The organism is Amycolatopsis sp. NPDC057786, from assembly GCF_042797905.1.
In the GTDB taxonomy this organism is placed as follows: Bacteria; Actinomycetota; Actinomycetes; order Mycobacteriales; family Pseudonocardiaceae; genus Amycolatopsis.
This window is the reverse complement of record NZ_JBHVKW010000033.1, coordinates 1-56221: the sequence shown is the minus strand read 5'-3', so window position 1 is coordinate 56221 and position 56221 is coordinate 1. Positions and strand designations below refer to the sequence as shown.

Genomic DNA, 56221 nt, shown 5'->3' with positions numbered 1-56221 from the left:
CGGAAGTGGTCCTGGTGCCCGTTGAGATAGGCGAGGAAGACGACGCCGGTCTTGTAGTTCCTGGTCGGCGCCCGGAAAATGGCCCGGCTCAGCGCCACCGTCGGGTCGAGCAGGCCGTGGAAGCCGTCCTTGTCGCCTTCGTCGAGCCGGGCGAGCGCGGCGCCGGCGACCTGCGCGACGGCGTCGAAGATGCCCAGCAGCGCCTCGCTGTGGCCCTGGTCGTCCCCGGCGATGAGCTCCGGATAGTTGAAGTCGTCGCCGGTGTAGCACTTGACGCCTTCGGGCAGCGCGCGGCGGAACTCGGTCTCGATCGACGCGTCGAGCACGGAAACCTTGACCCCGGCGATCACGTCGGCGTGCTCGGCGCAGAGCCTGCCCAGTTCCTCGGCCGCCTTACGGACGTCACCGTGCCCCCAGTAGCCCGCCAGCGCCGGGTCGAACTGTTCGCCGAGCCAGTGCAGCAGGACCGGCCGGTCCGCGCCGGAGAGCAGTTTCCCGTACGCGGCATGGTAATCCGCGGGCCCGGAAGCCGACGCGGCCAGCGCCCGGCTGGCCATCACGACCGGGATCGCCCCGGCCTCGCCGACCAGGTCCAGCTGCTCGCGCCAGGCGTCCACAATGGACCCCGCGGTCGCTTCGCCGTCGGGAAGCTGATCGGTGCCGACGCCCGCCACCCACGGCCGTCCGGCGGCGAGTGCCCCAGTGCGCCGGATGAGATCCTTGGTGGTCGCCCAGTCCAGGCCCATCCCGCGCTGCGCGGTGTCCATCGCCTCGGCGACGCCGAGACCGCAGGACCACAGGTGCTCGCGGAAGGCGAGCGTGGTGTCCCAATCCAGTACCGCGCCTTCTTCGGGATCGGCGGGGGCGAGCGGATCGGCGACCACGTGCGCGGCCGCGTAGGCGATCCGGGAGGTCGGCGGGGTCGCCGGTTTCGCGGGCGTTTCCGCCCCTCGGGGCGTCCACTCCGCCAGTCCGCCGTCGGCGGTGGGCAGGGCGATCAAGGTCATCGGGTCTCCGTGGCGCGGGGGATGAGAAAGCGCTTTCTCGGGCCACGGTAAGTCACCTCGTGGGGCGCACACAAGGGTTTCAGCGAGCGGGAGCTGCGGTGCTGCGGCGCAGGACGACCTCGCCGGACATCCGCACCACCCGCGGCCGGGTGCCGGGCGAGGCCTTGAGTGCCAGGTCCATGGCCCGTTCGCCCAGCTTCTCCAGCGGCAGCGCGACCGTGCTCAGCGCGGGCGTGAGATCGCGCACTACCGGGATGTCGTCGAAACCGGCGATCGACATCTCGCCGGGCACGGAGACACCGGCGTCGCGCAGCGCCGACATCGCGCCGATGGCCATCACGTCGGTCACCGCGAACACACACGTCGGCCGCTGCTTCCGCGGCCGGGCGAGGACCTTCTCCATCGCTTCGTAACCGCCGTCGCGGGTGAACGCCGCCTCGACGACGTCGTCCTCGGCCAGCTCGACGCCGTGCTCCAGCAGTTCCGCCGCGAAACCGTCGAGACGGTCCACGACGGTCGTCAGGCTCTTCGGCCCGGCGAGCACGGCGAACCGCCGGTGCCCCAGGTCGAGCATGGCCTTCGCCAGCTCGGCGCCGCCACCGCGGTTGTCGGGCTGGACGGTGTCCACTTTGAGCCCGCGATGCCTGCTGACCGCGGCGACGTGCCCGCCGCCGCGCCGGTACGGCTCGAGTTCGGCGGCCATCGCCTTTTCCCACGCCTTGTCCTCGAACGCTGAACCGATCAGCAGAATGGCCGACGCGCGCTGGGCGCGCAGCGTCGAAACGTAGGCGACCTCCTTGGCCGGATCGCGGAACGTGCTCGCGAGCATCACCAGAAGATCGTTTTCATTCGCCACGCGCATGACCCCGCCGGCGATCGCGGCGAAATACGGATCGCCGACGTCGTGACAGATCACCCCGACGGTGGGCTGTGAGCCACCGGCCAATGCCTGAGCGTGAGCATTGGGGGTATAGGACAGCTCGGAGGCCGCGGCGATCACTCGTTCGCGGAGATCTCCCCGGACGGTGGCGGTGCCGTTGAGTACGCGGGACGCGGTCGCGAGCGACACGTCCGCGGTGCGCGCCACGTCCTCCAGCGTCACGTGGGGGCGAGCCTTCATCGATCCTCCAAGCGGGCGTTTGGGGCATAGTGGCGGATATGCTCGGCCTTTACCCGGAAATCGAACCTTACGTCCAAGGGATGTTGCCCGTCGGTGACGGCAACGAGATCTATTGGGAGGAGTGCGGCGATCCCGATGGCAAGCCGGTGATCTTCCTCCACGGCGGGCCCGGAGGCGGTTCGACTCCGAGACATCGCAGACTGTTCGACCCTGGGCGGTATCGGATCGTCCTTTTCGATCAACGCGGTTGCGGGCGCAGCACACCGAACTGCGCCACCCCGGAGGCCGATCTCTCGGTCAACACGACGTGGCATCTGGTCGCCGACATCGAGCGTTTGCGCGAGCATCTGGACATCGAACACTGGATGGTCCTCGGCGGCTCGTGGGGGAGTGTGCTCGGGCTGACCTACGCGGAAACCCACCCCGGCCGGGTCACGGAACTCGTTCTCCGCGGCGTCGCCACCTTGCGGGTGAAGGAACTGCAATGGCTCTACGGCGGGGGAGCGGCGTTCCTCTTCCCCGAGGCGTGGTCGCGTTTCCTCGCCCCGGTGCCGTATTCGCGCCGCCAGGACAACCTGATCGAGGTCTATCACGAACTGCTGAGCCATCCGGATCCCGCCGTGCACGGCCCCGCCGCGATCGCGTGGAGCCGCTGGGAGGGGGAGACGGTCAAACTGCGCCCGCAGGACGAAGTGATCGACGCGTTCAGCGACCCTTCGTTCGCCCTCGCTATCGCGCGGATCGAGAACCACTACTTCCGGCACGGCGGCTGGCTGGCCGAAGATCAATTGCTGCGCGACGCCGGGAAGCTCCGGGACATCCCGTGCGTTCTGGTCCAGGGACGCTACGACGTGGTCACCCCGGCCATCACCGCGTGGGAGCTCAGCCAGGTGCTGCCCACGGCGGAGCTGAAGATCGCGGGCGACTCGGGTCACGCGTTCGACGAACCCGGCATCCTGCACGAGTTGATCAGCGCGACCGACCGGTTCGCGTCAGACTGGCAGGGCGCCGGTACACGCCAGGACGAGAGGAACGCTGACATGCTTTTCGGTGACGAGCACGTCCGTCGCTACGAAGAGACCGACGGCGAGGTGGGCCACGACTGGGAGAAGGGCGCTCCTTGCCTCATCCTCACCACCAAGGGCCGCAAGACCGGTGAGGACCGCAAGTTCGCGCTGATCTACCAGTTCGACGACGACAACAATCCGGTGATCGTGGCGTCCAAGGGCGGCGCGCCGGACGACCCGGGCTGGTACAAGAACCTGCAGGCCAACCCCGAGGTCAAGGCGCAGGTCAAGGCGGACAAGTTCACCGCGCGGGCCCGGACCCTCGAAGGTGAGGAGCGCGCGAAACTGTGGGAGAAGCTCGCCGCGGTCTGGCCGGACTACAACGAGTACGCGAAGAAGACCGACCGTGAGATCCCCGTGGTGGTGCTCGAGCGCGTGTGATCCGCGCCGCGTTCACGCGTGGTTTCAGCCGAACCCGGGCGGGTTCGGCTACGAATTACGTCCATGGTGCTGAGACCCCGTGAACGCTGGACCGCGCTGAGCCCCGCTTCGGGTGACCTGCTGACGTTCCGCCAGATGATCGCCTTCGGCCGGCGCTTCGCCCGCGCCGGCCGGGGCGCCTGGTTCGCCTTCGCGATCAACGTCGTGTGGCCGTTCCTCGTGCTGTTCACCCGGTTCCGGGTGCGCGGCGGGGAGCACCTGCCCTCGTCGGGCGGTTTCCTGGTGGCGTCGAACCACCTCTCGTTCGCCGATCCGACGACGGTGACCGCGTACTGCCTGGCGCACGGTCGCGTGCCGCGCTACCTGGCGAAGGCGAGCCTGTGGGACGCGCCCGTCATCGGCTCGGTGATGCGCTCCGGCAAGCACATCCCCGTCTACCGCGGTGCGGCCACGGCGTCCGACGCGTACCGCGACGCCGTCAGCGCCGTCCGTGAGGGTGAATGCGTCGTCATCTTCCCGGAGGCGACCTTCACGGATCACCCGGACGGGTGGCCCATGCGCGGCAAGACCGGGATCGCGCGGATCGCGCTGGAGACCGGTGTCCCGGTGATCCCACTGGCGAACTGGGGCACGCACCACCTGCTGCCGTCCGACGCCGTGCTGCCGCGCGCCTTCCCGCGCAAGACGGTGAACCTGGTCGCCGGGCCGCCGGTGGACCTCTCGGACCTCATGACATCCTCGCCGTCCCGTGAGGTGCTGGAGGAGGCCACGAAGCGGATCATGACCGCGGTGACCGAACTGCTGATCGAGATCCGCGGTTCGCGCCCCGAGTAGGCAGTCTCACCCTTCGGACCGTCCCGGTGAAGGGTAGGTTTCGGGGTATGAGTGCACACTATGACGTCGTTGTCCTGGGGGCCGGAGTCGGCGGTTACGTGGCGGCGATCCGGGCGTCGCAACTGGGGCTGAGCGCGGCGGTCGTGGAGGAGAAATACTGGGGCGGCGTATGCCTCAACGTCGGCTGCATCCCGTCGAAGGCGCTGCTGCGCAACGCCGAACTCGCGCATATCGTCACCAAAGAGGCGAAGTCGTTCGGGATCCAGGTCGAGGGGAAGGTCAGCTTCGACTACCAGGCCGCCTTCGACCGCAGCCGCAAGGTCGCGGACGGGCGCGTCAAGGGCGTGCACTTCCTGATGAAGAAGAACAAGATCACCGAATACGACGGGCACGGCACCTTCCTCGACGCCAACACCATCGAGGTCAACGGCGAACGGGTCACCTTCGACCACTGCGTGATCGCCACCGGCGCCACCGCGCGCCTGCTGCCGGGCACCACGCGCAGCGACCGCGTGGTCACCTACGAACAGCAGATCATGGAAAACGAGCTGCCGGAGAGCATCATCATCGCCGGCGCGGGCGCGATCGGCGTCGAATTCGCCTACGTGCTGCACAACTACGGCGTGAAGGTGACCATCGTCGAGTACCTCGACCGGATGGTCCCGCTCGAAGACGCCGAGGTCTCCGCCGAACTCGCCCGCCGCTACCGGAAGCTCGGCATCGAGGTACTGACCTCCACCAAGGTCGAGTCCATCGACGACACCGGCGACCAGGTGCTCGTGACCGTGTCGAAGAACGGCGAATCGCGCGTCCTCGAAGCGGACAAGGTGTTGCAGGCCATCGGTTTCCAGCCGAGGGTCGAGGGATACGGCCTCGACAAGACCGGCGTGGAACTGACCGAGCGCGGCGCCATCGCCGTCGACTCGCGCGGCCGCACCAACGTCCCGCACATCTTCGCGATCGGCGACGTCACCGCGAAACTGATGCTCGCGCACGCCTCCGAATCCATGGGCGTCGTCGCCGCCGAAACCATCGCGGGCGCCGAGACGATGGAACTCGACTTCGTGATGATCCCGCGCGCGACCTACTGCCAGCCGCAGATCGCCAGCTTCGGCTGGACCGAAGAACAGGCCCGCGAAAAGGGCTTCGACGTCCGGGTGGCGAAGTTCCCCTTCACCGCCAACGGAAAGGCGCACGGCCTCGGCGAGGCGGTCGGCTTCGTGAAGATCCTGAGCGACGCGACGCACGGCGAGCTTTTGGGCGCGCACCTGATCGGCCCCGAGGTGACCGAACTGCTGCCGGAGCTGACTCTGGCGCAGCAGTGGGACCTGACGGTGCACGAGATCTCGCGGAACGTGCACGCTCACCCGACTCTGGGGGAAGCGGTCAAGGAAGCCGTGCACGGTCTTGCCGGCCACATGATCAACATGTAAGCGTGAACCTGCCCTGACCTGCGGTTTCGCGGGTCAGGGCAGGTGTCAGGCCGTGGCCAGGCCGTCATGCAGCCTGGTCGCCGAGCGTGTCGTCGAAGAAGTCGTCGACGGCCTTCCGGGTCCGAGCGTGGCTACTCGGCAGGAGATGCGTGTACACCCGGAGCGTGAAGCCGGGGTCGGTGTGGCCGAGGTACTGCGACAGCGCCTTGATCGACTCGCCAGCGTCGAGCAGGACCGACGCGTAGAGGTGCCGCAGCGCGTGCACGCCGTCGGCCCTGGTCGGTTTCTCCACCCCGGCGTCCTTGAGCGCGGGCAGCCAGAAGTTCACCCGGAACCGCTCAGCTACGAGCACCTTCCCGTACCCGTTCACCATGAGCAGGCGGACCGTGGTGGGTTCGCCGCCCGGATGCGACCAGGGGAGCGTGACTTCGGTCGCCGGGAACTCCTCGGCGTACTCGTCGAGGAGGCCGAGCAGCTTCCTCCCGATCGGCACCTCACGCGACTTACCGCCCTTAGGCGGAGCGAACACCGGTTTCCCGGCGACCACTCGAACCTGTCGGGTGATGTACGCCAGGTCCTTGGTGCGGTCGACGTCATCGAGCGAGAACCCGAACAGCTCACCCTTCCGCAGGCCCAGACCGGCCGGGACGTCGACAGCGGGCTTGTACCGCCTCGGGAGGTTGTCCCGCACCGCCCGAGCCCGTTCGCGGGACCAGGGCACGACCTGGTTCCGGCTCGTCCTCGGACGCGAGATCACCTTGGACAGCGCCGGATTCTCCGAGATCTTCTTGTCCGCCATCGCGAAGTTCAGGATCGACACCAGGTGTCCGAAGTAGAGCGCCCGTGACGTCTCCGAGGCTTCATCGTCCTGGAGCTTCCGTAACCACGCCTGAATGTGGCTCGGCCGGATCGACCCGACCGCCTTCTTGCCGAAGTACGGAAGCAGGTGGACGTTGACGCGCGTCGCGAAGCGCTCCCGACTGGTGTAGTCGACCGTCTGCGAGTCCAGCCAGCTCTGTGCGACGACCTCAAAGAGCACCTGACCCGCACGCGGGTCGATGTACTTGCCCTCGCGCTTGTCCGACTCCATCTCGATCAGGAAGTCTTCGGCATGCTTCTTTTGCTTGTCCGGGAAGGACTTCGACCGTTCACTACCGTCCGGGTCGAGGTAGCGGACCTTGTACCGCATCCCGACGCCGTACAGTTCGGTCTTCTCCAGAACGGGTTTTCCGCGAGCGTTGAGCCGCAGGTTCCCCTTGGCGTCCTTGGCGGGTTTGTACCAGCGATCTTGGATGTGTCCCATCAGGCGGCCTCCTCAGCAACCCAGGCCCGGACCTTGGTCGGGTCATAGCGGAGGTGACGGCCGATCTTCCGTACCGGCGGTCCCTCACCGAGCCATTTCCATTGGTAGAGCGTCTTCACTGGCACGCGGAGGTAGTCCGCGACGTCTTCGACTGACCACAGTGGATCGATGCTGTCCATGCCTTCCCCCTTAAGCCGCGAGCGGAGTTGCCGAAAGATCCGGTGGACTCTGTGCGGCTAGTAGTGCCTTGTCGTACTCGGCTTTCCAGGTGATGCGTTCGGAGATGGCGTGCATGACCAGGTGGTCCTGAGGAGGCACGGACGGGTCTCCGGAGTCGACCTTGCGCCAGACGAGCCGAGCCGGGTCCGGTGCGGGTTTCTCGATCCCGACCGCCGCCAGCGCTTGTTGGACGAACGCCTTCCGGTCCGCCTTGTGGTCGACGAGTGTCTTCCCCGACCACTTGCGCGACACCAGCACCCGCCGCCCCGGCAGGCCGAGAGTGGTCCGCCGATGCGCCCGTCCCTTGCAGCGCCCTGGTGTGGTCTTTCCGTTGGCTCCCTTGGGATTGATCCCGTACAGCAGCCACACCGCGCACCGAGGCGAGCACGGTGTCACCGACAGCTCAGCGTGCAACCGGTCGTGGTGATCCTTCTGCCGCACGGTGTCGGCTTCCACGACCTCACCGGTGGACTTGGTCAGGTACTTGGTCAGATAGCCGATGTGACGCCCGGCCTCTTCGGTCCCGCCGAGGATGCCTTTCGAGTGGACCTGACGGCCGAAGGTGACCACGTGCGCCGGGGCTTCCACGGCCTCCACTGCGTCGTCAAACTCGGTCAGCGGCTCGCGGGTATCCGGGTCGACGAATATCCGGCGGTCGCCGTCCCACAGTGGCATCCGGTCGACGTAGACGATCTGGTCATGGTTGGGCCACCAGACCTGGTGATAGGTCGCTTCGGTGACTTGGCGGATGACGTCGTGCGGGACCGATCCCCGGATAGCCGCGTGCAGGTGCGGGGCTGCCCGTCGTTGGGGTTCGACGGTGGCGAAGTACTGCGCGTCCCAGCCCACGACCCGCCGCAGGTTCTGCCACCACCGGTCCACCAGGGCCGAGAAGTGCACCGCGTCCCGAGCCGCCCGCCGGTAGTCATACGTCGCCGGGTCGACCGGTGCACCGTCGGAGCGGACCGGGCCGTAGGTGTCGCAGGTGAGCGTGACGAACATCGACGGCCGAAACCGTCCCGCGTACTCCCTGCCCACGGTGGTCTTGGCGACCTTGCGACGAGGGAGGTTCGGCGCGTCCTGCCGCCGTTTCGTCGAGCGCTTCACCGCCTTCTTCGTGGGCAGGTCGATCGACGGGAGGCGGCCCCGCATCCCGAGTTGCCGAAGTTCCTCATCGACACTCTGGATCTCCTCCCGCAACTCCTCGGCTTCACCCTGGTCCGTCTCTTGCCGGTAAGCGGCAACGAGGTCAGCCCGAAACGCCAGCAGCTCCGTCTGAGCCTCGGACGGTGGCTTCGGGGTGAAGTCCGGTTCGGTCTCCATGTGCCAGCCCTCGCGGCACTGGACCTGTCGCAACGCCTTCGCCTTGCGAGCACACGGCAGGCACACCGATTCGACCGTTGAGCCACACGGGACGGGGACGTACCGGAGTTCTCCGGTGTCGGTGTCCCCGACCTCCATCGTGAACGGCCGGACACAGACCCCGTGCTTCTCAGCGGTCGCTTTCACCACGTCGGAGGCGAGTGGTTCGCGCATCCGGGCGGCGCGGGTTTTGGCCGGCGGGGTCACCGCGGCTTCCTTGGCGCTCATCAGGCAGCCACCTCCCCAGGTGCGTTCCACTGCCGCAGCACGAACACCGGCATCTCCTGCCTCATCCCCGCAGGCAAGTCCGGGAAGGTGGCTTCGTCGAACCAGACGCCGCCGTAGACCACCACCGGGATGCCGCAGGGAGTCCGGCCAGTGAGTTCGAGGTGCACCGAGGCACCGCCCGCAGGCCGCCACAGGGACGCCTTCACGTCCTCCAGGGAGTTGGCCCAGGTGAGCAAGCCGCGCGCGACGTCCTCAAGCCGACGAGAGTCGAGTTGCACCGTGATCGGATCAGGCCCTACCCCAACCCGGACCGAGGCGGCCGGAGGCAGCGCGAACGAGTCGAGGTGGTCGCGGATCGCGTCGAGGAAGACCATCAGCCGGTTCACGCCGCCACCCCCTCAGGGCCGCGACGGGTAGCCAGGTCGACGACATGAGCGCCGCCGTTGGTCACGTAGGTCTCCAGCGCCTTGACCGTCTCGTCCGGGACCCAGCCAGCTCGGACCCGCAGCGGTTCGCGGATGCCTTCGCCCCAGATGTAGCCGACGCCCGCAGCCGACTCGTCGATCCGGTTAGCCCACGCCCCACGCTCATAGGCGCCGTCACCGAGGACCATCCCGACGTGGGTCTTCGAGGTGACGCGCAGGCACACCCGCCGGGGGAACAGCTCCCGAACCGGAACGGTGTCCTTCGTCGGCTCCTGCACATACCCGCGCACCGTGTACCCGAGTGCCCGACCTTGAGTGGTCAGGATGGCGACTCGTTCGACGATGGCTTCGCGGGTCTTGCGGTCGGTGTACTTGGTGAGTGCGCCGATTTCGTCGAACTCCAGGACCTCCAACGGGTAGTCGGTGGAGATCGGCACCTCACGGGTGTGCCCGGCGAACTCGCGCTTACGGGACTCAAGACCGCCGAGCAGGTCGTCCAGGACCTCGATGGCTTCCTTGCCCGTGACGCCGTAGCGGGCGAAGATTCCACGCCCGTAGGCCAGTTCCATCCCCTTCGGGTCGATCCCCGAGACCCGTACCGTCCCGGCCCGGATCGCCGAGGCCGCCGACACCAGCGGGCACCACATGACCGAGTTCTTCCCGGCTCCAGTGGCACCGGCGACGAGCATGTGCGCGCCCGGACCGGTCAGCGGCAGCCGCCAGTCCTTCCCGTACTCGGTCCGTCCGGCGAAGACCCGCCGCAGATCCACGCCGTCGACGGCCGCCAGGTCAGGCAGCTCCGCACAGTCAACCGGTGCTTTGAGCAGGTCTCGGCGTTGGAAGTCGAGCGAGACGACGTTGGGTTCCAGCTCCCGCACCTGGCACCGCGTGACCTTGCGAGCCACAGCCAGGGCACGGGCGGCGTCGTCGAAGTCCTCCGGCTTCTGGCCAGGCACGAGCCGGACACGAACCTCATCCCACGACGGCCCCGACTTCACCCCCAGCACCTTCGGCACCTGTACCGCCGTGCCACCCGCAGTACGAGAGACCGCCTTCCGGCGACGGCCAACCAGATTCACCGTCACTTCCAACGGCACGGTGCCGTCAGAGATCGACAGGCCGCAGGCGCGGAGCCAGCCAGGAAGCTTCCGGGCGTAGGTGAACCAGCGCAGCCACCACGCCCGCAGGAACCGGCCACAGCACCGGTCGAACGTCACCACGTCGAGCAGCCGCCACACCACCAGGCCCACCGAGACCGACCCCACTGTGATCGCGAGTGACGGCCAGCCGAGCCACTGCCACCAAGCCACAACTGCGACCACACCGAGGCTGGTTCGCCAGTGCGTGAAGACCTGCTTTCCCAGCCACATCAACAACTTCACCGCCGACCACAGGGCGATGAAGACCACCGCAGCAGCGGCCAGGACTTCCGCGATCGTGGCGAGCGCGCGGCCGAGCTTGTGCAGCAGCCACACCACCACACCGAGCACGCCGCCGCCGACGAGGAGAGGACCGATTCCGTTCGTGTTCATCGGCGACCGCCGCCGGTCAGGTCCAGCGGCAGCATTCCCCGGCAGGGAGCGCATTGCGTCTCGCCGGGCAGGAGCTTCGCGAACCGCTTGCAGACTGTGCAGCGCGTTCGGGTGACCCCGTCTAGCGGCCGGTTGTTGCCATCGTTTAGCGTTGTCATTGTTCACTTCCCAGTGGTTGTGGACAGCGCAGGACCGGCGAGGTTTCCTAGGCCAGTTACCGGTTCTGCGCCTTACGGGACTTGCACAGCGCGTGAGGACGTGTTTGTACGCCGCACGTCCCCACGCACGTTTTCCCTACGGCTGTTCAGTTCTCAGCTAGCTTCCGTCTTGTTCTTCTGGATCTGCGCGGCCACCTCCTCCGCCTTGCGCTCCTCGTAGCCCACCCAGTAACGGAGTTCGTGGTGGTGTGCGCGGTCCACATCGGACACTTCGCGATACATGCGCGCGTTGGCCTGGTGGAACTTCAGCCACGTCGTCAGGTTCGACCCCGGTTTCGGGCGACGAGCGGAGGCGACGAGGTGCGCGTCCTGAAGCGTCTGCGGCTCATTCCGGCCGGGCGTCGTCATCGCGCACCGTCGCGTGTTTGCCGAGGAACACGGCCAATTCGTCCGCGCTGTCGCGGATTTGGCGAAGGAGCCGGATGAACTCCGGCCACTCGGCCGGGTCGGACGGCGGCAGGATCGCCAGGCTGTCCGGGTCGAGATAGATCACCAGAGCTGGGTTCGCCGAACCATTGCCCTGCATCCCCGCGACCGCCTGCCGTCCCGGCTTCCACATCGCGTTGAACGCCACGGCTCTGACTCTCCTCGCTGTAGGCGCGCATCTCCCACGACCGCGCGTTCTCCTCGAACCCCTCAGCAGCCGCCGACACCGCAGCCAGTACCCACCACGGCAACTGGCCTTGAGCCGCTAGACCTCGCCATGCCGACGCCACCGCCAAGGAAGCGACGGCCATGTCATGCGCCGCCAGGGCATCCCCGCCCTGCGCAGTCCGCTGCGTCATTGCGCTGTAGTGGCGGTACGCGGCTTCCCAGGTTTGGACCAGGTGCGGGGATGCCACCCCCGGCGCCCCGCCCGCCATCACGCCGCCTTGGGCGTTGACTCGGCAGCGGCGGAAGCCCGGCCCGACTTCGCTCCGCCGCCGGACGCCGCAGCCTTGAAGCCAGTCGCGCGGAACAGGTAGGACTGGTACTTGAACTCGCCTTGACCAGCCACCTTCGGCTCAGCCGTCAGCCCCTCCAGTTCGATCGGCCGCATACCCGGCAGCACCTCCGACGTCGTCGGCACCGGCTGCACATCGGCCAGCAGCGTGATCTCGAACGATGCGCGCTTGGCCTTCGTCTCGTCCGGGTCGGTCACGGTGACCTTCCACTGACGCTTGCCCGTCACTTCATCGACCCGCTGCCGCGCCGGGCGACCCGCAGCACGGTCTTCCCGCGACTGGTACTCGTTGTCCGGCGAGACTTCGCCGACCATCACGAGGCCCTGCGCGAACGCTTCGTCGAAGTCGATGCTGAAGCGGTGTCCTTTGTAGATAGCCATGTCGTTAGTTCCCTTGCTTGTCTGTGTCTGTCGGCACTTCGTCGCCGTCTTTGCCCCTTGCGGCAGCCGCGTTCAGTGCGGCCTGTACCTCTGCGAGTTCTCTCCCCAGCACCGCTATCGCGTCGGAATCGACGAGCAGGACCACGGGGAACGCCTTGCCGAAACGGATTTCCGCCCGGTTGGCGTAGGTGAGCGCGCGGACGCGGATCGGCAGGTCTGCCGTGACGTGGATCTGGACCGTGTCACGCATCGGGCGCTCAGATCGCGAACCGGCGAGCTGTCCACGATCCTGAGCCGCGCGCGGACGCTGCCCGACCGGCGGTTGGAGTCGTCATGCCTGCCTCCCTCTTGGTGTCGAGGTGCTGGGGCGAGTCCCCGGCAACCTGGCACCTAATCTCCGCCAAAACGCGGGACGTGATCACCACGTGGCGGGACATCTAGGGACGTCCCTGGTACGGTCGAAGACGTCCCTACAAGTCCCTAGGAGGGCGGATGCCGAATGAACGCCTGCGGGACGCCCTGTTGCGCAACGGCCTCACGCCGAAGCAGGTCGCCGACGCCACCGGGGTCGATCAGAAGACCGTGGAACGGTGGATCACCAAGGGGCGGACGCCGTACCCGAAGCACCGGCACAAGATCGCCGCGATGGCGCGCGAGTCCGAGACCTACCTCTGGCCAGACTCCGTCGCCCCTGAGCGCAAGGCCGAGACGGCCGCCGCCGAGGTCGTGCGCGTGTTCCCGCACCGCAACGCCATCCCCGTCGAGCTGTGGGACCGGCTGATCAAGGAAGCGTCGGACACTGTTGAGGTCCTGGTCCACGCCGCGCTGTTCCTGGTGGAGCGCCCGCGGTTCATCAAGGACCTGACGGCGAAAGCCCAGGCCGGGGCCAAGATTCGGCTGATTTTCGGAGATCCCGAAGGGGAGAGTGTCGCTCTGCGCGGGGACGAGGAGCAGCTAGGCGACGGGACGCTTGCGGCGCGCATCCGCAACGCGCTGGCGTTCTACCGGCCGCTGATCGGGGTAGACGGGGTGGAGATGCGCTTCCACAACACCACGCTCTACAACTCGATCTTCCGCTTCGACGACGAAATGATCATCAACACGCACGTCTACGGCTTCCAGGGAGCCCACGCCCCATCCCTGCACCTCCGCCGGCTATCCGCCGGGGACCTCTTCGAGACCTACTCGGAGAGCTTCGAAGCCGTCTGGAACCTCGCCAAGCCCGCCACCTTCTAGGAGGCCACACATGGCACGCGTCGACTACTACAACGACCCGAACGCCCCGAAGGCGAACAGCATCGCAGTCGCGGTCTCCGCGTTCATCCAGGACGAAGAAGGCCGCATCCTCATGATCCGGCGCACCGACAACGACCTGTACGCGATCCCTGGCGGGCAGCTCGAACTCGGCGAGACCTTGGCGCAGGCCGCCGTGCGGGAGGTGCGCGAGGAGACCGGTATTGAGTGCGAGGTGACTGGGGTCATCGGGCTGTACTCGAACCCCAACCACGTCATCGCTTACGACGACGGCGAAGTGCGGCAAGAATTTTCTATCTGCTTCAGGGCCGATTCTATCGGGGGCACAGCGCGGACTAGCGATGAGAGTAAGGAAGTTTGCTGGGTTTCGGCAGAAATGGTCGCTGAAATGAACGTCCACCCTTCGATCAAAATGCGAGTCGAACACGGCCTCGGAGAATTGCAGAATCCCTACTTTTCTTAGTTTTGTGTCCCGTTGTATTGAGATTGACCATCTCGGCGGGCCGCTGCTTTTTCAAGCGCTTCCCATACGTTGGTGATATCTTGCCTGGCTGCCGATGAAATCGACTCCCAGTCGAGGCCAGTCTCTAGTTCTCCAAAGCTCTCGTATTGCTCGTCAAGATAAGTTAGAAAGTCGTCTGCTCGGTCGAGTCGTTCTTGGATCGTACGTGCGTCAGAAAGCTTCGGGCGCATTTCGTCCGAGAGGATCGGTGTGTCTACCACCACGGCGTCATAGTAGACGAATAGCCGGGATAGTCTGTGTAGCAAGTAAGCGCCATTCTGGGTGATCCTAAAACGTTCAGTTCTGTCGCCAGTCTTGCTTTCTTCCGCTGTGACGTCAATAATCCCGGTCTCTGTGCCGCGAGATAGTGCTATATCTATCTCGTCGGGTCGAAGGCCAAGGGATTGACAGTGATCGTATATGCGTGAAGAAGGGATGAATCCAAGCTCGGCGGATGAATGCTGAGCTTGTCGTTCTAGGAAGTTCATGATGACTGGAAGGCAGAAATGTTCTCGCGGACTGCGTGAGGATATGTCAAATATATTCGCAATGGGCGAGGAGGTTGGATCATAGTGTACCGCCCCGCCATAAAGAATTGCGCGCAGGAATTCATGCAACGGGACAGTGTAGGAGCCACTTCTGCGGTAGATGTCAAGGATCTTCCGTGTGTCAACGTGTCCGCTGCCGACAAAAGATGTAAGAAGGTTGAGGGCTTCTCGTACGTTCCCTTGGCTGACATTGTCCAGGCATTCACTCAGTTGGTGGTTGAAAGAAAGTGAAGTGATTAGGACATCGATGTAATCTCGCAGTAGCGAGCTATCGAGAGTTATACCCTCTGCTCCCAGTGAGAATCTTCCGGCATTTATGACCTGTTGCGCAAACTTCAGTCGCCTCGTTACCACTTGATCGATGCGTGGTGGAGAGATTGTAAATACACGCGGCTGGTATGCCGCTAGAGAGCCTGTCTTTCGCGACGAGTTGAAGGTGTCAGGCCGGAGGCTGATAAAGGTTGTAAGATTCCAGGTTTCCGATAGCCCCTGGGCGATTAAGTATACCGCGTCTTGAAATTCGGCATCCCTTTGGTCAATGTTGTCAAAGAAGACGACGGCGTTGCGTTTTTGGGAAGCTCGGAGATGATCAAATGACGCTTTAAGGTGGCTTTCTAGTTTCTCGGTTAAGCTGGCGAGAAGTGACAACTCTTGTTCTAGATACTTTGCAGGGTCAACATCTTTGAGTTGTCCGTATATTCCCTTGGAAAACCTGTTCAGTTCGCCATTGTACACTGCGCGAACAAATTCATTAGAATGAAGATCGATGTTATAGTTTTCCAGCAACTGCTTGGCGAAGTTCTCGCTGACAAATGTCTCTAGGTCTCTGCGGAGTGCAGGTTGAGAACCAAAATCCACATATAGAACTATTGAGCGCTCAAGCTCTTCCTTTGCATCTATTCGAACTAGACGTCGTACGAATGTTGTCTTGCCGACGCCGACGTCTCCCAGGAGTACCACGGGGCGTCGACTTACGCCTTTTGAGATGACAGCTTCGAATAGGTCGGGCGAGATTCCTTCTTTGCTGGTTACTGACGCAACTTTTCCTTGGTCCTTCGACAGTTCGTGGTATCTACTCTTTAGAATCTCTTTGCTGACCAAGGCGTACTGTGAAAGGGCGCCGCTAGTGCAGTAGCACTCTCGAAGAAAGTCTTCCTCAAGCTCTTTGGCCTTAACAATGTCCTGTAGGAAAAGTTCGCCGAGGATGTCCAGCTCAATCTCGATCTCGTTGCGCGATTTTAGGCCTGGATATTGAAATAAACGCTGAGAGAGCTTTTCGGGAGGAAGTGGGCGCGACTCTTTGGTTAAGAGTTCCTTTAGTGAGCCAGAGGTAATGCCCTCGGGACTTAGCCAGTTCCAGAGGTCGATGAACTTTTCTTCCATCTCGCGAAGGCTGCGAAATACGATGGCTCTACCGCTTAGGGGTGCTGTGCCATCTGTTCGACTTCCGATAAACGCTACAAGCTGGTGACCGTTAGTGACTGCGCCCAGTTCGACGCCTCTAGTTGAACAGTAGGAAGCGGCCTGTTTGACTGCTGCACTTAGATTAGGGTTTCCTCGGAGGAGGCTTGCAAGTCTGACGATCTGAGGGCCGGAGGATAAGGGAACGGAAAAGTAGACTCCCTCCTTCTTTGCTTCAACTATTAGTCTAGTCCCGGGGTTACCTAGTGAGTAGTCGGTATAGGTGCCGTCTAATGGTTCCTCAAGGACACAGTCTTGCTTCTGCCAGCCAAGGGCATCGAATAGAATTCGATCAATTATGTGAAACCGCGTTGTAGCTTCGTTTCTGTCGACGGTCGTATTCTCCTGCTCGACGGCAAGTTCGCTCATCGCGACAGCGCCCTGGTCGAAGTCGGTTTGGGGCATCGAAAGTCCTTCAATGGTCTGCGTTGAGTTGAGGGCGGTTGCCGAACTTGGCTCTATGGGATCAAGGCGCGCCGCCGTCGGCGGCGCGCTGGTCACCTTGCGTCCGCGTCTCGCCTGCGGGCGCACCTTGCCCGACACGGCGGGCTGTCGCTCCGCTTCGCCCACCGGCCGGGCGGTGCGCCCGCTGAAGCCGTGGACAGGTGTTGCCGCCGCCAGCGGCGCGCAGGTACGCCAATGAGCACGTCAGCCTCCTCGCTGAGACATTCGTGCCACCGATGTCGCAGGCGGACCAACGGCTGTTACGCGGAGCCATCACCCCGATGCCAGATCGTCACAACGGCCGTCACGCCGCGTCAAGGCGGGAAAGCGTGCCTTGACCCGACGCAACGGCCGCGTGGATGGCTTCGTATCGGGGAGATGGGGGAGGAGTGGGCGAGTGCCAGGCCGTCTCCAGGCCGTCAGACGTCGGGTAGGGGTGAGAACACGCGAGAAGTGTCCAGCCCTGTCCGCGCAGGTCAGCGGCCAGAAACAGCGATCATGTCGAGGTCAGCGAAACCCTAGGATCAAAAGATCAACATGTAGTGGTCTCGTTAGTGGTGAGGACGGTTCTAACCGTCCTCACTACTCACGAGCTGGTTCTGGCCGCACCGGCGGTTTCGCGTGATCCGGAGGACGACACGCGTGATCAGATGGACGACACGCGTGACTGCATGGACGACACACGCGCGACGGGGGTTCCGCCGCGAGTCGTCCGTCTGGACACGTGAGTCGTCCGCCCAATCACGTGTGTCGTCCCTCCGATCACGTGAGATCGCCATTCGCGCACGACAGCGGATATCCGGGGCACGGTGGCTCTAGCGACCCAAAGACTTGCGCTGCAGGCCGAAGGTGACCGGGCGTTGCGAAAGCCACTTTCGCAACCTTCAACGTTGCGAAAGTGGCTTTCGCAACGAACACAGCCGGCGGAAGCCGCAGAGAGCCAGGTGGGTCGTGAGTGGCGATCAGGGTTAGAACCCGAATTGACACTCACGACCCACCCGGCCCAACGCCCACCGCGGCCCACCCAGCCCGCGCAAGTAGTCGACTAATTGCGGGAGGGGGCTAAAGCGTGTGCGTGGCGATCAGTTGGCCGATCGCCCGGATGTCCGAACCCCGGAACTCCAGCCGCACGTTCCCCAGCCCGCTGAACCAAAGGTCCAGTTCGGCATCGAGATCGAAGGTGCCCGCGGTTTCGATCGAGAAGGCCTGGATCCTGTTGTACGGCAGCGAAGTGAAGTCCTTCTTCTTGCCGGTCATGCCCTGGACGTTCACCGCGATCAGCCGCTTGTTCGTGAACACCACGAAGTCGCGCACCGCCTTGAACGACGAGATGATCTCCTCGCCGGGGATGATGATCGGCTGCACCGTCGGCGCGATGTCCTTCGGCTTGCACGGCGTGAGTTTGAAGACGGTGTCCTTGGAGAAGTCAATCATGTGGTCCAACATACGGATGAACGCGACATCGGGACCCGTCCCCGGCGGCGTCCCTCATAATCCCGGGCAACAGGAGGAGGCACGATGAAGCGGCTGACGACGACGCACGAGAGCCTGGCGCTCGGCGTGCCGCCGTCGGCTCCCGGCGCGGTGTTCGCGCTCACGCTCGCGGGTGGTGTGTCCGTCGACCCCGGCGAGGGCGGCGAGATCACGTTCGGGCGTAATCGGCCGCAGGTCGACGTCTGTGTGGGGGAGAACGACCTGCAGGTCAGCCGCAGGCACGGGCTGCTGAACTTCGCCGACGGGCAGTGGTGGGTCAGCAACACCGGTCAGCTGCCCATTCGCTTGCCGAATTCCCGCTGGCTGTCCCGCGGTGAGGAGCCGATTCCCCTGTCGGACGGGTACACGCCGCTGTTCGTCCGCGGTTCGGGCAGGCGGGAGCACCTGCTCGAGTTGTACGTCGCGGGTCCCGAGGGAGGGCAGCCCGCCACCCGGCACGACGACGTCACCGTGCCGCCACGCCGCTGGCGCCTCAGCGCGGAAGAACGCCTGGTCCTGGTCGTCTTCGGGCAACGGTATCTGTTGCACGACCTCAATCCGCAGCCGTTGTCCCGTCAGCAGACGGCCGAGGTGCTCTCCGAACTCCGGCCCGGTGAGACGTGGACCGCGCGCCGTGTCGAGCACGTCGTCATCGACGTCCGGGCGCGGCTGTCCGCCGGCGGAGTTTTCGGGCTGCGGCGTGAAGAGGTCGGCGAGCCGGTGGGCAACGCGTTGAACGACAACCTGTTGCGAGAGCTCGTGCTGTCCACGACCCTCGTCCCGCCGGATCTCGCCCTGCTCGAGGCGCTCGACTGATTGTGTCCATAAAGGACAGTCAGCTCACGCCTTCCATGGCCGCCTTCGCGACGTCGCTGCCTCGTTCCGCCTCGCCCGCGACCTTCACCAGCGCCGCCGTCGCCTGATCCCGGCTCTCTTCGGCCTTCACGCGTCCCGCCGAGGCCGCGTTCACCCCGAAGAAGGCACCCACCACGGTGCCGATCACCGTTCCCGCCGCGGTGATCACCGCCGTGACGTCGGAGGTGTTCGGGTACCGCCAGACCGCCGCGACCGCGATCACCGCGAGCGCGCTCAGCCCCGCCAGCACCGTCATGAATCCGTAGTTCTTGCTCATGGCCCGCTCCCTTCAGGCTCTACGCGCCATGCTTCGCCCGAACGCCGCCCTTCGTTACGGCGAAAGGCCGGACCGTTATCCGGCGATGTCGAAACGGATGTCGTGCGCCGAGCCCGGCACTACGAATTCCAGGAGCCGCGCGCCCTCTTCGGCGATCGAATCCTGATCTCGCAACGGCTTCCGCGATTCGATCGTCAGGGCCGCCCCTTTGATCGCCCAAATTGCCAGGAATTCACCGTCGACGAGCAGGGTGCCCCGGCGGCCGCCGTTACCCGGAGGCAACGGCACGCGGCGGCCGTCGGGGATGACCCGCGCGCGGTCGGCGTGGGAGAGCAGGACGTTGTCGTACTCGGGCAGGAACCGGGGCGGGGCCGGGGTTTCCGGGTCCGGCCGCGGCGCGTCGGGAAGGTCGAACAGCTCTTTGCCCTCGACGTCGCGGAAGGTGATCAGCTGTGGCCGCAGCCGTTCGAAAACCTCCTTCAACCGAGTGAGCCCCGACCAGACCTGCGCGTCGCGGACGGTCGCCGGGCCGAACGCCGCGAGATAGCGCAGCACCAGGTCGTCGAGGGTGATGCCGTCCGTGATCGGTGCGCCGACCCAGTCTTCGAGCAGGGCGAACGCGGCCGGGCCGGTCTGGCCCCACAGGCCACGCGGGGTCACGTGCGCGAGCGGGAGCAGGCTGTTGACCGCGTAGCCGAGCGTGGGCAGGTCCGCGTCGGGCCAGCGTGGTGCCAGCGCGGTCCGGATTTCGGCGCGCGTGCGGGGCCGTTCGGCCAGCAGGGCTTTCCCTGCTTCGGCGATCGCGGCGAGGTCGAGTCCGGCGATCTCCCGCGAGTAGTGGCCGAGGAAACCGCGCTCGACCACCGTTTCGACGGTCGGCCACAGGGCCAGGGCGTCGGCTGCGGTCATCAGGTGCACCGTGCCGCGCATCAACGTCGTCCGGACGACCTCGCGGTCGGCCAGCGGTTTCGCCAGCTCGTCCACTTGGAAGTCCCGAAGCCGCGACCACAGCCCGACATAGGACGAGTCGGGGGCCTGCGCCTGGAGACCGGCCAGCCGCTCGATCGCGGTGACGGCGGGAAGATCGGCGCGCTCCAGCAGGAACTGCCTGGCCAGGGTCGCGCGGTTGAGGGCACGGGGGCTCAGCTGCTCCATCGTCAGACGCACTTTCGCAGGAAGGAACGGAGGTCTTCGGCGAACAGGCCGGGGACCTCCATCGCCGGGAAGTGGCCGCCGGTGTCGTATTCGGACCAGTTTTCCACCGGGCCGTCCTGCAGACTCCGGATCGTGGTGTCCCCGGCGAAGACGGCGATCGCGCGCGGCGGACCGGCGGGCGCTTCGTCCCAGCCGCCTTGCGACATCTGCCGGTAGACCTCCATGCCTTCGTACACGGCGTGCGCGGAGGAAGCGCCCGCGCCGGTGAACCAGTACAGGCTGACCGCGGTCAGGAGATGGTCGCGATCGACGGCGTCCTCCGGCAGCTCCTTGGCCGGATCGGTCCACTCGGCGAACTTCTCCACGATCCACGCGAGCTGGCCGGTGGGGGAGTCGTTCAGCGAATAGGCCAGCGTCTGCGGCCGGGTGGCCTGAAGGTGCAGGTAGCCGAGGCCGTCGGACTGGAACCGGTTGAAGCGTTCGCCGCGCTCGCGGTCCTTGTCGTCGAGGCCGTCCAGGTCGACGGCGGGGCCGAACGGCATCCCCGCGCTGGTCCCGGTCAGGTGGACGCCGACCACGCGGTGCGCCGCGATCATCGACAGGATGCCCGCGACTCCGGCGCCGGCGTCGGTGCCGTGCACCCCGAAGCGCTCGTAGCCGAGGCGGTCCATCAGCGTGGTCCACGCCTGGGCGACGCGGAACAGGTTGCCCCAGCCGGGGCCGCTCACCGGGTTCGAGAATCCGTAACCGGGCAGGGACGGGATGACCAGGTGGAACTCGCCGGCGAGTTCCTCGATGACCCGGCGGAATTCGAACGGCGAGCTGGGCCAGCCGTGCGTGAGGAGCACCGGCAGCGCGTCCGGGGCGGTCGAGCGGACGTGCAGGAAGTGGATGGTCTGGCCGTCGATCTCGGTGGTGAACTGCGGGAACTCGTTCAGCTGGGCTTCCTGCGCGCGCCAGTCGAAGCCGTCGGCCCAGTATTCGGCCAATCCCTTGAGGTAGGCGACCGGGACGCCTCTGCTCCAGTCGCCGGTGACCTCGCGGGGCCAGCGGGTGCGGTGCAGACGGTCCTTGAGGTCATCGAGTTCTGCCTGGTCGACGGCGATGCGGAAGGGCTTGATTTCGGTCATGGGGCTAGATTAGGAACGATTGCGGAAAGGTTCGTTCCGCGATTGCGGACAAGGTGGAATTCATGGCGGAAACTTCGGCGAGACTGCTGCGACTCCTGTCGTTGCTGCAGGCCAGGCGCACTTGGACCGGTCCGGAACTGGCGGACAAGCTCGACGTCACCACCAGGACCATCCGGAACGACATCGAGCGGCTTCGCGGCCTGGGCTATCCCGTCGACGCCACGCCCGGCGTCTCCGGGGGCTACAGCCTGGGCGCCGGCGCGGCGATGCCACCACTGCTGCTCGACGACGAAGAGGCCGTCGCGGTGGCGATGGGCCTGCGCACGGCCGCGGGCGGCACGATCGCGGGCATCGAGGAGACGTCGGTGCGCGCGCTGGCGAAACTGGAGCAGGTGCTGCCGTCACGGCTGCGGCATCGTGTCGCGGCGCTGAACTCGGCGACACTCGCGGTGCAGGGCGGCGGCCCCACCGTCGACGCCGAGGTGCTCGCGGTCATCGCCGCCGCCTGCCGTGACCGCGAGACCCTGCGCTTCGATTACGTGGGACACAACGGATCCGAGACACGAAGGCAGATCGAGCCGCACCGCGTCGTGCATATGAGCCGCCGGTGGTACCTCGTCGGCTGGGACGTCGACAAACAGGACTGGCGTACGTTCCGCGCCGATCGGGTGCGGCCCCGGACACCCAACGGCCGGCGTTTCGAGGAACGCGAACCACCCGAAGGCGGCGTGGTCGCGTACCTCCAACGTGGCGTCGGCGCGGCGCTGTGGCGGCACCACGCCACGATCCGGCTGCACGCCCCGGCCGCCGAAGCCGTGGCGAAGGTGCCGCCTGCCGTCGTCGTCGAAGCCCTCGACGAGCGGACCTGCCTGCTCAAAGCCGGCGCGGACACGCTGGAGTACCTGGCGCTCTACCTGGGCCTGCTCGACACCGACTTCGAGGTCGTCGACTCCCCGGAGTTCGCCGGGCACCTGCGTAAACTGATCGGCCGGTTCAGTCGTGCGGTGGATGCTTGACGTCGAAGACCAGTTCCGGGCGCTCCCAAGTGATCTTCGGCGGGTTGGGCGGTACGACGCCGACACGGCGGGCGCCCATCCGTTCGTAGAACCCGGCGGCAGGCGGATGGGAGACGACGCGGAGCTCGGTCATGCCCAGATCCGCGGCCTGCCCGAGCATATGCTCGATCAGCCACGCGCCGATGCCCGTGCCCTGCGCCGAATCGGCGACGAACAGCAGGTCGAGCTCGGCCGGGTACTCGATCAGGCTGTAGAAGCCCACCACGTCCCGCTGCGCGTGGGCGACGAACGCGGGATGGGTGGCGAGGTAGTCCTCGGTGACCCGGTAACCCTCGAGGATCGACGCGTACTCCCCTTGGTAGGCGGCCGATTCGTGCATCAGCGCCGTCAGCCTGCCGGCGTCGGAAGCGCTTGCCCTGGAGATGCGGTAGCTCGTCACGAGCGCAGCTTAGAACGTCACACCGACAGTTCTTGACCTCCAGCTATCTGGAGGTATGAGGCTGGGTCCAGACAGCCTGGGACGAACTGGAGGAACAAGATGAAAGCGGCCGCGTTCACGGAAGCCGGTGGCCCGGAAGTGCTCCGGGTGCTGGAGCTGGAGGAGCCGCACGCCGGGGCGGGGGAGGTCCGGGTGCGGGTGAAGGCGGCGGGGGTGCAGCCGTACGACGCGGCCGTGCGGGCGGGTTGGGAACCCGCGGGGCTCGAGCTGCGTTGGCCGCGTGTCCCGGGGAACGAGTTCGCCGGGGTCGTCGACGAGGTCGGTTCCGGGGTTACCGGCCTCGTCGCGGGGGCCGAGGTGCTCGGCTTCACGGCGGTTCAGGCGTACGCCGAGTACATCGTGGTGCCCGCGGAGAACGTCACGCCGAAGCCGGCGGAGATGCCGTGGGAGGTCGCGGGCGGGTTCACGGCGGGAACCCAAACGGCGTATCTGGCGCTGGACGCGCTGCGGGTCGCCCGCGGCGAGACACTGCTGATCCACGGTGCGGCGGGCTCGGTGGGCACGGCCGCCGTCCAGCTCGCGGCGCTGCGCGGGGCGAGGGTGATCGGGACGGCGAGCGAGGCGAACCAGGAGTACGTCCGTTCGCTCGGCGCCGAACCGGTGGTCTACGGCGACGGCCTGGCCGACCGGGTGCGCGCCCTCGCGCCGTCCGGCATCGACGCGGCGCTGGACGGCGCGGGCGGGGCCGCCTTCGACCTTTCGCTGGAGCTGGTCGGGAATCCGGACCGCGTGCTGACCCTGGTCGAGCACGGGCGCGCGCCCGAGGCCGGGGCGCGAGTGGTCACGGGGACGCGGTCGGCCGAACGGCTGGGGATGCTGGCGTCGTTGTACGTCAAGGGGGAGTTGCGTTTCCTGGTGCGGCGGACGTATCCGTTCGGTGAGGCCGCGGCGGCGCACCGGGAGATCGAGACCGGGCACGGGCGGGGCAAGGTCGTGCTGACCTTCTCCTAGGCACCCCGCAGCTTCCGGATCACCCCGCGCACCACCAGCGGAGTCACGATCGCCAGGAACAACACCAGCGCCGCCCAGCCGCCGAAGCCGCCGAACCCGCCCTCGTCGTAGGACGCCGGTGCGGCTTCCCGCCAGTTCTTCGAGCCGCCACCAGCCGACTCCTCGTCGGGGGTCGCCGTCGCGGTGGCGGTCTTGTCACCGGTGGCCGGACCCGTGCTCGGGCCGGTCGACGCGTTCGGTCCGGCCGCACCCGTCCCGGCCGCGGGTTTGCCGTTCGGGGCGATGATCCCGGCGGTCACCAGCGGGTCGGGCGGGCTGGTGGCGCCCGCGCCGAGGCTGCCGTGGAAGGTCGGGTTGGCGCAATTGCTCGCGTTGAGCTGTTTCGGCGGCTGCCCGGTGAGTCGCGAGTTCGAGTTCATGATCTCTTGCGACAGGTTCGGCGGCAACGGCGAGTAGCCGATCCGGGCCATGTTGATCTGGCCGTCGCAGGCGACATGTTCGAGGAACGCGGTCATCGTGTCGGTCTTGCCCTGGTCGCCGTAGCCGCCGCGGCAGGTGTCCCGGCCGCTCGAACAGGGCATCATGATGTAGGAGTACGCCGAAATCGGGTACGACTTCGGGTCCGCGTTCGAGTAGACCTTGTCGAGTTTCTGGCTCAGGTCGGGGCGGAGTTCCGCGAACTTCAGCGCGGAGGCGATGTTCTCCGCGTAGGGCTGCGTGTACTGCCCCGCGCCGTTCTGCACCCACGCCGACGGCACGTTGTGGCGCTGCGCGTAGGCGAATTCGTCGTAAGCGATGGAGAACGGGATGGTCGCTTTGCCGATGGCCTGCGCGATCTGGTCGGAGTCCGCGAGCAGCCGGTACCAATCGGCGTCCGGTCCTCGTTCGGGCAACTGGATCGGGCGCACCCCGGCGGGCAGGCTGCCCATCCCGTTGCCGACGTTGCGGGCGACGAAGCGCTGGTACGCCTCGGGGGCCGCATGAGCGATGAAGTCGTAGAACAGCGCCGTCGTCCCGGATTGCCCGGTCCGCCCGACGAGGGTGATGGGCTGGTCCGGCAGTGACTTCCCGCCGTTGGTCGCGGTGATCGCCGGATCACTCCAGCGGGTGATGTCCCGGCTGAAGATCCGGCCGATCGCCTCCCGCGTGAGGTGCAGGTAGTCGACGCGCTTGCCCGCCTGGTCGGTGACGTTGTACATGACGGCGACCGCGCCGGCGACGTCCGGAACGTACTGGTAGCCGCGGGTCTGCGCGGTCACGCCGCCACCGCCGGCCGCGAGGAGCGAGGAGACCTCGGCTTCGGTCCCGCCGAAGTCGACCGTCCGGTCGCCGTACTGGTTGACCCCGGCGGGTGAGTTGGTGGCCGAATAGTTGACCGGGATACCCCGCGACGTCGCGCCGTTCTGCCAGTCGGTCATCGCCACACCGACGTAGCTGGACCCCGAACCGGTGACCCTGCTGAGCGCCGCCGCGCCGGGCGCGCCCGCCACGGAGATCGAGAGCAGCAGCGCCGAGATCCCGCCCAAAGCGCCCACTCTGCGCAAGGTCGTCATCCGAACCGCCCGTTCACGTAGTCGAAGGTGCGTTCGTCCGACGGCGCGTTGAAGATCGTGTCTGTCGGACCGTGTTCGATCACCCGGCCGGGTTCGTTCTCGGCCGCGAGGAAGAACGCGCAGTGATCCGAAACCCGTTGGGCCTGCTGCATGTTGTGCGTGACGATCACGACGGTGACCTCGTGCCCGATCTCGGCGATCGTCTGCTCGATCCGCCGGGTGGACGTCGGGTCGAGGGCGGAGCAGGGCTCGTCCATCAGGAGGACGTTCGGCTGGACCGCGAGCGAACGGGCGATGCAGAGCCGCTGCTGCTGCCCGCCGGACAGGGCACCGCCGGGTGAGCTCAGCCGGTCTCGGACCTCACGCCACAGCCCGGCGCGTTCGAGACTCTGTTCCACGAGCGCGTTCTTGTCGTCGCATTTGACGCCGGCGAGTTTCAGCCCGGCGAGCACGTTGTCCCGGATGGACATCGCCGGGAACGGATTCGGTTTCTGGAACACCATGCCGATGCGCAGGCGGACCTGCTGCGGGCGGGTTCCGTCGGCGTAGATGTCCTGGCCGTCCAGCAGGACTTCGCCGGTCAGCGACGCCGACGGGACGAGCTCGTGCATCCGGTTGAGGATGCGCAGGAAAGTCGACTTGCCGCAGCCCGACGGGCCGATCAGCGCGGTCACCTCTTTGGCGGGCATCCGCAACGACACGCCTTCGAGGACCAGCCGGTCGCCGAACCAGGCGCCGATCTCCCGCGACTCGAGTTCGGCCGCACCGGGCGGCGGCCCACCGGTCAAGGTGACCTGCGGCCTGCCGTCCACGGTGGACAATTCGGTGGTGTCGGTCACCGGTTCTCCTTCGTTCTTTTCGCCTTGCGCTTCGACCGGTCGCGCCCGACGATCCTGGCGATCGCGAACAGGCCGAAGATGAGCAGGATCAGCACGAGCGCGCCGACGTAACCGCGCTGCTGGACGTTTTCCAGCGGCTGCTTGATGAAGCGGTAGATGAACAGCGGGATGCTTTCCTGTGGCGCGGAAAACGGGTTGGCGTTCATCGCGAGCGAGCCGAACGAGGTGAACAGCAGCGGTGCCGTTTCGCCCGCCACCCTGGCGATCCCGAGGATCACGGCGGTGGTGACCCCGGTGCGCGCGGTGGGCAGCACGACCGACCACACCGTCCGCGCCCGGCTCGCCCCGAGGGCCAGCGACGCCTCGCGCAGGCCGTCCGGGACCAGCCGGAGCACCACGTCCACGGTCCGCGTCACCGTCGGCAGCATGACCATCGTCAGTGCGAGGGTGGCCATCAAACCGTTGTAGCTGAACAGTCCCACGCCCGCCTGGATACCCGGGATGATCAGCGCCGCGTAGATGAACAGGCCCGCCACGATGGACGGGAGACCGCTCATCGCGTCGACCATGATCCGCACCGGACGGCGGAACCGCGACCGCGTCTCGTTCAGGAAGATCGCGGTGAGCACGCCCAGCGGAACGACGAACACCAGGGTCAGCGCGGTCTGCTGAAGGGTGCCGACGACCGCGTGCAGACCGCCGGTCGCGGTGACCGGATCGGTCGGCGCGACCGCGGACATGTCGTGGGTGAAGAAGCCGAGGCGCAGGTATGGGGCGCCCTCGATCACGATGTAGGTCAGGAGGAACAACAAGGGGACGAGCAGAGTGAGTGCCCCGGAGACCACGATCGTCGACACGAGCCGGTCCGACGCGGCGAGCCTGCCGAGACGGTCGCGGGTGACGAGGTAGAGCATCGCCAGGTACAGCAGGTAGGCGACGATCAGATCCGCCAGCCAGCCGGGGGATTCCAGCAGCAGATGCATGACGAACCAGGTGAGCAGGGTGGCCGACACCGCGCAGCCGAGCGCCGCCAGCCGGTCCTGCCTGGTGGTCTCCGACGGGCGGCGTTTGACGAGTTTGCGCGGGCCGGACGAGATCGGGGGAGTGACCGTCGTGGTCATCAGGCATCCACTCCCGCACCGGACCGGCTCTTGGAGATGATCACCGACGCGGTGAAGTTCGTGGCCAGGGTGAAGACGAACAGCACCAGGCCCGCCGCCATAAGCCCGGACAGCGAAAGGCCGGAGGCGCCGGAGTTGTTGGCGATGAACCCGGAGATGGTCGCGCCGCCGAACTGGAGGATGTGCTGCGTGATCTCCGGAACCTGGGGCAGCAGCAGGGAAACCGCGATCGTCTCGCCGAGCGCGCGGCCGAGTCCGAGCATCGAGCCGCCGATGATGCCGCCCCGGCCGAAGGGCAGCATGACCGTTTTGACCATCCCCCAACGGGTACTGCCCAGCGCGAGCGCCGCTTCCTTTTCCCCGGGCGGAGTCTGCGCGAACACCTCACGGATCACCGAGGTCGTGATCGGGAGGACCATCAGGGAGACCACCAGCCCGGCGATGAACATGGACTGGATGTAGAGCGTGTTCTCCTTGGACGCGAACAAGGGGAACCAGCCGAGGTTCTCGGTCAGCCACGTCGAAACCGGGACGATCTGCGGGCCGAGGAAGCTGAATCCCCACAGGCCGTACAACAGGCTGGGAATGGCGGCGAGCAGGTCGACGAGGCCGGTGAGGAAGCCGCGGATCCGGCCGCTGGAGTACTCGGTGATGAACAGCGCCGCGAGGATGCTCAGCGGTACGGCGACCAGGACCGCGATGAGCGCGACCACGATCGTCCCGTAGAGCAGGCCCAGGACGCCGAGTACACCGGAGGCCGGGTCGAACCGGATGGTGGTGAAGAACCCGAAACCGCTGTTGTCGAAGGCGGGCCCAGACCGGTAGACCAGGAAGAAGCCGATGACCAGGAGAATGCCCAGCATCGTCAGCCCGGCGCCGGTGGTGACCCGGCGGAACGCCCGGTCGGCCCGGGAAAGGACTTCGGTGATCACCCGCCGCACCGGGGCTCCCGGTGGCGACGGGTCGGGCCGGGGTGGCGCGACGGTCACGAGCGGCCTTCCTTCGTATCGGTGGGAAAACGAGTTCAGGGCACACCACGTCGCCCCTCGATGCGGCCAGTATGTGGTGCTCGATCCCGCGAAAGGTGTCCACGCGGAGAACGCCCGACGGGGCGAATGTGAATGTGTGCCGGGGCGGGTCCGGGGACGGTTGACCCCGAACGGGTGACTCGGGGACGTTGGTTCCGGTGCGGCTCGTGATCGAGTCCCGCTCTCCGCCGAATGCCCGCGCACCTTGGGAGTCGTCCGTGTTCTTCGTCCGTGCGAGACAAGTCGGGATCTTGCTGATCTGCGGGGTGCTGATGGTCACGGGTGTGTCCGTCCCCGCGGCACAGGCGCAAGCGCCGTCGAACCCGCCGTACACCCTCAAGACCGAGCCCGCCGATCTGTCGGCGGCCCGGAACGGCGAACCGGTGCGGATCACGGTGTCGGGATTGGCGAGCGGTGCCCAGGCGTCCCTGAAAGTCTGCCCCAAAGTCCTGCCGGACAATTTGATCAAGGTCGCCGGGAAACCGCCGTGGAACCGGGAGAGTTCCGTCAGCGCGCGGGTCAATGCCTACTGCGGTGGGTTGAAGGACGAGTTCATCGCGAACGCGGCGCATATGGACAGTGCCACGGGCCGCCGGAGCAGCAGAACCGGCGACATCGTCATCGACACCCAGATCCCGCTCGGTTCCACCACCCCGAAACCGATCATCTGGGACCCGCTGTACACCACCTTCAACAAGAACGCCGAAGGTCAGCCGGACAAGCCGCCCACGGTTTCCTGGGCGGCCAATCCCGACGTCGTCGATCCGGCGACCGGTGCCAAGACCCGCAACAAGTATTCGTTCCGATGCGACGAGAACAATCCCTGTTCGGTCGCGGTCACGATCACCGCGAAGAACGCGGACGGCGCGTTCGTGACCTGGATCGACAGCTCGATCGCCTTCACTCCGACGCAGCAGGCGATCGGCGTCGAAGGGTGTAAGGGCGCCGGTCAGAACACCATCAGCGCCAGCATGCCGGAGCGGCTCGGCCGCACCGCGGTCGCTTGGAACCAGGCGCTCTGCGCGCCCACACAGGCCGAGCAGCCGGCGAACATCGTGAGCGAGACGGAAGACGCCGGCCTGACCGCGTTCGACAAGGGCAACTCGGATCTGGTGATCACCGGCAGCGGGAACGCGCTCGCCACCCAGACCGTCCGCGACCGGCAGTACATCCCGGTCGGGATCAACGCGGCGGTCGTGGCCGCGGTCGGCTGGTCGCCGACCGACACCGACGACAACGGGAGTTCGCTCAACGCGAAGTTCACCGGCACCCTGCGGTTCACCCACGACGAGGTGGCGAACATGGTCACCAAGGGGGGACAGCAACCCGATCTGGACGGCCGGGGCGGTATTTTCCGGAACGGTACCCCGCTGGTCGGCCGCAATCCGGCGCTCGCCTCCGTCACGAGAGAGAACGAGGCGAACGCGGCCAGCGCCAGGGCCGGCGCCGAGAGCCTGGACTTCTTCGGGGTGACCGGGGAATCCGGACCGGGCACCGTGCCGCTCGCGTTGAGCAAGGTGCTCGCCGCCTCAGCGCCGTCGGCCTGGGTGTTCCCGAACAAGGGGACCGAATACTTCGGTGAGCTGAACGGGAAATCGCCAGGGGTGATCTCCGATCTCAACGCGCTCGATCCGGGTGCCCGTTCGCTGCACAACGTCGACGCGAAAACCGGTCAGCTCGCCGTGCGCAAGACGGTGCAGAACGGTGTCGTCGGAACGGGATTCGTCTGCACCGGCGGCTGTATGAGCTGGGTGATCACCGATCTCGCGACGGCGAGGGCCTACGGCTGGGCGCCGGTCGCGCTCCCGGACGGCAAGGGGAACTTCGTCGCACCGACCAAGGAAAGCCTGCAGCTGGCCGCCGATTCGATGAAGGTCGGCGAGGACGGGACCGTGCAGCCGGGCACCGCGACCAAGGACGGCGCGTACCCGCTGACCTTCGTGGAGTACCTGGCCGCGCCGGTCAATCCGTTGATCGACGCGACCTGCAAGCCGATGACCGAGAAGCAGGCACAACTGAAGGCGGTCGCCGAACTGGCGAGCGGCTACGGCCAGTCGCTGCTCCCGCCGGGGATGACCCCGTTGAGCCCTGGCCTGGCGGCCACCGTTCCCGCGCGAGTGGCCAAGATCGGCACCGGGACGGCCCAAGACGCCTGCCAGGAAAGGGAAGAAGCGAAGAATCCGCCACCGGCGGGCGGGACCGGTGCCACGACGGCCGCCAATTCCTCGCTGACCGGCCCCAGCGGGGGAACGGGTTCGCCCGCTGGGACGTCGGCGACGGCTGCCGCCACCGGGCCCGCCCCCGCGGCCGCTCCGACCCCGGAAAGCGTGCTGGCGGCCAAGAATCTCGCCGAGTCGATCGACATCCCGAAGTTCGCGGGCGCGGGAGTGCTGGGCGCGCTGATTCCCTTGGTGGCGTTGGCGATCCTGGCGACGCTCCCGTCCGCGACGGCGTACGTCGCCGCCGGACGCCCGGTGCCGAGGTGGCTGGTCTTCGCGCTGGCCGAGATCGGCGCCGCGTTCGCGATGCTCTTCGGTCTCCTGCGGCGTAAATCGGCCGGAGGAGCGGCGTGAGCACCTCCGTCGAGGAACCGGAAACCCGCTTCCTGAGTTTCGGTCCGGGGTGGATCGGCACCGTCCTCGCCGCCTGGCTGGTCACCACTTTGGTGGCGCTGGCCCTGGTCGTCTACGCGCTGGGGCCGATGCTCCAGGCGAGCGACCAGCGGAAGGCGCTGACCGAGATCCGCGGCGAGATCGGCCTGGCGTTGGGTGCCAGCCAAAGCCTCTTCGGCGCGCCTCCGCCCACCGAGCCGGTCGAGTTCGGCAAGCCGGTCGCCGTCCTGGAGATTCCCGCGCTGAAGCTGCAGCAAGTCGTCGTCGAAGGCGCGTCGAGCGGGGAGACCGCGTCCGGGCCGGGCCACGTACCGGGCACAGCCGGTCCGGGGCAGCCGGGCAACGCCGCGATCGTCGCGCGCAACGCGGGTTACGGCGGTCCGTTCGGTTCGCTGGAGGCACTGGAGCCCGGTGACGAAATCGTCGTCGCGACGACTCAGGGCAAGTCCGTCTATCGAGTGACCGAGAAGGCCACCCGCCCGCTCGACGAGGGGGCGGACTACGGCAAGACGCAGAACGATCGGCTGACCTTGGTGACCTCGGCGTCCTGGTGGCCGCTGGCGTCGGAGGAAGCGACCGTGGTGACCGCGGTCCTGGAGGGCAGGCCGTTCCGGCCCACCCCGCAGAACGGCAAGGCGGACGCGCAGGACGGGCGGACCGGCGACGGCGACGCGTGGGCCGGGCTCGTGCTGGCCTTCGGCGGGTTCGTGGTGGCGGCGGCCGGGGCGACCTTCCTCTACCGCCGGTGGCGCCCGGTTTCCACCTACGTCATCACCGGTCCGGTGCTGCTCACCCTGGCGGCGCTGGCCGCTTTGGCGCTTTGGCGGCTCTTTCCCGCGTGGGCCTAGGAGGTGATTTCGGTCTTTTCGGACCGAAATCACTCCCACCATGTGGATCTTCCCCCGATACCGACTTTGGTCGGTGGACTCCTCACTGATCGCTCTTTAGATTCACCCCATTACACCCGGTCAGGGGTAATTCATTCGGGCAACCGAAGGGATTCCTGTCACGGGCTGTGTTGGCCAGAATCAGGGAGAGAGTTCGATGAGCAGATTCAGCCGGGTGGTCACATGCTCGGTTCCGGTCGCGGTCGGGGCGTTGCTGCTGTCGACCGCGGTTTCCGGTGCCCAGCCGTCGGAAGAGGTGCGCACCCAGGCCGGGATCAGCGCCCTGCAGAGCATCAAGAAGAGCCTCACCCCGGCCGAGCGCAAGCAGTCGAGCCAGCTCGTCGTCGAGAAGCGCCTCCGCACCGACAAGGGGCTGGCCGGCAAGCTGCCCGAGTACCGGACCGGGCTGGGCGTCAGCGACGCCGGCACGGTCGCGGTGGACATCAAGGGCGCCGGACAGTCCCTGGTGGACGCCGTCAAGGCGGCGGGCGGCACCGTCCGTTACGCCTCACCCGCCGGTGCGATCCGCGCCGACCTCCCCCTGACCGCCGTCGACGCGATCGCCGGACGCGGCGATGTCGCCGAGGTCAAGGCCGCTTCCCAGGCCATGACCTGGAACGAATCCGCGCCGCAGGACCGGCGGCAGGCCGCGGCCAAGAAGACCGCCGCCGCGCTGCAGGTCGCCGAGGGCGACAAGGCGCACGGCAACGACACCGCCCGGACCAAGTACGGCGTCACCGGCGCGGGCCAGAAGGTCTGCGTGCTCTCGGACGGCATCAAGTCGCTCCAGGCGTCGCAGACCGCCGGCGAACTCCCCGCCGTCGACGTCCTCCCCGGCCAGGCGGGCAGCGGTGACGAGGGCACCGCGATGCTGGAGATCATCCACGACATGGCGCCCGGCGCCGCGCTCGGTTTCGCGACCGCGTTCACCAGCGAGCAGAGCTTCGCCGACAACATCCGCGCCCTGCGGACCACCGGCAAGTGCACGATCATCGTCGACGACGTCTCCTACTTCGACGAGTCGCCGTTCCAGGACGGCCCGGTCGCGCAGGCCGTCAACGACGTGACCGCGGACGGCGCGCTCTACTTCTCCTCCGCGGGGAACTCGGGCAACCTGACCGACGGCACCAGCGGCTACTACGAAGGCGACTTCCGCGGGTCGGCCAGCAAGATCTCCGGGATCACCGGGACGCCGCACGACTTCGACCCGAGCGCCACGACCCAGCTGTACAACGCGCTTTCGCCGAACTCGGTCGGCCGCTACGTCACCCTGTTCTGGTCCGACCCGTGGGGCAAGGCCACCAGCGACTACGACCTGTTCGTCCTGAACTCGTCCGGCGCGGTCGTCGCCTCCAGCGAGGGCGCGCAGAACGGCACCCAGAACCCGTACGAGATCGCCCAGGTCCCGGCCAGCGGCTCTGGCTTCAAGGTCGCCGTGGTCAAGTACAGCGGTGAAGACCGGTTCATCGCGCTCAACGTGATCCGCGGCCGCTTCGTTGCCTCTGGTGACCTGAAAGCCTTCAGCACCAACGGTGTCACCTCGGGCCACTCGGCGGCCGTCAACGCCTTCAGCGTCGCGGCCGCCCCGGCCGCCGGTGCCTTCGGCCGCGCGCTCGAAGCCGGTGACCCGGCGAACCCGGCGGGCCCGTACCCGGGGCTGTTCACCAGCGCCAGCAAATGGGAGCGGTTCACTTCGGACGGTCGCCGTCATCAGTTCTACAACCCGGACGGTTCGGTGATCACCCCCGGCAACGTGTCCTCGACCGGTGGCGCGACGCGGAACAAGCCGGACATCACCGCGGCCGACGGCGTCGCGACCTCGGTGAGCGGATTCCAGCCGTTCTTCGGGACCTCGGCCGCCGCGCCGAGCGCCGCCGCCATCGCCGCCCTGCTGAAGCAGGGCAAGCCTGCCGCGACCCAGGCGGAGATCCGGAACGCGCTTGTGTCGACCGCGATCGACCTCGGCGCCCCGGGCTTCGACCCGGTCACCGGCGCGGGCGTGATCATGACCGGCCCGGCGCTCGCCGCGCTGGGTGTCGCCCCGAAGTAGCCGCAGTAGTCCCATCGCGCGTGAAGGCTCCCTTCCCTCGGCTCAGCTGAGGGAAGGGGGCCTTCACGCGCTAGGAGGGGGTCAGGACTTGACGCAGGACAGGCCGTTCGGGCCCGACACGGTCAGGAAGCCGTACCGCTTGATGGTGGTGGCGAGCTGGCCACCGCACAGCGGGCTGGCGGTCGCGGCCGTGTCACCGGCGGCGAAACCGACGGCGCGCTGGGCCTGGTCGTAGCTCGGGGTGCGGGTGTCGAGCACGTGGTAGACGCTGCGCGAGCCGAGGAACGCCGTGGTGAAGGCCGGGGTGTAGTTACCGGCCGAACCGGCGACCGGGGAGCCGTCGAAGCCGGCGCCGGTCAGCGGGTTCACGGTGAAGCCCGCGCGCTTGTCCGCGGTCACCGCGTTGCCCTGGGCGATCCACTGCGCGATGGAGAACGGGGCGATCGCGTTGGCGCGGTCGGCGGCGGGGATGGAGTTGCCGTCGTGCTCCTGGAACCGCTTGATGGTGACCGGCTTGGTGGTGGGGTCGAAGCCGAGGACGGTGGTGGTGAAGAAGCTCAGCGTGCCGGAGCCGGTCTGGGGCAGGTACACGACGATGGCGGCGTTGGCGCCACCGACCTGGTTCCAGTTGGTGATGGAACCGTCGTAGATGCCGCGCAGCTGCGCCAGCGTGAGGGACAGGCCCGCGCCGGAGCCGGTCGCCGAGGACGACCAGGTGACACCGTCGGTGGCGAAGGCGTAGTACTCGAACGACGCGGGGTCGGACGAGCCGCGGGGCGACGACGACCGCGCGATGTCGATCTTGCCGTCACCCGCGTCACCGGAGGCCTTGAGCGCGGCCTTGCCCTGGGACGAGCCGTTCGGCGGCAGGGTGGTCGTGGTGTTGTAGACGACCTCGTCGGCGTACAGGTCACCGGGAACGGTGAAGGTGGCGCCCGGGGCGAGCAGCGGCGGGACGTTGACGTGGTTGTCGGGGTCGGTGTTCCAGGCGGCGCCGTTGGCGTTGGCCAGGATCGCGCCGGTGATGTCGACGGTGGTGTCCGAGCCCGCCGCGGCAAGGACGTCTTCGAGGCCGTTGGCCGGGGCGACCGCCGAGGCGGTGCCGGTCAGGGTGAGGCAGGCACACGCGGCGATCGCGGTGGCGCCGAGAAACCGAGTGGTACGAGCACGCATCTTGTTTGCACTCTTTCTCTAGTCCCCAAGTCGTCACGGGATTCCGTGACTTGCCCCAATCCTCGCTCCGCGACGCTGTCCGGCGGCGGTGCTTCGCGTTCCCGCCCGACGTCATGGTGGTTAATCTCCGGGGAACGCACTTTCCGTGAGCGGCCGTCACGGAGAACGATTCGGTGAAATACCGCCGGAATCACGCCGGTATTTCCGGCGCCAATCGGTGATGGTCTCGATCCCTTCGCCGATGGACGCCTCGGTGGTGGCCGAGCGGAATCGGTCGAGGCCGCGCTGTGCCTCGATCCGCCGCCCGTAGGCATGGCTGGCGATCGCGACGACGCGGTCTTCCCGATGCAGGCGCCAGCGCCAGCGCCCGCCGCTGAGATGACTGAAATCGCTGGTCAGTTCGGAAACATGCGCGCTGAGCCAGGCGATCGCGGCGAGGCATTCCTCGGCTCGCGGATAGTCGTCGGGCGCCGAACCCAGCGACACGTTGTTGCCGCCGAGCAGCCGCCATCGAATGGTCTGCTCGCCGGTCTGGACGAGCTGAAAGCGTGGATTCTTCTTCACCGTTCACCGTCCTGACGGCGAGGTGAACGGTGTGAATTCCCCCTGATCACATCCGGTGAATCGCCTCGATGTGGTGAAGGGGTTACCGGTTTTCGTGAAGGCGCGACGGCCGACGGGTGAACGTTTTCCTTCGGCGGCGGCGCGCTAGCCTGAACGGACGCGGGTAATCGGAAAACAATCACCGAGCCGGATCGGTCCGGCACGGTCTGCGAGGAGGTTCGATGGGCAACGGCAGGACCGCGGTCGTCACCGGGGCGGGTTCCGGGCTCGGCAGGGAGATCTCCCGCGCGTTACTCGGCGCCGGTTACCGGGTCGCCCTCGCCGGCCGTCGCGCGGACGCGCTGGCCGAGACCGCCGGTGGCGACACGAACGCGCTTCCCGTGCCCACCGACGTCGCCGATCCCGACTCCGTCGCCGCGTTGTTCGAGACGGTCCGCGCGGAATGGGGGCGGCTGGATCTTCTGGTGAACAACGCGGGTGTCTCGGTGGGCGGGACCGTCGACGAACTGTCCTTCGCGGACTGGAAACGCGCCGTCGACACGAACCTGACCGGGATGTTCCTGTGCGCGCAGCAGGCCGTGCGGCTGATGAAGGCGCAGGAGCCGCGCGGCGGCCGGATCATCAACAACGGCTCGATCTCCGCGCACGCCCCGCGCCCCGCGTCCGTCGCCTACACCGCGACGAAACACGCGGTCACCGGGCTGACGAAGTCGATCTCCCTCGACGGGCGCGCCTGGAACGTCGCTTGTGGACAGATCGACATCGGCAACGCCGCCACCGAGATGACCCTGCGAATGGCCGACGGGATCCCGCAGGCCGACGGCAGCGTCAAGGCCGAGCCGACCTTCGACGCCCGGCACGTCGCGGACGCCGTGCTGTACATGGCCGGACTGCCGCTGGACGCGAACGTGCAGTTCCTGACCGTCACGGCGACCGCGATGCCGTACATCGGGCGCGGCTGAAGGGGACTTTCCCCTCATCTCACGCGGTGAAGGGCGCTTTCCCCGCATCGCATGCGGGGAAAGTCCCCTTCGCCCCGTGCTCTCCTGGGCCGCGCTCGCCGGGTGTTGCGAAAGCGGCTTTCGCAACCCCTCTCGCTGGGGGCCCGACCACTCCGGCGGCAACCGCCGCCTACGGGATCACCTTCGCCTTCCGGAACTCGTCGAACAGCCGGAAGAACATCGCCGACGTCTCCGTGTACTCGTGGAAACCGGCCCGCCGGGCCTTCGAGCCGTCCGCGAACATGTCGTAATCCCAGCCGAACACGAAGTCCGCGAACGCCCACGACGACGAAACCGCGCTGTACGGCACGTCGAGCCCGTACTTCGCGGCGATCGACGTCCAGAGTTCTTCCTTGTCCGCCATGATGACGTCCAGCGACATCGGCAGCGGCGGCGCCACCTCCAGGTCGAAGTACTTCGCGATCCGCGGCCAGAGGTCGCTCCACCGGAACAGGTCGCCGTTCGCGATGTTGTACGCCTCGTTCTCCGAATCGGTCGCCCACACGGTGGCCTTCGCCAGCAGCCCGGCGTCGGTCATCTCCAGGAGGCTGTCGTACGCGCCGGGTTTGCCGGGGAACCGTAGCGGCAGGCCGAGTTCCTTCGAGATCGACGCGTAGACCGCGATGGCCAGCGCGAGGTTCATCGGGTTGCCCAGCGCGGTGCCGCCGACCACCGACGGCCGGATCGCCGACCACGTCCAGGTCCTCCCCGCCTGACGACGTTCCAGGAACTGCTGCTGGTCCACATTGAACTCGGGCGGCATATGCCCGGCGTCGTCCTCACGCGCCGGGGTCTTGAACGGGCCGAGGTGGGCGCCGTAAACCTTGTAGCCCTGCATGAGGCTGATGTGGCGCAGCCCTGGCGCGGCGGGCTCGATCGCGTCGACGAGGTTGGTCAGCATCGCCAGGTTCGGCGCGACCAGTTCGGCCCAGGACGGCTTGTCGACATAGGCCGCGTAGAACACGTGCGTGACGTCGTCCAGGCCGCCGAGTTTCGCGCGGGTGTCGTCCGCGTCGAGCAGGTCGACCGCGATCTGACCAGGACCGCCGCGGCGCGACAGGCCGATGACGCGCCAGCCCGGCAGGGTCTCCAGGTGTTCGATCAGGTTCTTGCCGATGACCCCGTTGGCCCCCGCGACCAGGGCGACCTTGCGTTCTTCGTTCATGTCCTCAACCCTGGACCCGCTGCGCGAATAAGTCCAAGGCATAGATATCACCACTCCGATAAACTCTCTTCATGACTAGCTTACGGCAACTCGAGTACCTGGTGACCGTCGTCGACACCGGCTCCTTCACCAAGGCCGCCGAGTTGCTGCACGTGACGCAGCCCGCGCTGTCGCATCAGGTGCGCGCGCTGGAGAAGGGCGTCGGCGGCCCGCTGCTCGAACGGCTGCCACGCAGCGTCCGGCTCACCCCGATGGGCCGCGCCATGCTGCCGCACGCCCGCGCCACCCTCGCCGACGCCGAACGCGCGCGGTGCGCCGCCCGGCAGGCGTCCGGGCTGGAGGCCGGGGAACTCCAGATCGCGACAGTCTACTCGGTCGGTATCGGGGTCCTGCCCGCGGCGTTGCGGGTCTGGCGCCGGGAGCGGCCGGAGGTCGACGTCCGGCTCGTGGAGTTCCGGCACGCGGACGAGCTCCGGGAGGCCATGGCGGCGGGGGAGGCCGACGTCGCGGTCGGCCCGGTCCCGCCGGGCTGGGACGGGCCGGTCCGCGAAATCGGCGCCGAGGAGTTCGTCGTGGTCCTGCCGATCGACGGGCCGCGCGAGGACGACGGCAGCGGCGTCGTCGATCTGGCGACCCTCGCGGACTGCGCGTGGGTGCACTACGCGCCGGGCAACGGGCTCGCCGACCTCGTCGACCAGGCGTGCGCCTCGGCGGGGTTCCAGCCGAGGGCCGCGGTCCGGACCGAACAGAGCGCGGCGGCCCCGGTGCTCGCGGCGGCGGGACTCGGTCCCGCGCTGGTCCCGGCCAACGTCCTGCCCGCGGGCTTCCACGGCCGCGTCCTGCGGCCCGAACCGGCGATCCGGCGCACGCTCGCCGCCTATTGCCGCAGCACGCCCGACCCGCTGACCTCGGCCTTCATCGACGTCGTCGCGGGTGAGTGCACGCTCGGGTCACCGCACGGAAACACCTGACAGGTCCACCCCGCCGAACACCGTCGCTTTGACGTCGCCCACCCGCTCCGCCCAGACGGCGTGCCCGTGCCCGGACCACAGCGGCACGACCGGGAGATCCCGGAGCAGGTGGTTCTCCACCAGCCGGTAGACCTCGCCGCTCTCGCCCGCTTCGATCTCCTCGGCCGATTTCAGCAGGTCGGCGAACCCGTCGCTCTGGTAACCGGTCGCCTTGGCGATCTCGGCCAGCACCTCCTGCGGGCTCGGCGTCAACAGGCCGACGTCGATCGCGAACGGTCCCTGTCCGGGTTCCGCGGCGAGCGGGATGCTGACCGCCGTGCTGACCTGCTCCGCGAGCGGCCGCAGCCAGCTCGCCTGCGACTGTCCGAAGTGGACAGGTGTGGCCGGGAACTCCGCCTGGGACAGCAGCGATTTCCCGGCGCCCGCGTCGAACGTGCAGGGACGGCAGGTGCTGCTGCGCTCGCCCGGCGCGACCGCGGGCGGCAGCAGCGATTTCGCCGGGTCCACCTGCTTGCCGAGGGCGCCGGTCTCCAGCGCCGCGCGATCGATCCCGAGCGCGAAGCCGTGCCGGACGGTCGCGTCGGAGAAGTGTTGTGCGGTCAGGGGAAATCCGAGGTAGGCGACGGTCGGCAGGGCCCACATCACGTGCCGCTGCGCGAAATCGGCGTGCATGGCCTCATGGCGATCGCCGGGGACGAACGTGGAGAGGTCGAGTTTCCCGGCCTTGACCTCGTCGTACTGCGCCGCCGCGTCACCGGTCTTGAGTTCGATCACGCGCGCCTTGCCCGGCGCGTCCACCACGCGGAGCAGTTTGCCGCCCGACGGCTGCCACGGGCCGTCCAGCCGGAACGGTCCGTTGCCGACGGGCCGCTGCGCGAAACCGGCCCAATCGCGGGAAGTCAGTGCCGAGGCGGGCAACGGGACCAGCGCGGGCGAGGACAGCAGCGCCGGAACCTGGCCGGAGGGCCGGTCGAGCACGATCCGGATGGTCAGCGGATCCGGCGCGGTGATCTCCTTGGCGCGCAAGAGATCCTTGATCACCCGCGACGCCTGCCACTGCTCCGCGCCGATCGCCTTCCACGTGTCCACATAGGACTGCGCGGTCACCGGCGTGCCGTCGTGGAATTTGCCGCCGTCCTTGAGCTTCACCGTCCACGTGATCCGATCGGCGCTGGTGAACGCTTCGGCCGCCCGCGGCGCCGTCTTGCCCGTCGCCGGGTCGTAGTCGGCCAGCGGCGTCCACAGCGCGCCGGCGAGCATCCGCCCGGACTGGTCGCGGACGTCCGCGGGCAGCAGGGTCGCCGGGGCGGCCAGGCCCACGCGAAGAACGTCCGGTGCGGGCGGTTCGCCGGATTCCGTGCAGCCCGCCGCGACCACGGCGGCGGCGAGGAGCGGAGCCAGAAGACGCAAGCGCATGGTCATGTCATAGCAGTCCCGCACGACCAATGGCGGTTGTGCGGGCAAAGTGGCGATCATAGGGTGCAGGGACCAGCCTGGGAGGTTTCTGTGCGAGGAAACTGGTTGCTTCGTTCGTGCCTGGCGCTCGCCACGGTCACCGCGACCCTGATCGCCACCGGTCTGCCCGCCGCGGCGTGCGGCGAGGAGGACAAACCGGCAGGCGAGAAGGTCCGGGTCGCGGGTGCCCCCGGCGCGGTGAAGAACGTCAAGGCCGTCGGCAACGTGCCCGACGCGCAAGGCGCCATCGCCATGGGGTTCCTGCAGTACGGCAAACGGGACGTCATGGCGGTTTCCGGCGAGTTCGGCCTGAAGGTCTACGACCTGACGAAGAACCCCACCGCCCCGAAGCTGATCGGCGAGGTCAGCCTCCCCGGCCTGTGGGAGACCGAGGACACCGAGGTCGACGTCAAGCGCAAGCTCGTCTTCCTCGCGCGCGACCCGCGGGCCTACGGCGGCACCACGCAGACCGGCGAGTCCGGCATCTACATCATCGACCTGAAGAACCCGGACAAACCGGTCCTCCTGAGCTACACCAAGGTGCCCGCCGGTCACACCACCAGCTGTGTCGACGACTGCCGGTACCTCTGGACCGGTGGCCCCGCGAAGGCCGCGAACCAGCCCGCGGAGTGGGGCGGCCGCCCGATCTGGGTGACCGACATCCGCGACCCGCGCAATCCCAAGACGTTCCCGAACCCGATCGAACTCGCGCGCAACGACGGCAAGACCGACTACGTGCACGACGTCCAGGTCGACGCCGAGGGCGTGGCTTGGGTGTCCGGCCGAGGCGGCGTCCGCGGCTACTGGACCAACGGCTACCACCGCGATCCCGTGCAGGGGAAGGTCCGCCGCGCGACCGCGTTCGACCCGGTGCCCTACGCGGGCGGCGGGATCGAGGAGACGGCGGCGCCGTCGAAGTTCATGCACAACAGCTTCCACCCGGCGGGACACCGCTCGGCCGACGGCGCCGACTCGAATCGCTGGCACGGCCGCGACCTGATCTACGCCACCGAAGAGAGCTTCCTCGACGGCTGCGCCGGTGACGGCGTGCTGACAATCTCGTCGCTGAAGAACTCGTACAACGGCGAGGGCTGGCGCTCGACGCCGGAGAAGCCGTTCCGCCTCGAGTCCGTCGGCACCTGGAGCGTCGCCGGGCAGGAAGGCAGCGACCCGGCGTCGGGTGACTGTTCCGCGCACTACTTCGACATCCGCGGCAAGGTCCTCGTGCAGTCGTTCTACGCGCAGGGCACGCGATTCCTCGACGTCAGCGACCCGACCGACCCGAAGCAGATCGCCTACTTCCGCCCGGCGGACGCCAGCGCGTGGGCGCCCTACTGGCACAAGGGTTACGTCTACGTCGCCGACAACACTCGCGGAATCGACATCCTGAAGCTCACCGCCTGAGGCAGGATGGCCCCATGCGCACCATGGGGAAGACGTGGGGGAGCACGGCCGCGGTCGTCCTGATCGCGGCCTGCTCCTCGCCGCCACCGCCTGCGGAGATGGCCGTCCGGACTGATTCGGCGCCGGTCGCCGAGGACTTCCCGGAGGTGGGCGAGATCGTCTCGGCGTCGTGGGTCGAGGAGAGGATGGGCGCCACCGAGGGGCGGGACGCGGCGCCGGGGCCGTCCGATCTCCGGCTGTCCGCGCTGGTGAAGCTGCGTCGCGAGGCCGTCGCAAAGGTGCTGGCCGACTACAAGTGCCAGGCGGGTTCGCCCGCGGTCCCCGAGTCCTTGAAGGGACTCTTCCCGTCCGGGGTGAAGTGGCTTTCGTGCGCGCTGCCCACGACCACCAAGGCGCGGACCGCTTTCGTGGTCGAGGGGTCCGAACAGGCCTTCCTCACCTCGACGACCATGTAACAGATCTGTGGTGGAACTGTCGCGGGACCATCACGGCAGAGGGATGATCCCTTCCTAGCTTGGCGCCATGACCACCTTGCTCGTGCGGGCCCCGGTCCCCGTCGCCGGGAAGACTTCGCGACGAAGCGTCACCGCACTGTTCGCGATCGCCGTCCTCCTCGCCGGATACACCGGGTTCCGATTGCCGGGGGAGTGGGCGGCGACCCTGCAGGCCGTGTCCCTGACGGACGGATTCCGCCGCCGTTTCCTCATCGGCACCCTCCTGAAGCCGTTCGGGCACGACTACGCGGTCTTCGCGGTCGCGAGTTTCGCCGTCCTCGGCGCGGTACTGGCGGTCGTGACGCTCGCCTTCTTCCGCAGCCGCACCGAAAGCCGCCGGTGGTTGATCATCGGCTGGCTCCTGTTACCGACCGGCGGCTACCTGTTCCACGAGGTCGGCTACCTCGACCAAGTGCTGTATCTGCTGCTGCCCGGCGCGCTGTGGGCGGTGCACCGGAACAGACCTGTGCTCGCGAGCGCGGTGATGGCGCTTTCGGTGACCGTGCACGAGATCGCGTTGCTCACTGTGCTGCCGATCTTCGGTTTCGCCCTGCTGCGGAAGGTTCCGTTCCGGCGTGCGTGCGCGTTGCTCACTCCGGCGGCGGTACTCGCCCTGGGGATCCTCGCCCTGCCGCCCGCCGCTCCCGGCACCATCGACGGTCTCCGGCGCTCACTGTCCACAGCGGACTTCGCCTACCGCGCCGACGCGCTGGATCTGTTCGGGCGCAGCCAGACCGAAAGCTGGCGGCTGTACTCGATCGCCGGTGTCCTGCTCTACCTGCTGCCGATCGCGGCCGTCGTGATCGGCGGTTTCCTGTACCTGCACCGGCCCACGCTCGCGGCCGTGGTGCCCGCCGCCGCGATCGGGGCGCCGGTCCTGCTCGCGTTCGGCGGCTGGGACGATGCCAGGTGGGGATTCCTGCTGATGACCAACTTCTTCGTGGTCGTGTGGCTTTGGCTCGGCCACCGTGAGCTGAAACCACCCCAGATCGGCGTGCTGACCGCGCTCCTGCTGGTCCTCACCCATATCCCGTTGCCGTATTTCGACGACTACACGCCACGCGGGCTCACGCTGGTGACTCCCGTGGAAGACGCACGGTGAAGACGGCGCCGTGATCGTTGTGCACGGTGATGTCCCCGCCGTGGATCAGCGCGTTCTCCTTGGCGATCGACAACCCCAGCCCACTGCCCTCGGTCGCCTGGCGCGCGTGATCGCCGCGAACGAACCGGTCGAACAGGATCGGCCGCAACTCCTCGGGCACGCCAGGACCGGCGTCGGCGACCCGGATCGTCACCGCGTCGGAAAGGCCTTCCACCGACACTGTGATCGGCGTCCGGCCGTACCGCTCGGCGTTGACCAGCAGGTTGCCCACGATGGTGTGCACGCGACGCGGGTCGGCGGAGACGGTCGTATCGCCGGTGCTCGTCACCCGGACGGGCGTCTCCGGCACGCTGACCTCGATCGCGTCGTCGACGAGCGCGGGCAGGTCGACGAGTTCGGGCCGCAGGTTCGCGGAACCGGCGTCGAACCGCGAGATCTCCAGCAGATCCTCGACGAGCCGCGCCAGGCGCCTGGTCTGCGTCCCGAGCAACCCGGCAGCGCGGGTCCTGACCTCGGAGTCGGCGTCGTCGAGGGTGCCGACCGTGGCGACCATCGACGCGAGCGGGGTCCGCAGGTCGTGGGCGACGTCGGCGACGAACCGTTGCTGCTGGCGGTCCTTGGCGCGCAGTTCCCCGATCGCCGCACCGACCCGATCGGCCATCGTGTTGAACGACGCGGCGAGATCGGCGAGTTCGTCGCGGCCCTTCACCGGGACACGCACGTCGAAGGCACCGTCGCCCAGGTCGCGCGCGGCGGAGGCGACTCGCAGCACCGGCCGCCGGATCCGGCCCGCCGCGAAGACGGCCGCCGCCACGCCGAAGACGGTGACCCCGAGCGTGATCCGCGCCAGCTTCCAGCGCTGGGCGGCCAGATCCTGCTCGAAGCTGGTGAGGTCGAAGAACTGCACCACCCAGTACGCGACGAAGTTCGCGCTCACCACCAGCAGCCTGCGCCCAGTCGCCGGATCGGTCGTGGTGGCCGACAACAGGCTTTCCGGCCCCTTGGTCCGCTTAAGGACCACGTCCCGCACGGTTTCCAGCGCGGCTCGCCGGTCAGGAGGGGTCGCGTTTTCGGCGCCCGTCGCCCAATCGTGGCTTTGCGAAGAGGCCTTGACGACCGAGAGAGGTCCTTCGGGTGCCTTGAAGTCGTCGTTGGTCAGCTGAGGATGGCTCGTGACGAGCATCCAGTCCGCCGCGGCCTGGTCCATTCCCTGGGAGAACAACTCCAAGGCCCGAGTGGAGCCCGCCATGGACTGTTCGAGATGAGGCCACGCCTGGCCGAACATCGCCCCGAACGACGTCTTCGCCGCGGCGGTGAACCGGTCGAGCGCGTCGTCCTCCTGGATCTTGGCCGCGCTGAAGGCCATGGCCACCGTCGCCGTCGTGGTCACCACCACGACCGCCGCGGTGACCCGGGCACGCAGGCCGAGCCTCATTCGCCCACCAGCCGGTAGCCGAGTCCCCGAACGGTCTTCAGTACCACGGGATTCGCCGGATCGTCCTCGATCTTCGCCCGCAACCGCGCGACCGCCGCGTCCACGATCCGCGAATCGCCGACGTAGCCGTAGTCCCAGACCCGTTTCAGCAACGTCCGCCTGCTCAGTACCTGGTTGGGATGCTCGGCGAACTCGACCAGCAACCGGATCTCGGTCGCGGTGAGCGCCAGTTCGACGCCGTCGCGCATCACACTCATCGCCGCCGCGTCGATCTCCAGCCGCCCGACCCGCAACTGACCGGCCGACGGCCCGGGGGCGGTGACGGCGCGCCGCCCGATCGCCTTGATCCGCGCGTCGATCACCCGCGGTTCGGCGGGTTTGACCACGTAGTCGTCGGCTCCGCACTCCAGCCCGGCGACGATGTCGATCGGGTCGCCGCGGGCGGTCAGCAGGACCAGCGGCAACCGGCTGCGCGTGCGGATCCGGCGGCACACCTCGAAACCGTCCATCCCGGGCAACATGACGTCGAGCAGGACGAAATCGAGTTCGAGCCGGTCGGTGAACAGCGCCTCCAGCGCCCGCTCCCCGGTCGGCGCGACGACGACGTCGTGGCCGAGGGCCTTCAGTGCGAGCGTGAGCGCTTCGGCGAGTGCGACGTCGTCCTCGACGAGCAGGATGCGCGGCATGGTTCCCCCAAGATCGAAAGGCTCACCGATCGTAAGGGCGCTTCGTCGTCCTCGTCGTGGTCTGCGGCGGAACCGTCGCGGAGCCGTGCGGTCTCGTCACAAAATTCTGGTTCTTGAGCTTGGCGTTCCAAGCCGTCAACGTCAGCTTGCCCGTGGTGCCGAGGTCGGTGTCGACCGTGATCTGCTGCTCGGGGTCACCTTTCGCGGCCGCGACCGTCACGTAGGCGCCGGCCTCCGGCGAACCCACGGTGACGGTATTCGACCACGAGACGACCGAGAGCAGCGTGCCACCGGGCTGGACCGTCTGCGCGCTGACGCCGGGATCGATCGCCATGTACGACGTGCCGTGCTCCACGGCGACGTTCATCGGCCGTGTGGCGGCGGCGCACTGCACCTGGTCGCGACGAGCAGCAGTCCACCCAGCAACCTCAGTTTCCCCAGAACGCCGGAACCCTATCCGAGTAGGTGAAGGCCTCTTCCGGTACTGGTGCGGCCCGGGACACGCCCGGGCCGATCGCCCGACCTCAGCATCGCCCGACGGCAGCACCTGGGCCGAAAGCGTCCTTCACCGCATCCGACGCGGGGAAGGACGCCTTCGGCCCATTTCAGGCCAACAACTCCTGCAGTTCCGCCACCGCGTCGGACAGCTCGGTCGCGAACAGCTCCATCTCGTGTGCCACGTGCTTCGGCGTGCACAGGTACAGATTCAGCGACTTCGGCAGCAGCACGTACGCGACACCGATGCACTGCGGGCTGGTCGACCCGAAGCCGAAGTACTGGATGTTCACCGACGGCGCCGAGCTGGTGCTCAGGTAGTCGTCGCGCATCTTCAGCCAGCCGGGTGACGAGTACAGCGCCGGAGAGTCCTCGACGCCGCGTCGCTTCTGGATCAGCTGCAGCTCCCACAGGTGCTGCTCCGGCGCGTCACCCGCCTGACACTCCTTCGCCCGCGTGACGTGCTTCGCGGCCGCCGCGCGGAAGGCAGCCTGGCGCGTCTGCCGGTCGGCCTGCGGGTCGTCCATCACCTGGACGAACCACTGCACCTCGGGCGTCACCACTCGCATCGCTTCGGTGCGCCCGTTCTGGTACTGCCGCGTCGCGATCGACTCGTACGTCGCGCCGGTGATCCCCTTCGCCCGCTTGTGCGCGAGCTGGTACGCCATCTGTGCGAAGGCGTCCGGGGACATCCCCAGCTCCTTCGCCCGCTTCGCGCCGAAGTCGGTGAAGGACACCGTCTTCGTAGCGGTCGCTTCGGCGTACTCGGCGAAGGACGCGGCAGCGGCGCGAGCGTCCTCTCGCAGCGCTTCGCCCAGGACGAACTCGATGACCTCGGACGCCGGGACGCCGTCGGCGGGCGGCCGCTCCAGCCGCGTTCCGCTCAGCAGCGCGTCGGTGAACCCGAGGATCGTGGTCCCGTCCAGTTCACAGTGCTCGACGTTGATCCCCGCCGTGCCGTCCTCGAACACGATGAGCGAAACGGCCTTGTCGAACCAGCGGTTCCCGCTGTCACCGTGCAGCAGGTTGTCACACGCCTCCTGCGTGTTCGCCGGCGTGAAATCCTCCAGGCACAGGCAGAACAACGCCGTCTCGATGTCGTCGAGCGCGGCCGCGTTTCCCGCCGCCAGCAACGCTTCCCGCGTCGCCGCCCACTCCGCCCTCGCCTTGGTGGTGAAATGCCCGGCGGCGGTCCGCGGGTCCTCGACGAAGTTCCCCGACTTCACGATCGTCTGCAGTCCCGCGACCAGCTGATCGGGGGAGTACGGGCGGCCGTCCGGCGCTATGACGTCCATCCGGAACGGGGTGTCACGGTGGAAGACCACGACGTGCCGCGCCTTCGACGGCCCCGGCCAGTCCTCGCGGTACGGCGTGCGCGCGGTGTCCTGCACGGCGCCGGGGATCCGCGTCGCGGAGAACAGGTACTTGTGCTGAACCATCGACTGCGGCTGCCCGCGCAGCACGATCGGCGGCACGAGTTCCTCGTCGAGCTTCAGCTTGTAGTCCACCGCCGACGCGGCCAGTTCGGCCGCGCGCTCCAGCTGTCCCAGCGGGGAATCGGTGAACAGAAAGAAGAAGTTCGCGTTGAGCGCGATCCGGTCGCGACGGCCGAGGTAGCGGTACGGCCAGAAGGTGTCGAGCCAGCTCCGGACGCCTTCCCGCTTGTCGTAGGCCTCGAGCGCGTTCTGCAGTTCGTGCGCCGGGCTTCCTTCCGCGAGGAACTCGGTGACGGCGCCTTCGGTCTCCGCGAGCTCGCCGGCGGTGAGCAGCGGCGAGCACCACTCGAGGAACCGGCGGCAGGTGTCCTCCAGACTGGGGACGGGGACCCGCGGCAGGATGTCCTCGTTGCCGAACGTGCGGGTGGACGGTTCCGGACTGGTCACGATCATCCTTGATCTCGAAGGGGAAGGGCGTTCAGCGCGGAGGCGAGCTCGCCCGCCGCGCCGTTCGGCCGGGAGACGAACAGCCGCGCGTACAGGCGGCCGTCGGCTTCCAGCCCACGCGGGTCGACGCCCGCGACGGACAGATTGTCCAAGATCTGCGACTTTTCTTCATCCGAAGCGAATCTCCGCTGCCGGAAGACGCCGTCGACCCCGGTCGTGTCGTACTCCAGCTCGCCGAGGCTCTCGGCGACCGGCCCGTAGGAGAACATCCGCAGCACGAAATGCGCCATCCACGGCCGGCTTTCCCGCGCTATCCGGACGAGGGTCTTCTCCGTGACGTAGCCGACGCAGCCGGTCGAGATGACGATGTCGACGTCGGCCAGCAACGCGCGCTGCTCCTCTGTCGGCTCTTCGCTCTCCAGATCCGCGTGGATCGCGTCGTCGATGAAGCCCGCGGCGAGCGCGTAGTCCAACGCGGGCGCGGAGGCGTCGAGGCCGATGAAGCGGACACCGTCGCCGACGGCGAGCGTCTCGACCATCCGGCGATCGCGAGCGATCAGTTCGTCCCGGCTCAGCGACTCGACGCCCCGGTAGTGGTCGTACAGCCGCTCCATCGAGGTGTCGCAGCGATGCAGCGCCGCGTTGACGCCGTAGGAACAGCCGAGGTCGAGCACCGTCGGCACCTTCACGTCGGCCTCCGCGCGGTACTCGTCGATCAGTTTCGCGAAGTACGCCTTGGCCTGCTGGGGGATGTCGTAGTCCAGCCCGCGCAAGGTACCGAAGAAGGCACGGGGATCGGGCTCGGTGTAGATGTGGTCGAAAGAGATCTTGCCGGTCGAATCGAAAGGCACGGCCAAGCTCCTGACTTAGTCGAGCAGCTGATCGCCCCGGACCGCCGCCGAAGCGACGTGTTCCGGCAGGACCCGGCCGAACAGCTGTCTCGTCCGCTCCGGACTGCCGATGACCCCAGGACGCTCGCTGTACGCGAAGATCGCGGAATGGCGGGCGACTGCCCCTTGAACACTACTCACCCGGTGCAGCGCGAAGCGTCCGCGAAACAGCTGAAGATCGCCAGGACGCAGAGTGAGCCGCTTGATCAGATGATCACCTTCGCCCGCCAGCACGGCACGGACGTCGTCGAAGTTCTCCGCCGTTTCGGAGCGGATGTTCGGGCAGTATTCGAAGACACCGCCGTCGGCCGCCTCCTGCGTGAGCATGCTGACCGTGTACTCGTTGGTGTCGAAATGCCACGGATGCGCGCGGCCCGGTTCGATCACGTTGAGCACCAGGCCGGACAGCGGATCGGCGAGTTCGTGCAGTTCGGGGAGTTCGAAGCAGTCGGCGACGAACCGCTGGAACTCCCGGCTCGAGTACAGCTGCTGGATCACCGCGGTCGCCGGGATCCGGTCACGCGCCACGAAGGCGTTGCCGCGTTCCATGATCGTGCGGCCGGGATGATCCTCCGGCAGTGGGGTGTCGATGGCGATGTTGTAGGCGTTGACGCGTTCGACCTTCGCGTATGCCTCCGGAGCGATCTTCGCGCCTTCGTCGCGGAGGACGTCACGCAACTCCGGACGGATGAAGTCGGCCAGCACACTGCAGCCCGTTTCCCGCAGTTCGGCGCGGGTCCGGAAAACGATTTCGCGCCACGCGGGGCTTCCCGGCTCGGACAACGGATAGCGGGCGGTATCGGCCACCTGGACTGCGCTCGCGGTCATCGACGTCCTCTCGGCTGCCCGGAAGTGAGCTTCGGGTTTAGCACAGAAAACGTCCGCGACTCCCGCGCCTTGTGAGCGGTGCCACACGCAACGTGACGGCCTCCTGACTCGAGTCAGGAGGCCGTCAGTGGCTTTTCGTCAGCTGGTGACAAGCGGCAACAGCGGCCGCCGCACCGCGGTCGCGACGCCGTCGGACGCCTGCGCCGCGGCGATCCGCTCGGCCGTCGGCGTGCCGTACTCCGTGGTCCGCTGCCGCAGCGGACGGCCCAGCGGTTCGACCATCGCGCGCATGTCGCTGATCGTCTTGTACGACCCGTTGGCCGCGCCCGCCATCCGGCTGATCGTCTCCTCCATCAGCGTCCCGCCGATGTCGTTGACCCCGCCCTGGAGCACCGCGCGGCTGCCCTCTTCACCGAGTTTCACCCACGAGCTCTGGATGTTGTCGATCATCCCGTGCAGCAGCAGCCGGGACAGCGCGTGCACCGCGCGGTTCTCGCGCAGCGTCGTCCCCGCCCTGGCGAGCCCGGCGAGGTAGATCGGGGAACTCTGGTGGATGAACGGCAGCAGCACGAACTCGCTGAACCCGCGCCGCCCGTTGCGCTCCAGGCCTTCTCGCTGCAGTTTCGCCAGCAGCTTCAGGTGCCCGACCCAGTGCGCAGGCGTGTCGACGTGGCCGTACATCATCGTCGACGTCGTGGTGATGCCGAGTTTGTGCGCGGTGGTGACGACGTTGATCCATTCGGACGTCGGCAGCTTGCCCTTCGTCAGAACCCAGCGGACGTCGTCGTCGAGGATCTCCGCGGCCGTGCCCGGCAGGGAGTCGACACCGGCCTCCTTCGCGCGCGCCAGCCAGTCCTCGATCGAGAGGTTCGTCCGCGAAGCGCCGTTGACGACCTCCATCGGTGAGTACGAGTGCAGGTGGATGTCCGGCTGACGGCGTTTCACCTCCGCCGCGAGATCGAAGTACGCGGTGCCCGGCAGATCCGGGTGGATGCCGCCCTGCATGCAGATCTCGGTCGCGCCCGCGGCCCACGCCTCGTCGACCCGGTCACCGACCTGCTCCAGCGAAAGCGTGTACGCGTCCGCGTCGGTGCGCCGCTGGGCGAACGCGCAGAACCGGCAGCCGGTGTAACACACGTTGGTGAAGTTGATGTTCCGCGTGACGACGAAGGTGACATCGTCGCCGTTCACCTCGCGACGCAGGTCGTCGGCGATCTTGGTGAAGGCTTCGAGCTCCGGCCCGTCGGCGTGCAGCAGCGCCAGAGCCTCGTCGTCCGAAAGCCCGGCGGGGTTCTTTTCCGCGCTGCGCAAGGCATCCCGGATGTCGAGGTCGAACCGCTCCGGCGCGGTCTTGATATTGCCCTTGATCTCGGCCCAGTCGCCGTAGACGGAATCGAAGTCGCTGCGGCGGTCTTCCGTTCGCCCGACCGTGTCGACCTCGACGTGCAGATCGGTGCGCCCGGCCTCCTTCCAGCCGCCGTCCGGCTCCTGCCACGGGATACCGACCGGGATGGCCTCTTCGATCGCGAGGCCGGTCTCGGTGTCGGTCAGCGGCGCGAGATGCGCGTTCATCCGCGGGTCCAGCCACGGCTCGCCGGCCTTGACGTACTCCGGGTAGATCGGCAGCCGCTCGCGCACGGTGAACCCGAGCGCTTCGGTGCGGCGTTTGAGCTCGTCGATCTGCGGCCACGCGCGTTCGGGGTTCACGTGGTCGGGGGTCAGCGGCGAGACACCGCCCCAGTCGTCGATCCCCGCGTTCAGCATCAGTTCGTACTGCTGGCCGATCAGGTTCGGCGGCGCCTGGATCCGCATCCGCGGCCCGAGCACCAGCCGCGCGACAGCGATGGTCGCGGCGAGTTCTTCGAGATCGGCGTCCGGCGTCGCGCGCATCTTGGTGTCCGGCTTCGCGCGGAAGTTCTGGACGATCACTTCCTGGATACCGCCGTAGGTCTTCGCGACCTTGCGGATCGCGAACAGCGAGTCGGCGCGTTCCTCGAAGTTCTCGCCGATACCGATCAGGATGCCCGTGGTGAACGGCACCGAACTGCGGCCCGCGTCCTCCAGCACTCGCAGACGGACGTCGGGGTCCTTGTCGGGCGAACCGTAGTGCGGGCCGCCCTTCTCCGTGTACAGCCGCTTCGCCGTCGTCTCCAGCATCATGCCCATCGACGCCGAAACCGGCTTGAGCCGCTGGAAGTCCTGCCAGCTCAGCACGCCCGGGTTGAGGTGCGGCAGGACGCCCGTCTCCTCCAGTACCCGGATCGCCATCGCCCGGACGTAGGACAGCGTGTCGTCGTAGCCGTGCGCGTCGAGCCAGTCCTTCGCCGCCTTCCAGCGGTCCTCCGGACGGTCGCCGAGGGTGAACAGCGCTTCCTTGACTCCCATCGCGGCACCCTTGCGGGCGATGTCGAGCACCTCGTCGGGGGAGAGGAACGGCGACTCGACCCGGCCGGGAACGGTCGCGAAGGTGCAGTAGCCGCATCGGTCACGGCACAGCCGGGTCAGCGGGATGAACACCGAACGGCTGTAGGTGACGACGCCGGGGCGGCCTGCCGCGACGAGTCCGGCGTCGCGGACCCGGGAGGCGTGCTCGGACAGCGTCTTGAGATCGTCGCCGCGCGCCTGGAGCAGGATCGAGGCCTCGGTGATGTCGAGGGTCTTCCCGTCGCGCGCCCTGGCGAGCGCCCGGCGCATCGCCGAGGTGGTGGGGGCGTTCGCGTCAGCAGGGGATGCCATTCCCGCACGCTATGGCCGGACCCGCTCCACCTGCCAGTGTGCATCCCGCCACCGCGTCACCCACGTGGGTAAGGTCACCGTTTCCGCTGGTCAGCGCGCGATCTTGGTTGCCGATCAGCGGGCGCGAGTGTATTACCTAAAGTGTGGCTTCGGTGGTCGGTAAGAAGGTCGGCGGGCGGACGTACTACTACCTCGTCACCTCCGCGCGGGTCGACGGCGAGCCGCGCGTGGTTTCGCAGCGTTACCTCGGCACGGCCGAGGAGATCGGGCGCGCGATGGAGGGCGACATCTCCGCCCCCGGCGAAGCGCGTCACCGGACCTTCGGCGACGTCGCGGCCGTGTGGGCCACGCTGCGACGGCTCGACTTCGTGCGCCGGGTCGACGAAGCCGTCGGAACCCAGCGCGCCGCGACCACACTGGGGACGCATCTCGCACTCGCCGTCCTGCACCGGGCGACGGCCCCCGAAACGCAATTAGCCGACTGGTGGCGTGACTCCGTCGCCCGGGAATTCGTCCGGGCGGATCTTCCGAATCACTGGCGCGCCCTGCACCGCCTCACGCCCGAACGGATCGCCCGGATCGAGACCGCCGTCGCCGACGCCGTGCTCTCCTGGCTGGGGACGGGCGACGCCGCGCTCGCCGTGGACGTCCCGCAGTTCGCCACCTTCACCACGGCCGACCCCTGCCGCTGCGAACTCGCCGGGCTCGGCTTGGTGGTGACCAAGGATGGCGCGATCCCGCTGGCATCGCACGTGTACCCACGGGAAGAGGCACCGCCGTTCGCCGCGCTCGCCGAGCGACTCCGCTCGCTGTACCCAGTCACGCTGGTCTTCACCGCCGGCCAGGCCGCGCAACTGGACCTCGGACGGCACTTCGTCGGCGCGCTCCCACTTTCGGAGCATCCGGAGCTGCTGGCGAAACCACCGTCCGCGCGCAAACCCGTCGACCCGGAGCGCTTCGCCGGGCTGACCGCCCTCGACACCAGAGCCGTGGTCGCGGGCGTGCGCCGTCGCGTGATCCTGACCCACTCCGAGACCCTGCACAACGCGCAGGCCCGCGCGTTCGGCGAGGAACTGAGCACCGCGACGCGGGAACTCGCCGGCCTCGACGCCGCGCTGGCGTCGGGCGTCTACCGGGGCGATCGCGGCCAGGTGAACGCCGAAATCGCGCGGATCACCCGCGGCCGCCGCGTCGAACGGGTGCTTTCCCCTTCACTGACGGGAACGAAACCGGGGGAGATCCGGCTGACCTGGAAGGTCGACGACGCCGCCGTCTCGCGGCTGCACGACGAGTTCTTCGGCAAACAAGTGCTGGTCACCGACCACGACTGGCCGGTGTCCGAAGTCGTCACGGCGTACCGGGCCCGGACCCACCTCGACTCGACGTTCCGCTGGCTGACCGGTCCCGCCGTCACCGGCCCGGCCCCGCGCTGGGACTGGACGCCGCATCGGATCGCGGTGCACACGCTGGTCACGGTGCTCGCGTCCACGGTCACGCACCTCATGCGGCGCGAGGCCGACCGCGCCGGGATGAACCTGTCGGTCCGCGAACTGATGGACAGCCTCGCGGGGATAGGGGAGACGGTGCTTCGGTATCCGTCCACCGGCGGCCGCCCGCGGACGCGGCGCCTGCTGACCGAGCGGAGCCCGGAACAGCAGGCGCTCTTCGACCTGTTCGACCTCCCCGGACCCCGCCCCACCACCACCCTCAACGGACAGGCTCCGCCTGACCGGCCTACTCCGACCGATGGATATGCAGCGCGGAGAAGCTCTGCACCACCGGCATCAACTCGATGACGTTGATGTTCACGTGCTCCGGCTGCGAAGCCGCCCAGAAGACGGACTCGGCCACATCGGCGGCCGTCAGCGGCGTCGTGCCCTTGTAGACGTTGTCGGCCTTGCTCTGGTCGCCCTCGAACCGGACGACGGAGAACTCCGTGCCGCCGACCAGGCCCGGCTCGATGTTGGTCACCCGGACGCCGGTGCCCTGCAGGTCCGCGCGCAGGTTCAGGCTGAACTGGTGCACGAACGCCTTGGTCGCCCCGTAGGCGTTGCCGCCGGGGTAGGGGTAGGAGCCCGCGACCGAACCGATGTTGATCACGTGCCCGCGGCCGCGCTCGACCATGCCGGGCAGCAGCGCGCGGGTGAGGTGCGCGAGCCCCCTGATGTTCGTGTCGATCATCTGGTCCCAGTCGTCGAGCTTCGCCCGATGGGCGGGTTCGAGCCCTTTCGCGAGGCCGGCGTTGTTCACCAGCAGATCGACCTCGGCGAATTCGGCGGGCAGCGTGCCGGGGAGCGCGGCCACCGCGTCGGCGTCCCGGACGTCGAGCTCGAAGGGGAGGACGTTCTCGCCCAGCTCGACGGCCAGCTTGCCGAGCCGGTCCTTGCTGCGCGCGGCCGCGACGACCTTGGCGCCGTCGGCGGCGAACCGGCGGACGATCTCGACGCCGAACCCGGCGCTGGCACCGGTCACGAAAACGGTCTTCTGGGGCATCAATCAATCTCTTTCAAGAACCGTGCGAACACGTCGTTGAACTCGGCCTCGCGCTCCAGGTTAGGCATGTGGGCGGCGCCTTCGATCACCGCCAGGGTGGAGCCGGGGATGAGGTCGTGCATGAGCTCGGCGTCCGAGACCGGAGTGAACTCGTCCTCGGTCCCGACCACGACCAGTGCCGGCACTCCTACCCGCGTGAGGCTGTCCCGGTAGTCCGGCCGCTCGGCCCGTCCTCTTAGTGCGGCCGCCGCCCCTTCCGGGGGAGTCGTGCGCATCATGTCGAGCACGTGCGCCGCCACGTCCGGCATCGTGCGGACGTTCTCGGGCGAGACCATCTTCGTCAGCACGTCCTCCGCGTAGGGGTTCAGCCCCTCCGCGAGGACGCGGTCCGCCATCTCGTTGCGGACGCGCTTGCCCTCCTCTGTCTCTTCCTGGGGAGAGGTGTCGGCGAGCAGGAGCCCGGCGACGCGGTCGGGGTAGGTGCGGTGGAACTCCATGACGATCTGCCCGCCCATGGAGAGACCACCGAGCACGAAGCGCTCGAGACCGAGGTGGTCGGCGAGCCGGAGGATGTCGGCTGCGAAGACGTCGAGTCCCGTCTTCGTGCTCTCCGGTGGCCTGGTCGTATCGCCGTACCCGCGGAGGTCGGCGGTGATGACCCGGTAGCCCTCCTGGCTGAAGCGCTCGGCCTGGGGACGCCACATCGAACGGTTGAAGGGGTGGCCGTGGACGAGGACGACCGGCGACCCGGCGCCGAGGTCGTCGTAAGCGACGGAGATGCCGTCGAGTTCCGCAGTGCTCATGAACCCGACGCTAATCGGAGCAATCCTCGGGATCAATACGGTGCAATGTACTCGGAGCAATGTTCTTGCCCGGGAGTTCACCTGGGGTCTCTTGGGGCGATCACCGCGTGCTCGCCGGGCCAGGGCGCGTTTATGGCCGCTGACCTGCGCGAATGTCGTTAAGGTACCCCCCTGTTTTCGGGGGTTTCCGGCCATGTAAAGTTCTCTTCGTCGCCAGGGAAACCGAGCGGCCGACCGGGACACGAACCAAGCTCTCGCTCAGTGCGATTGAGTGGGTGTCTCACCAAAAACTGCTAGGAATGACTGCTTCGGATAAGGCCGCTTGGTTGTGGTGCGATCTGGGGTGTGTTGCTTGAGAACTCAACAGTGTGCTAGTGAACTAAGCCAGTAGAGCTTATGTATTAAGAACCTCGTTTTGGGGTTCCTTTGAGAGCATTAAATTGCCTCGATCAAATTTGACATTGTTGGAGAGTTTGATCCTGGCTCAGGACGAACGCTGGCGGCGTGCTTAACACATGCAAGTCGAACGATGAAG

General features: G+C 67.5%; 52 protein-coding genes and 1 rRNA gene (1 of these 53 cut by a window edge). 19 read left to right on the top strand and 34 right to left on the bottom strand.

All coding sequences use genetic code 11. The features are described from left to right. A protein-coding gene (locus ACFVM3_RS19085; protein WP_378440283.1) for a dihydrodipicolinate synthase family protein crosses the window boundary here: on the bottom strand, positions 1-1007 show its 5' portion. The gene continues 145 nt to the left of window position 1, outside the view; only the first 1007 of its 1152 coding nucleotides appear in the window; the start codon lies at positions 1005-1007; the stop codon falls past the left edge of the window. Positions 1008-1086: 79 nt separating this feature from the next. Beyond that, entirely contained in the window at positions 1087-2127 is a 1041-nt protein-coding gene (locus ACFVM3_RS19080; protein WP_378440281.1) for a LacI family DNA-binding transcriptional regulator, read from the bottom strand. A gap of 38 nt (positions 2128-2165) precedes the next feature. Here ACFVM3_RS19080 and pip point away from each other — a divergent pair, with 38 nt between their 5' ends. From pip to lpdA, 3 genes are all read left to right on the top strand, one after another. Beyond that, positions 2166-3575 carry a prolyl aminopeptidase gene (gene pip / locus ACFVM3_RS19075; RefSeq protein WP_378440279.1) on the top strand — a complete coding sequence of 470 codons (1410 nt, stop codon included), beginning with the start codon at positions 2166-2168 and terminating at the stop codon, positions 3573-3575. Positions 3576-3638: 63 nt separating this feature from the next. Next, positions 3639-4409: a lysophospholipid acyltransferase family protein gene (locus tag ACFVM3_RS19070; RefSeq protein ID WP_378440277.1), complete on the top strand. Its 771-nt coding sequence runs from the start codon at positions 3639-3641 to the stop codon at positions 4407-4409. 47 nt (positions 4410-4456) lie between these two features. Next, positions 4457-5842: a dihydrolipoyl dehydrogenase gene (lpdA, locus tag ACFVM3_RS19065; protein WP_378440275.1), complete on the top strand. Its 1386-nt coding sequence runs from the start codon at positions 4457-4459 to the stop codon at positions 5840-5842. 64 nt (positions 5843-5906) lie between these two features. On the opposite strand, the gene ACFVM3_RS19060 is transcribed toward lpdA, so the two are convergent. The 9 genes from ACFVM3_RS19060 to ACFVM3_RS19020 all read right to left on the bottom strand — a co-directional run bounded on the left by ACFVM3_RS19060 (position 5907) and on the right by ACFVM3_RS19020 (position 12703). After that, positions 5907-7145, bottom strand: coding sequence for a tyrosine-type recombinase/integrase (locus ACFVM3_RS19060; RefSeq protein ID WP_378440273.1), 1239 nt, complete (start codon positions 7143-7145; stop codon positions 5907-5909). Next, entirely contained in the window at positions 7145-7324 is a 180-nt protein-coding gene (locus tag ACFVM3_RS19055) for a helix-turn-helix domain-containing protein (protein ID WP_007033922.1), read from the bottom strand. The genes ACFVM3_RS19060 and ACFVM3_RS19055 overlap by 1 nt, the downstream gene beginning before the upstream one ends. A 10-nt stretch (positions 7325-7334) precedes the next feature. Beyond that, entirely contained in the window at positions 7335-8954 is a 1620-nt protein-coding gene (locus ACFVM3_RS19050; RefSeq protein WP_378440271.1) for a replication initiator, read from the bottom strand. After that, entirely contained in the window at positions 8954-9340 is a 387-nt protein-coding gene (locus ACFVM3_RS19045; RefSeq protein WP_378440269.1) for a hypothetical protein, read from the bottom strand. Before ACFVM3_RS19045 ends, ACFVM3_RS19050 begins: the two co-directional genes overlap by 1 nt. Continuing rightward, positions 9337-10911: an FtsK/SpoIIIE domain-containing protein gene (locus ACFVM3_RS19040; protein ID WP_378440267.1), complete on the bottom strand. Its 1575-nt coding sequence runs from the start codon at positions 10909-10911 to the stop codon at positions 9337-9339. Before ACFVM3_RS19040 ends, ACFVM3_RS19045 begins: the two co-directional genes overlap by 4 nt. Before the next feature lie 311 nt (positions 10912-11222). Further along, positions 11223-11477, bottom strand: a complete 255-nt coding sequence (locus tag ACFVM3_RS19035; RefSeq protein ID WP_219145314.1) for an AMED_5909 family protein — start codon at positions 11475-11477, stop codon at positions 11223-11225. Next, entirely contained in the window at positions 11455-11703 is a 249-nt protein-coding gene (locus tag ACFVM3_RS19030) for a hypothetical protein (protein ID WP_340686486.1), read from the bottom strand. The genes ACFVM3_RS19035 and ACFVM3_RS19030 overlap by 23 nt, the downstream gene beginning before the upstream one ends. A 288-nt stretch (positions 11704-11991) precedes the next feature. Next, entirely contained in the window at positions 11992-12453 is a 462-nt protein-coding gene (locus tag ACFVM3_RS19025; RefSeq protein WP_126735588.1) for a hypothetical protein, read from the bottom strand. Positions 12454-12457: 4 nt separating this feature from the next. Next, complete coding sequence (locus tag ACFVM3_RS19020; protein WP_378440264.1) at positions 12458-12703, bottom strand: hypothetical protein; 246 nt, start codon at positions 12701-12703, stop codon at positions 12458-12460. Positions 12704-12945: 242 nt separating this feature from the next. Between ACFVM3_RS19020 and ACFVM3_RS19015 the strand changes: the two genes are divergently transcribed. Both ACFVM3_RS19015 and ACFVM3_RS19010 read left to right on the top strand, forming a co-directional pair. Further along, on the top strand, positions 12946-13689 hold the full coding sequence (locus ACFVM3_RS19015) for a DUF5919 domain-containing protein (protein WP_005162385.1): 744 nt from the start codon (positions 12946-12948) through the stop codon (positions 13687-13689). 10 nt (positions 13690-13699) lie between these two features. Then, the gene (locus ACFVM3_RS19010; protein ID WP_378440262.1) at positions 13700-14170 is read left to right on the top strand and encodes an NUDIX hydrolase; all 471 of its coding nucleotides are present in this window, start codon (positions 13700-13702) and stop codon (positions 14168-14170) included. Here ACFVM3_RS19010 and ACFVM3_RS19005 read toward each other — a convergent pair. Further along, the gene (locus ACFVM3_RS19005; protein WP_378440260.1) at positions 14167-16623 is read right to left on the bottom strand and encodes a hypothetical protein; all 2457 of its coding nucleotides are present in this window, start codon (positions 16621-16623) and stop codon (positions 14167-14169) included. The genes ACFVM3_RS19010 and ACFVM3_RS19005 overlap by 4 nt on opposite strands. A 55-nt stretch (positions 16624-16678) precedes the next feature. On the opposite strand from ACFVM3_RS19005, the gene ACFVM3_RS19000 reads away from it, so the two are divergent. After that, positions 16679-16861, top strand: coding sequence for a hypothetical protein (locus ACFVM3_RS19000; RefSeq protein WP_378440258.1), 183 nt, complete (start codon positions 16679-16681; stop codon positions 16859-16861). Positions 16862-17724: 863 nt separating this feature from the next. Here the strand turns inward: ACFVM3_RS19000 and ACFVM3_RS18995 are convergent. Further along, positions 17725-18096 carry a PH domain-containing protein gene (locus tag ACFVM3_RS18995; RefSeq protein ID WP_026467493.1) on the bottom strand — a complete coding sequence of 124 codons (372 nt, stop codon included), beginning with the start codon at positions 18094-18096 and terminating at the stop codon, positions 17725-17727. Positions 18097-18180: 84 nt separating this feature from the next. On the opposite strand from ACFVM3_RS18995, the gene ACFVM3_RS18990 reads away from it, so the two are divergent. Continuing rightward, positions 18181-18951 (top strand): FHA domain-containing protein, encoded by a 771-nt coding sequence (locus ACFVM3_RS18990; protein WP_378440256.1) that lies wholly within the window; start codon positions 18181-18183, stop codon positions 18949-18951. 19 nt (positions 18952-18970) lie between these two features. Here the strand turns inward: ACFVM3_RS18990 and ACFVM3_RS18985 are convergent, their stop codons facing one another. From ACFVM3_RS18985 to ACFVM3_RS18975, 3 genes are all read right to left on the bottom strand, one after another. Beyond that, complete coding sequence (locus ACFVM3_RS18985) at positions 18971-19267, bottom strand: hypothetical protein (protein ID WP_378440254.1); 297 nt, start codon at positions 19265-19267, stop codon at positions 18971-18973. A gap of 75 nt (positions 19268-19342) precedes the next feature. Beyond that, entirely contained in the window at positions 19343-20422 is a 1080-nt protein-coding gene (locus tag ACFVM3_RS18980) for a winged helix DNA-binding domain-containing protein (RefSeq protein WP_378440252.1), read from the bottom strand. Positions 20423-20424: 2 nt separating this feature from the next. Beyond that, a complete protein-coding gene (locus ACFVM3_RS18975) occupies positions 20425-21552 on the bottom strand; it encodes an epoxide hydrolase family protein (RefSeq protein ID WP_378440251.1) in 1128 nt (375 codons plus the stop codon). Positions 21553-21614: 62 nt separating this feature from the next. Between ACFVM3_RS18975 and ACFVM3_RS18970 the strand changes: the two genes are divergently transcribed. After that, entirely contained in the window at positions 21615-22568 is a 954-nt protein-coding gene (locus ACFVM3_RS18970) for a helix-turn-helix transcriptional regulator (RefSeq protein WP_378440249.1), read from the top strand. On the opposite strand, the gene ACFVM3_RS18965 is transcribed toward ACFVM3_RS18970, so the two are convergent. Beyond that, positions 22546-23007, bottom strand: coding sequence for a GNAT family N-acetyltransferase (locus tag ACFVM3_RS18965; RefSeq protein WP_378440247.1), 462 nt, complete (start codon positions 23005-23007; stop codon positions 22546-22548). The two genes, ACFVM3_RS18970 and ACFVM3_RS18965, sit on opposite strands and share 23 nt — an antisense overlap. Before the next feature lie 99 nt (positions 23008-23106). On the opposite strand from ACFVM3_RS18965, the gene ACFVM3_RS18960 reads away from it, so the two are divergent. After that, positions 23107-24018, top strand: a complete 912-nt coding sequence (locus ACFVM3_RS18960; RefSeq protein WP_378440245.1) for an NADP-dependent oxidoreductase — start codon at positions 23107-23109, stop codon at positions 24016-24018. Here ACFVM3_RS18960 and ACFVM3_RS18955 read toward each other — a convergent pair. The 4 genes from ACFVM3_RS18955 to pstC are packed head-to-tail and all read right to left on the bottom strand — an operon-like array spanning position 24015 to position 28520. Further along, positions 24015-25571: a substrate-binding domain-containing protein gene (locus ACFVM3_RS18955; RefSeq protein WP_378440243.1), complete on the bottom strand. Its 1557-nt coding sequence runs from the start codon at positions 25569-25571 to the stop codon at positions 24015-24017. The two genes, ACFVM3_RS18960 and ACFVM3_RS18955, sit on opposite strands and share 4 nt — an antisense overlap. Further along, a complete protein-coding gene (locus ACFVM3_RS18950) occupies positions 25568-26383 on the bottom strand; it encodes a phosphate ABC transporter ATP-binding protein (RefSeq protein ID WP_378440308.1) in 816 nt (271 codons plus the stop codon). Before ACFVM3_RS18950 ends, ACFVM3_RS18955 begins: the two co-directional genes overlap by 4 nt. A gap of 23 nt (positions 26384-26406) precedes the next feature. Beyond that, the gene (gene pstA / locus ACFVM3_RS18945; protein WP_378440241.1) at positions 26407-27531 is read right to left on the bottom strand and encodes a phosphate ABC transporter permease PstA; all 1125 of its coding nucleotides are present in this window, start codon (positions 27529-27531) and stop codon (positions 26407-26409) included. Next, entirely contained in the window at positions 27531-28520 is a 990-nt protein-coding gene (gene pstC, locus ACFVM3_RS18940) for a phosphate ABC transporter permease subunit PstC (RefSeq protein WP_378440239.1), read from the bottom strand. Before pstC ends, pstA begins: the two co-directional genes overlap by 1 nt. Positions 28521-28777: 257 nt before the next feature. Here pstC and ACFVM3_RS18935 point away from each other — a divergent pair, with 257 nt between their 5' ends. The 3 genes from ACFVM3_RS18935 (at position 28778) to ACFVM3_RS18925 (ending at position 34108) form a co-directional block, all read left to right on the top strand. After that, positions 28778-31132 carry a hypothetical protein gene (locus ACFVM3_RS18935; RefSeq protein WP_378440237.1) on the top strand — a complete coding sequence of 785 codons (2355 nt, stop codon included), beginning with the start codon at positions 28778-28780 and terminating at the stop codon, positions 31130-31132. Next, entirely contained in the window at positions 31129-32019 is an 891-nt protein-coding gene (locus ACFVM3_RS18930) for a sortase (RefSeq protein ID WP_378440235.1), read from the top strand. Before ACFVM3_RS18935 ends, ACFVM3_RS18930 begins: the two co-directional genes overlap by 4 nt. A 196-nt stretch (positions 32020-32215) precedes the next feature. Further along, the gene (locus ACFVM3_RS18925) at positions 32216-34108 is read left to right on the top strand and encodes a S8 family serine peptidase (protein ID WP_378440233.1); all 1893 of its coding nucleotides are present in this window, start codon (positions 32216-32218) and stop codon (positions 34106-34108) included. Positions 34109-34189: 81 nt separating this feature from the next. Here ACFVM3_RS18925 and ACFVM3_RS18920 read toward each other — a convergent pair whose 3' ends face one another. Together ACFVM3_RS18920 and ACFVM3_RS18915 are read right to left on the bottom strand one after the other, a co-directional pair. Further along, complete coding sequence (locus ACFVM3_RS18920) at positions 34190-35281, bottom strand: substrate-binding domain-containing protein (RefSeq protein WP_378440231.1); 1092 nt, start codon at positions 35279-35281, stop codon at positions 34190-34192. A gap of 156 nt (positions 35282-35437) precedes the next feature. Then, entirely contained in the window at positions 35438-35845 is a 408-nt protein-coding gene (locus ACFVM3_RS18915; RefSeq protein WP_378440230.1) for a DUF1508 domain-containing protein, read from the bottom strand. Between the two features lie 221 nt (positions 35846-36066). Between ACFVM3_RS18915 and ACFVM3_RS18910 the strand changes: the two genes are divergently transcribed. Then, positions 36067-36807, top strand: a complete 741-nt coding sequence (locus ACFVM3_RS18910; protein ID WP_378440228.1) for an SDR family oxidoreductase — start codon at positions 36067-36069, stop codon at positions 36805-36807. A 169-nt stretch (positions 36808-36976) separates the two neighbouring features. Here ACFVM3_RS18910 and ACFVM3_RS18905 read toward each other — a convergent pair whose 3' ends face one another. Further along, positions 36977-38011 carry an SDR family oxidoreductase gene (locus ACFVM3_RS18905; RefSeq protein WP_378440226.1) on the bottom strand — a complete coding sequence of 345 codons (1035 nt, stop codon included), beginning with the start codon at positions 38009-38011 and terminating at the stop codon, positions 36977-36979. Positions 38012-38082: 71 nt separating this feature from the next. On the opposite strand from ACFVM3_RS18905, the gene ACFVM3_RS18900 reads away from it, so the two are divergent. Next, positions 38083-38982, top strand: a complete 900-nt coding sequence (locus ACFVM3_RS18900) for a LysR family transcriptional regulator (RefSeq protein WP_378440224.1) — start codon at positions 38083-38085, stop codon at positions 38980-38982. Here the strand turns inward: ACFVM3_RS18900 and ACFVM3_RS18895 are convergent. Beyond that, positions 38962-40404 (bottom strand): ABC transporter substrate-binding protein, encoded by a 1443-nt coding sequence (locus ACFVM3_RS18895; protein ID WP_378440222.1) that lies wholly within the window; start codon positions 40402-40404, stop codon positions 38962-38964. The genes ACFVM3_RS18900 and ACFVM3_RS18895 overlap by 21 nt on opposite strands. A 99-nt stretch (positions 40405-40503) precedes the next feature. Here ACFVM3_RS18895 and ACFVM3_RS18890 point away from each other — a divergent pair, with 99 nt between their 5' ends. The 3 genes from ACFVM3_RS18890 to ACFVM3_RS18880 all read left to right on the top strand — a co-directional run bounded on the left by ACFVM3_RS18890 (position 40504) and on the right by ACFVM3_RS18880 (position 43437). Continuing rightward, entirely contained in the window at positions 40504-41841 is a 1338-nt protein-coding gene (locus ACFVM3_RS18890) for an LVIVD repeat-containing protein (protein WP_378440220.1), read from the top strand. Positions 41842-41855: 14 nt separating this feature from the next. Further along, a complete protein-coding gene (locus tag ACFVM3_RS18885; RefSeq protein ID WP_378440219.1) occupies positions 41856-42296 on the top strand; it encodes a hypothetical protein in 441 nt (146 codons plus the stop codon). 67 nt (positions 42297-42363) lie between these two features. After that, complete coding sequence (locus ACFVM3_RS18880; protein ID WP_378440217.1) at positions 42364-43437, top strand: hypothetical protein; 1074 nt, start codon at positions 42364-42366, stop codon at positions 43435-43437. On the opposite strand, the gene ACFVM3_RS18875 is transcribed toward ACFVM3_RS18880, so the two are convergent. The 7 genes from ACFVM3_RS18875 to ACFVM3_RS18845 form a co-directional block, all read right to left on the bottom strand. Next, on the bottom strand, positions 43403-44872 hold the full coding sequence (locus tag ACFVM3_RS18875) for a sensor histidine kinase (RefSeq protein ID WP_378440215.1): 1470 nt from the start codon (positions 44870-44872) through the stop codon (positions 43403-43405). The genes ACFVM3_RS18880 and ACFVM3_RS18875 overlap by 35 nt on opposite strands. Then, a complete protein-coding gene (locus ACFVM3_RS18870) occupies positions 44869-45558 on the bottom strand; it encodes a response regulator transcription factor (protein ID WP_126735627.1) in 690 nt (229 codons plus the stop codon). The genes ACFVM3_RS18875 and ACFVM3_RS18870 overlap by 4 nt, the downstream gene beginning before the upstream one ends. A gap of 22 nt (positions 45559-45580) precedes the next feature. Then, positions 45581-45925 (bottom strand): hypothetical protein, encoded by a 345-nt coding sequence (locus tag ACFVM3_RS18865; protein ID WP_378440213.1) that lies wholly within the window; start codon positions 45923-45925, stop codon positions 45581-45583. Between the two features lie 238 nt (positions 45926-46163). Beyond that, positions 46164-47942, bottom strand: a complete 1779-nt coding sequence (locus ACFVM3_RS18860; RefSeq protein ID WP_378440211.1) for a choline/carnitine O-acyltransferase — start codon at positions 47940-47942, stop codon at positions 46164-46166. Further along, positions 47939-48787: a class I SAM-dependent methyltransferase gene (locus ACFVM3_RS18855; RefSeq protein ID WP_378440210.1), complete on the bottom strand. Its 849-nt coding sequence runs from the start codon at positions 48785-48787 to the stop codon at positions 47939-47941. Before ACFVM3_RS18855 ends, ACFVM3_RS18860 begins: the two co-directional genes overlap by 4 nt. A gap of 15 nt (positions 48788-48802) precedes the next feature. After that, a complete protein-coding gene (locus ACFVM3_RS18850) occupies positions 48803-49654 on the bottom strand; it encodes an arpA protein (RefSeq protein WP_378440208.1) in 852 nt (283 codons plus the stop codon). Between the two features lie 138 nt (positions 49655-49792). Further along, positions 49793-52390 (bottom strand): bifunctional FO biosynthesis protein CofGH, encoded by a 2598-nt coding sequence (locus tag ACFVM3_RS18845; RefSeq protein ID WP_378440206.1) that lies wholly within the window; start codon positions 52388-52390, stop codon positions 49793-49795. Positions 52391-52533: 143 nt separating this feature from the next. Here ACFVM3_RS18845 and ACFVM3_RS18840 point away from each other — a divergent pair, with 143 nt between their 5' ends. Next, a complete protein-coding gene (locus tag ACFVM3_RS18840; protein WP_378440204.1) occupies positions 52534-54186 on the top strand; it encodes a transposase in 1653 nt (550 codons plus the stop codon). Here ACFVM3_RS18840 and ACFVM3_RS18835 read toward each other — a convergent pair. Beyond that, positions 54125-54883 (bottom strand): SDR family oxidoreductase, encoded by a 759-nt coding sequence (locus ACFVM3_RS18835; RefSeq protein WP_378440202.1) that lies wholly within the window; start codon positions 54881-54883, stop codon positions 54125-54127. The two genes, ACFVM3_RS18840 and ACFVM3_RS18835, sit on opposite strands and share 62 nt — an antisense overlap. Further along, the gene (locus ACFVM3_RS18830) at positions 54883-55686 is read right to left on the bottom strand and encodes an alpha/beta fold hydrolase (protein WP_378440201.1); all 804 of its coding nucleotides are present in this window, start codon (positions 55684-55686) and stop codon (positions 54883-54885) included. Before ACFVM3_RS18830 ends, ACFVM3_RS18835 begins: the two co-directional genes overlap by 1 nt. A 461-nt stretch (positions 55687-56147) precedes the next feature. Here ACFVM3_RS18830 and ACFVM3_RS18825 point away from each other — a divergent pair. Then, a 16S ribosomal RNA gene (locus tag ACFVM3_RS18825) occupies positions 56148-56221 on the top strand; the annotation flags it as partial.

Coding starts and splice junctions, on each gene's coding strand:
- ACFVM3_RS18990 (WP_378440256.1), top strand. CDS start 18,181: ATGAAGCGGCTGACGACGACGCACGAGAGCCTGGCGCTCGGCGTGCCG.
- ACFVM3_RS18880 (WP_378440217.1), top strand. CDS start 42,364: ATGACCACCTTGCTCGTGCGGGCCCCGGTCCCCGTCGCCGGGAAGACT.
- ACFVM3_RS18970 (WP_378440249.1), top strand. CDS start 21,615: ATGGCGGAAACTTCGGCGAGACTGCTGCGACTCCTGTCGTTGCTGCAG.
- ACFVM3_RS18995 (WP_026467493.1), bottom strand. CDS start 18,096: ATGATTGACTTCTCCAAGGACACCGTCTTCAAACTCACGCCGTGCAAG.
- ACFVM3_RS19000 (WP_378440258.1), top strand. CDS start 16,679: ATGGGATCAAGGCGCGCCGCCGTCGGCGGCGCGCTGGTCACCTTGCGT.
- ACFVM3_RS19050 (WP_378440271.1), bottom strand. CDS start 8,954: ATGAGCGCCAAGGAAGCCGCGGTGACCCCGCCGGCCAAAACCCGCGCC.
- ACFVM3_RS18870 (WP_126735627.1), bottom strand. CDS start 45,558: ATGCCGCGCATCCTGCTCGTCGAGGACGACGTCGCACTCGCCGAAGCG.
- ACFVM3_RS19060 (WP_378440273.1), bottom strand. CDS start 7,145: ATGGGACACATCCAAGATCGCTGGTACAAACCCGCCAAGGACGCCAAG.
- ACFVM3_RS18980 (WP_378440252.1), bottom strand. CDS start 20,422: ATGGAGCAGCTGAGCCCCCGTGCCCTCAACCGCGCGACCCTGGCCAGG.
- ACFVM3_RS18905 (WP_378440226.1), bottom strand. CDS start 38,011: ATGAACGAAGAACGCAAGGTCGCCCTGGTCGCGGGGGCCAACGGGGTC.
- ACFVM3_RS18835 (WP_378440202.1), bottom strand. CDS start 54,883: ATGCCCCAGAAGACCGTTTTCGTGACCGGTGCCAGCGCCGGGTTCGGC.
- ACFVM3_RS18920 (WP_378440231.1), bottom strand. CDS start 35,281: ATGCGTGCTCGTACCACTCGGTTTCTCGGCGCCACCGCGATCGCCGCG.
- ACFVM3_RS18960 (WP_378440245.1), top strand. CDS start 23,107: ATGAAAGCGGCCGCGTTCACGGAAGCCGGTGGCCCGGAAGTGCTCCGG.
- ACFVM3_RS18900 (WP_378440224.1), top strand. CDS start 38,083: ATGACTAGCTTACGGCAACTCGAGTACCTGGTGACCGTCGTCGACACC.
- ACFVM3_RS18885 (WP_378440219.1), top strand. CDS start 41,856: ATGCGCACCATGGGGAAGACGTGGGGGAGCACGGCCGCGGTCGTCCTG.
- ACFVM3_RS18860 (WP_378440211.1), bottom strand. CDS start 47,942: ATGATCGTGACCAGTCCGGAACCGTCCACCCGCACGTTCGGCAACGAG.
- ACFVM3_RS18895 (WP_378440222.1), bottom strand. CDS start 40,404: ATGACCATGCGCTTGCGTCTTCTGGCTCCGCTCCTCGCCGCCGCCGTG.
- ACFVM3_RS18955 (WP_378440243.1), bottom strand. CDS start 25,571: ATGACGACCTTGCGCAGAGTGGGCGCTTTGGGCGGGATCTCGGCGCTG.
- pstA (WP_378440241.1), bottom strand. CDS start 27,531: ATGACCACGACGGTCACTCCCCCGATCTCGTCCGGCCCGCGCAAACTC.
- ACFVM3_RS18875 (WP_378440215.1), bottom strand. CDS start 44,872: ATGAGGCTCGGCCTGCGTGCCCGGGTCACCGCGGCGGTCGTGGTGGTG.
- ACFVM3_RS18910 (WP_378440228.1), top strand. CDS start 36,067: ATGGGCAACGGCAGGACCGCGGTCGTCACCGGGGCGGGTTCCGGGCTC.
- lpdA (WP_378440275.1), top strand. CDS start 4,457: ATGAGTGCACACTATGACGTCGTTGTCCTGGGGGCCGGAGTCGGCGGT.
- ACFVM3_RS19005 (WP_378440260.1), bottom strand. CDS start 16,623: ATGCCCCAAACCGACTTCGACCAGGGCGCTGTCGCGATGAGCGAACTT.
- ACFVM3_RS19055 (WP_007033922.1), bottom strand. CDS start 7,324: ATGGACAGCATCGATCCACTGTGGTCAGTCGAAGACGTCGCGGACTAC.
- ACFVM3_RS19010 (WP_378440262.1), top strand. CDS start 13,700: ATGGCACGCGTCGACTACTACAACGACCCGAACGCCCCGAAGGCGAAC.
- ACFVM3_RS19020 (WP_378440264.1), bottom strand. CDS start 12,703: ATGCGTGACACGGTCCAGATCCACGTCACGGCAGACCTGCCGATCCGC.
- ACFVM3_RS19035 (WP_219145314.1), bottom strand. CDS start 11,477: ATGACGACGCCCGGCCGGAATGAGCCGCAGACGCTTCAGGACGCGCAC.
- ACFVM3_RS19070 (WP_378440277.1), top strand. CDS start 3,639: ATGGTGCTGAGACCCCGTGAACGCTGGACCGCGCTGAGCCCCGCTTCG.
- ACFVM3_RS18925 (WP_378440233.1), top strand. CDS start 32,216: ATGAGCAGATTCAGCCGGGTGGTCACATGCTCGGTTCCGGTCGCGGTC.
- ACFVM3_RS18985 (WP_378440254.1), bottom strand. CDS start 19,267: ATGAGCAAGAACTACGGATTCATGACGGTGCTGGCGGGGCTGAGCGCG.
- pip (WP_378440279.1), top strand. CDS start 2,166: ATGCTCGGCCTTTACCCGGAAATCGAACCTTACGTCCAAGGGATGTTG.
- ACFVM3_RS18830 (WP_378440201.1), bottom strand. CDS start 55,686: ATGAGCACTGCGGAACTCGACGGCATCTCCGTCGCTTACGACGACCTC.
- ACFVM3_RS18850 (WP_378440208.1), bottom strand. CDS start 49,654: ATGACCGCGAGCGCAGTCCAGGTGGCCGATACCGCCCGCTATCCGTTG.
- ACFVM3_RS18845 (WP_378440206.1), bottom strand. CDS start 52,390: ATGGCATCCCCTGCTGACGCGAACGCCCCCACCACCTCGGCGATGCGC.
- ACFVM3_RS19040 (WP_378440267.1), bottom strand. CDS start 10,911: ATGAACACGAACGGAATCGGTCCTCTCCTCGTCGGCGGCGGCGTGCTC.
- ACFVM3_RS18865 (WP_378440213.1), bottom strand. CDS start 45,925: ATGAACGTCGCCGTGGAGCACGGCACGTCGTACATGGCGATCGATCCC.
- ACFVM3_RS19025 (WP_126735588.1), bottom strand. CDS start 12,453: ATGGCTATCTACAAAGGACACCGCTTCAGCATCGACTTCGACGAAGCG.
- ACFVM3_RS19015 (WP_005162385.1), top strand. CDS start 12,946: ATGCCGAATGAACGCCTGCGGGACGCCCTGTTGCGCAACGGCCTCACG.
- ACFVM3_RS19080 (WP_378440281.1), bottom strand. CDS start 2,127: ATGAAGGCTCGCCCCCACGTGACGCTGGAGGACGTGGCGCGCACCGCG.
- ACFVM3_RS18975 (WP_378440251.1), bottom strand. CDS start 21,552: ATGACCGAAATCAAGCCCTTCCGCATCGCCGTCGACCAGGCAGAACTC.